The 55,550-nt window shown below is 71.2% G+C and carries 58 protein-coding genes and 1 pseudogene (1 of these 59 running past the window's edge); 31 read left to right on the plus strand and 28 right to left on the minus strand.

Annotation, left to right across the window (positions count from 1 at the left end; all coding sequences use genetic code 11):
* Window positions 1-240: 240 nt before the first annotated feature.
* Entirely contained in the window at window positions 241-1,392 is a 1,152-nt protein-coding gene (locus ABZ707_RS22515; protein WP_360177746.1) for an adenylate/guanylate cyclase domain-containing protein, read from the minus strand.
* A gap of 213 nt (window positions 1,393-1,605) precedes the next feature.
* Complete coding sequence (locus tag ABZ707_RS22520) at window positions 1,606-2,472, minus strand: biotin--[acetyl-CoA-carboxylase] ligase (RefSeq protein ID WP_360177749.1); 867 nt, start codon at window positions 2,470-2,472, stop codon at window positions 1,606-1,608.
* Window positions 2,473-2,830: 358 nt separating this feature from the next.
* On the opposite strand from ABZ707_RS22520, the gene ABZ707_RS22525 reads away from it, so the two are divergent.
* The 3 genes from ABZ707_RS22525 (at window position 2,831) to ABZ707_RS22535 (ending at window position 5,030) form a co-directional block, all read left to right on the plus strand.
* A complete protein-coding gene (locus ABZ707_RS22525) occupies window positions 2,831-4,435 on the plus strand; it encodes an acyl-CoA carboxylase subunit beta (protein ID WP_360177752.1) in 1,605 nt (534 codons plus the stop codon).
* 177 nt (window positions 4,436-4,612) lie between these two features.
* Window positions 4,613-4,819, plus strand: a complete 207-nt coding sequence (locus ABZ707_RS22530) for an acyl-CoA carboxylase subunit epsilon (RefSeq protein WP_360177755.1) — start codon at window positions 4,613-4,615, stop codon at window positions 4,817-4,819.
* An 82-nt stretch (window positions 4,820-4,901) separates the two neighbouring features.
* Complete coding sequence (locus tag ABZ707_RS22535; protein WP_319684586.1) at window positions 4,902-5,030, plus strand: hypothetical protein; 129 nt, start codon at window positions 4,902-4,904, stop codon at window positions 5,028-5,030.
* A gap of 84 nt (window positions 5,031-5,114) precedes the next feature.
* Here the strand turns inward: ABZ707_RS22535 and ABZ707_RS22540 are convergent, their stop codons facing one another.
* Window positions 5,115-5,564, minus strand: coding sequence for a hypothetical protein (locus ABZ707_RS22540; RefSeq protein WP_360177758.1), 450 nt, complete (start codon window positions 5,562-5,564; stop codon window positions 5,115-5,117).
* Window positions 5,565-5,701: 137 nt separating this feature from the next.
* A complete protein-coding gene (locus ABZ707_RS22545) occupies window positions 5,702-5,989 on the minus strand; it encodes an ATP-binding protein (protein ID WP_360177761.1) in 288 nt (95 codons plus the stop codon).
* 356 nt (window positions 5,990-6,345) lie between these two features.
* On the opposite strand from ABZ707_RS22545, the pseudogene ABZ707_RS22550 reads away from it, so the two are divergent.
* Both ABZ707_RS22550 and ABZ707_RS22555 read left to right on the plus strand, forming a co-directional pair.
* Window positions 6,346-6,525: pseudogene (locus ABZ707_RS22550) on the plus strand (DUF397 domain-containing protein); the annotation flags it as partial.
* A 302-nt stretch (window positions 6,526-6,827) separates the two neighbouring features.
* On the plus strand, window positions 6,828-7,037 hold the full coding sequence (locus ABZ707_RS22555; RefSeq protein WP_360177764.1) for a DUF397 domain-containing protein: 210 nt from the start codon (window positions 6,828-6,830) through the stop codon (window positions 7,035-7,037).
* Here ABZ707_RS22555 and ABZ707_RS22560 read toward each other — a convergent pair whose 3' ends face one another.
* Window positions 7,038-7,976 carry a LysR family transcriptional regulator gene (locus tag ABZ707_RS22560; RefSeq protein ID WP_360177767.1) on the minus strand — a complete coding sequence of 313 codons (939 nt, stop codon included), beginning with the start codon at window positions 7,974-7,976 and terminating at the stop codon, window positions 7,038-7,040.
* Between the two features lie 141 nt (window positions 7,977-8,117).
* Window positions 8,118-8,717: a TetR/AcrR family transcriptional regulator gene (locus ABZ707_RS22565; RefSeq protein WP_360177770.1), complete on the minus strand. Its 600-nt coding sequence runs from the start codon at window positions 8,715-8,717 to the stop codon at window positions 8,118-8,120.
* Between the two features lie 115 nt (window positions 8,718-8,832).
* Between ABZ707_RS22565 and ABZ707_RS22570 the strand changes: the two genes are divergently transcribed.
* Entirely contained in the window at window positions 8,833-9,654 is an 822-nt protein-coding gene (locus tag ABZ707_RS22570) for an SDR family NAD(P)-dependent oxidoreductase (protein ID WP_360177773.1), read from the plus strand.
* 17 nt (window positions 9,655-9,671) lie between these two features.
* On the opposite strand, the gene ABZ707_RS22575 is transcribed toward ABZ707_RS22570, so the two are convergent.
* The gene (locus ABZ707_RS22575) at window positions 9,672-9,899 is read right to left on the minus strand and encodes a hypothetical protein (RefSeq protein WP_360177776.1); all 228 of its coding nucleotides are present in this window, start codon (window positions 9,897-9,899) and stop codon (window positions 9,672-9,674) included.
* Between the two features lie 178 nt (window positions 9,900-10,077).
* On the opposite strand from ABZ707_RS22575, the gene ABZ707_RS22580 reads away from it, so the two are divergent.
* From ABZ707_RS22580 to ABZ707_RS22605, 6 genes are all read left to right on the plus strand, one after another.
* A complete protein-coding gene (locus ABZ707_RS22580) occupies window positions 10,078-11,346 on the plus strand; it encodes an MFS transporter (RefSeq protein ID WP_360177779.1) in 1,269 nt (422 codons plus the stop codon).
* A gap of 154 nt (window positions 11,347-11,500) precedes the next feature.
* On the plus strand, window positions 11,501-12,058 hold the full coding sequence (locus tag ABZ707_RS22585; RefSeq protein WP_360177782.1) for a helix-turn-helix domain-containing protein: 558 nt from the start codon (window positions 11,501-11,503) through the stop codon (window positions 12,056-12,058).
* Between the two features lie 211 nt (window positions 12,059-12,269).
* Window positions 12,270-12,659, plus strand: coding sequence for a PPOX class F420-dependent oxidoreductase (locus ABZ707_RS22590; RefSeq protein ID WP_360177785.1), 390 nt, complete (start codon window positions 12,270-12,272; stop codon window positions 12,657-12,659).
* A gap of 665 nt (window positions 12,660-13,324) precedes the next feature.
* Window positions 13,325-14,131, plus strand: coding sequence for a catechol 1,2-dioxygenase (locus tag ABZ707_RS22595; protein ID WP_360177788.1), 807 nt, complete (start codon window positions 13,325-13,327; stop codon window positions 14,129-14,131).
* 187 nt (window positions 14,132-14,318) lie between these two features.
* Window positions 14,319-14,714, plus strand: a complete 396-nt coding sequence (locus ABZ707_RS22600; RefSeq protein ID WP_360177791.1) for a cupin domain-containing protein — start codon at window positions 14,319-14,321, stop codon at window positions 14,712-14,714.
* 226 nt (window positions 14,715-14,940) lie between these two features.
* On the plus strand, window positions 14,941-15,486 hold the full coding sequence (locus tag ABZ707_RS22605) for a PH domain-containing protein (RefSeq protein ID WP_360177794.1): 546 nt from the start codon (window positions 14,941-14,943) through the stop codon (window positions 15,484-15,486).
* 364 nt (window positions 15,487-15,850) lie between these two features.
* Here the strand turns inward: ABZ707_RS22605 and ABZ707_RS22610 are convergent, their stop codons facing one another.
* On the minus strand, window positions 15,851-16,702 hold the full coding sequence (locus ABZ707_RS22610) for a helix-turn-helix transcriptional regulator (RefSeq protein ID WP_360177797.1): 852 nt from the start codon (window positions 16,700-16,702) through the stop codon (window positions 15,851-15,853).
* 86 nt (window positions 16,703-16,788) lie between these two features.
* Between ABZ707_RS22610 and ABZ707_RS22615 the strand changes: the two genes are divergently transcribed.
* Both ABZ707_RS22615 and ABZ707_RS22620 read left to right on the plus strand, forming a co-directional pair.
* On the plus strand, window positions 16,789-17,589 hold the full coding sequence (locus ABZ707_RS22615; RefSeq protein WP_360177800.1) for a glucose 1-dehydrogenase: 801 nt from the start codon (window positions 16,789-16,791) through the stop codon (window positions 17,587-17,589).
* Between the two features lie 112 nt (window positions 17,590-17,701).
* Complete coding sequence (locus tag ABZ707_RS22620; protein ID WP_360177803.1) at window positions 17,702-18,316, plus strand: nucleoside triphosphate pyrophosphatase; 615 nt, start codon at window positions 17,702-17,704, stop codon at window positions 18,314-18,316.
* A 25-nt stretch (window positions 18,317-18,341) separates the two neighbouring features.
* Here ABZ707_RS22620 and ABZ707_RS22625 read toward each other — a convergent pair whose 3' ends face one another.
* Window positions 18,342-18,818, minus strand: coding sequence for a hypothetical protein (locus tag ABZ707_RS22625; protein WP_360177806.1), 477 nt, complete (start codon window positions 18,816-18,818; stop codon window positions 18,342-18,344).
* 339 nt (window positions 18,819-19,157) lie between these two features.
* Here ABZ707_RS22625 and ABZ707_RS22630 point away from each other — a divergent pair, with 339 nt between their 5' ends.
* Together ABZ707_RS22630 and ABZ707_RS22635 are read left to right on the plus strand one after the other, a co-directional pair.
* Window positions 19,158-20,912 carry a biotin carboxylase N-terminal domain-containing protein gene (locus tag ABZ707_RS22630; protein ID WP_360177809.1) on the plus strand — a complete coding sequence of 585 codons (1,755 nt, stop codon included), beginning with the start codon at window positions 19,158-19,160 and terminating at the stop codon, window positions 20,910-20,912.
* Between the two features lie 170 nt (window positions 20,913-21,082).
* On the plus strand, window positions 21,083-21,697 hold the full coding sequence (locus ABZ707_RS22635; RefSeq protein WP_360177812.1) for a helix-turn-helix domain-containing protein: 615 nt from the start codon (window positions 21,083-21,085) through the stop codon (window positions 21,695-21,697).
* Between the two features lie 58 nt (window positions 21,698-21,755).
* Here the strand turns inward: ABZ707_RS22635 and ABZ707_RS22640 are convergent, their stop codons facing one another.
* Entirely contained in the window at window positions 21,756-22,730 is a 975-nt protein-coding gene (locus ABZ707_RS22640; RefSeq protein WP_360177815.1) for a DeoR/GlpR family DNA-binding transcription regulator, read from the minus strand.
* Window positions 22,731-22,922: 192 nt separating this feature from the next.
* Complete coding sequence (locus ABZ707_RS22645; protein ID WP_360177818.1) at window positions 22,923-24,362, minus strand: NAD(P)H-quinone dehydrogenase; 1,440 nt, start codon at window positions 24,360-24,362, stop codon at window positions 22,923-22,925.
* Window positions 24,363-24,586: 224 nt separating this feature from the next.
* Here ABZ707_RS22645 and ABZ707_RS22650 point away from each other — a divergent pair, with 224 nt between their 5' ends.
* From ABZ707_RS22650 to ABZ707_RS22660, 3 genes are all read left to right on the plus strand, one after another.
* Window positions 24,587-25,024 (plus strand): gamma-glutamylcyclotransferase, encoded by a 438-nt coding sequence (locus tag ABZ707_RS22650; protein WP_319684561.1) that lies wholly within the window; start codon window positions 24,587-24,589, stop codon window positions 25,022-25,024.
* A 192-nt stretch (window positions 25,025-25,216) separates the two neighbouring features.
* A complete protein-coding gene (locus ABZ707_RS22655; RefSeq protein WP_360177821.1) occupies window positions 25,217-26,047 on the plus strand; it encodes a purine-nucleoside phosphorylase in 831 nt (276 codons plus the stop codon).
* 127 nt (window positions 26,048-26,174) lie between these two features.
* Entirely contained in the window at window positions 26,175-27,827 is a 1,653-nt protein-coding gene (locus ABZ707_RS22660) for a phospho-sugar mutase (RefSeq protein WP_360177824.1), read from the plus strand.
* A gap of 66 nt (window positions 27,828-27,893) precedes the next feature.
* Here the strand turns inward: ABZ707_RS22660 and ABZ707_RS22665 are convergent, their stop codons facing one another.
* Window positions 27,894-28,529: a PH domain-containing protein gene (locus tag ABZ707_RS22665; RefSeq protein ID WP_360177827.1), complete on the minus strand. Its 636-nt coding sequence runs from the start codon at window positions 28,527-28,529 to the stop codon at window positions 27,894-27,896.
* Between the two features lie 147 nt (window positions 28,530-28,676).
* On the opposite strand from ABZ707_RS22665, the gene deoC reads away from it, so the two are divergent.
* From deoC to ABZ707_RS22680, 3 genes are read left to right on the plus strand one after another with little or no spacing between them, the layout of a single operon-like run.
* A complete protein-coding gene (gene deoC, locus ABZ707_RS22670) occupies window positions 28,677-29,624 on the plus strand; it encodes a deoxyribose-phosphate aldolase (RefSeq protein WP_360178161.1) in 948 nt (315 codons plus the stop codon).
* 1 nt (window position 29,625) lies between these two features.
* The gene (locus ABZ707_RS22675; protein ID WP_360177830.1) at window positions 29,626-31,056 is read left to right on the plus strand and encodes an aldehyde dehydrogenase family protein; all 1,431 of its coding nucleotides are present in this window, start codon (window positions 29,626-29,628) and stop codon (window positions 31,054-31,056) included.
* Window positions 31,049-31,957 (plus strand): aldehyde dehydrogenase family protein, encoded by a 909-nt coding sequence (locus tag ABZ707_RS22680; RefSeq protein WP_360177833.1) that lies wholly within the window; start codon window positions 31,049-31,051, stop codon window positions 31,955-31,957. The genes ABZ707_RS22675 and ABZ707_RS22680 overlap by 8 nt, the downstream gene beginning before the upstream one ends.
* 77 nt (window positions 31,958-32,034) lie before the next feature.
* Here the strand turns inward: ABZ707_RS22680 and ABZ707_RS22685 are convergent, their stop codons facing one another.
* Window positions 32,035-32,451 (minus strand): hypothetical protein, encoded by a 417-nt coding sequence (locus tag ABZ707_RS22685; protein WP_360177836.1) that lies wholly within the window; start codon window positions 32,449-32,451, stop codon window positions 32,035-32,037.
* A gap of 112 nt (window positions 32,452-32,563) precedes the next feature.
* Between ABZ707_RS22685 and ABZ707_RS22690 the strand changes: the two genes are divergently transcribed.
* Entirely contained in the window at window positions 32,564-33,298 is a 735-nt protein-coding gene (locus ABZ707_RS22690) for a uridine kinase (protein WP_360177839.1), read from the plus strand.
* 218 nt (window positions 33,299-33,516) lie between these two features.
* On the opposite strand, the gene ABZ707_RS22695 is transcribed toward ABZ707_RS22690, so the two are convergent.
* Window positions 33,517-34,263, minus strand: coding sequence for a SigE family RNA polymerase sigma factor (locus ABZ707_RS22695; protein ID WP_360177842.1), 747 nt, complete (start codon window positions 34,261-34,263; stop codon window positions 33,517-33,519).
* Between the two features lie 192 nt (window positions 34,264-34,455).
* On the opposite strand from ABZ707_RS22695, the gene afsQ1 reads away from it, so the two are divergent.
* The 5 genes from afsQ1 (at window position 34,456) to ABZ707_RS22720 (ending at window position 38,465) form a co-directional block, all read left to right on the plus strand.
* Window positions 34,456-35,133 (plus strand): two-component system response regulator AfsQ1, encoded by a 678-nt coding sequence (afsQ1, locus tag ABZ707_RS22700; RefSeq protein WP_173476453.1) that lies wholly within the window; start codon window positions 34,456-34,458, stop codon window positions 35,131-35,133.
* 152 nt (window positions 35,134-35,285) lie between these two features.
* Window positions 35,286-36,761, plus strand: coding sequence for a HAMP domain-containing sensor histidine kinase (locus ABZ707_RS22705; RefSeq protein ID WP_360178164.1), 1,476 nt, complete (start codon window positions 35,286-35,288; stop codon window positions 36,759-36,761).
* A 59-nt stretch (window positions 36,762-36,820) separates the two neighbouring features.
* Window positions 36,821-37,417 (plus strand): hypothetical protein, encoded by a 597-nt coding sequence (locus tag ABZ707_RS22710; protein ID WP_360178167.1) that lies wholly within the window; start codon window positions 36,821-36,823, stop codon window positions 37,415-37,417.
* A 245-nt stretch (window positions 37,418-37,662) separates the two neighbouring features.
* Entirely contained in the window at window positions 37,663-38,172 is a 510-nt protein-coding gene (locus ABZ707_RS22715) for a VanZ family protein (RefSeq protein ID WP_360177847.1), read from the plus strand.
* Window positions 38,173-38,264: 92 nt separating this feature from the next.
* Window positions 38,265-38,465 carry a PspC domain-containing protein gene (locus tag ABZ707_RS22720; RefSeq protein ID WP_360177850.1) on the plus strand — a complete coding sequence of 67 codons (201 nt, stop codon included), beginning with the start codon at window positions 38,265-38,267 and terminating at the stop codon, window positions 38,463-38,465.
* 51 nt (window positions 38,466-38,516) lie between these two features.
* Here the strand turns inward: ABZ707_RS22720 and ABZ707_RS22725 are convergent, their stop codons facing one another.
* Complete coding sequence (locus ABZ707_RS22725) at window positions 38,517-38,861, minus strand: ATP-binding protein (RefSeq protein WP_360177853.1); 345 nt, start codon at window positions 38,859-38,861, stop codon at window positions 38,517-38,519.
* 150 nt (window positions 38,862-39,011) lie between these two features.
* The gene (locus ABZ707_RS22730) at window positions 39,012-40,145 is read right to left on the minus strand and encodes an adenosine deaminase (RefSeq protein ID WP_360177856.1); all 1,134 of its coding nucleotides are present in this window, start codon (window positions 40,143-40,145) and stop codon (window positions 39,012-39,014) included.
* Between the two features lie 102 nt (window positions 40,146-40,247).
* Between ABZ707_RS22730 and ABZ707_RS22735 the strand changes: the two genes are divergently transcribed.
* Window positions 40,248-41,066, plus strand: coding sequence for an alpha/beta hydrolase (locus ABZ707_RS22735; RefSeq protein ID WP_360177859.1), 819 nt, complete (start codon window positions 40,248-40,250; stop codon window positions 41,064-41,066).
* Between the two features lie 21 nt (window positions 41,067-41,087).
* Here ABZ707_RS22735 and ABZ707_RS22740 read toward each other — a convergent pair whose 3' ends face one another.
* Window positions 41,088-42,074: a LysR family transcriptional regulator gene (locus tag ABZ707_RS22740; RefSeq protein WP_360177862.1), complete on the minus strand. Its 987-nt coding sequence runs from the start codon at window positions 42,072-42,074 to the stop codon at window positions 41,088-41,090.
* 63 nt (window positions 42,075-42,137) lie between these two features.
* Between ABZ707_RS22740 and ABZ707_RS22745 the strand changes: the two genes are divergently transcribed.
* Both ABZ707_RS22745 and ABZ707_RS22750 read left to right on the plus strand, forming a co-directional pair.
* Entirely contained in the window at window positions 42,138-43,421 is a 1,284-nt protein-coding gene (locus tag ABZ707_RS22745; protein ID WP_360177864.1) for an MFS transporter, read from the plus strand.
* Between the two features lie 68 nt (window positions 43,422-43,489).
* Entirely contained in the window at window positions 43,490-44,464 is a 975-nt protein-coding gene (locus ABZ707_RS22750) for a sigma-70 family RNA polymerase sigma factor (protein ID WP_360177867.1), read from the plus strand.
* 18 nt (window positions 44,465-44,482) lie between these two features.
* Here the strand turns inward: ABZ707_RS22750 and ABZ707_RS22755 are convergent, their stop codons facing one another.
* The 11 genes from ABZ707_RS22755 to ABZ707_RS22805 all read right to left on the minus strand — a co-directional run.
* Window positions 44,483-44,758: an STAS domain-containing protein gene (locus tag ABZ707_RS22755; protein WP_360177870.1), complete on the minus strand. Its 276-nt coding sequence runs from the start codon at window positions 44,756-44,758 to the stop codon at window positions 44,483-44,485.
* 40 nt (window positions 44,759-44,798) lie between these two features.
* Window positions 44,799-46,076 carry a thymidine phosphorylase gene (locus tag ABZ707_RS22760; RefSeq protein ID WP_360177873.1) on the minus strand — a complete coding sequence of 426 codons (1,278 nt, stop codon included), beginning with the start codon at window positions 46,074-46,076 and terminating at the stop codon, window positions 44,799-44,801.
* Between the two features lie 62 nt (window positions 46,077-46,138).
* On the minus strand, window positions 46,139-46,543 hold the full coding sequence (locus ABZ707_RS22765; protein WP_360177876.1) for a cytidine deaminase: 405 nt from the start codon (window positions 46,541-46,543) through the stop codon (window positions 46,139-46,141).
* Complete coding sequence (locus tag ABZ707_RS22770) at window positions 46,540-47,829, minus strand: ABC transporter permease (RefSeq protein WP_360177880.1); 1,290 nt, start codon at window positions 47,827-47,829, stop codon at window positions 46,540-46,542. The genes ABZ707_RS22765 and ABZ707_RS22770 overlap by 4 nt, the downstream gene beginning before the upstream one ends.
* Window positions 47,826-48,950 (minus strand): ABC transporter permease, encoded by a 1,125-nt coding sequence (locus ABZ707_RS22775; RefSeq protein ID WP_360177883.1) that lies wholly within the window; start codon window positions 48,948-48,950, stop codon window positions 47,826-47,828. Before ABZ707_RS22775 ends, ABZ707_RS22770 begins: the two co-directional genes overlap by 4 nt.
* Window positions 48,947-50,491 (minus strand): ABC transporter ATP-binding protein, encoded by a 1,545-nt coding sequence (locus tag ABZ707_RS22780; protein WP_360178170.1) that lies wholly within the window; start codon window positions 50,489-50,491, stop codon window positions 48,947-48,949. The genes ABZ707_RS22775 and ABZ707_RS22780 overlap by 4 nt, the downstream gene beginning before the upstream one ends.
* 214 nt (window positions 50,492-50,705) lie before the next feature.
* Window positions 50,706-51,764, minus strand: coding sequence for a BMP family ABC transporter substrate-binding protein (locus ABZ707_RS22785; RefSeq protein WP_360177886.1), 1,059 nt, complete (start codon window positions 51,762-51,764; stop codon window positions 50,706-50,708).
* A 138-nt stretch (window positions 51,765-51,902) separates the two neighbouring features.
* Entirely contained in the window at window positions 51,903-53,126 is a 1,224-nt protein-coding gene (locus ABZ707_RS22790) for an amidohydrolase (protein ID WP_360178173.1), read from the minus strand.
* A gap of 339 nt (window positions 53,127-53,465) precedes the next feature.
* A complete protein-coding gene (locus tag ABZ707_RS22795; protein WP_360177889.1) occupies window positions 53,466-54,536 on the minus strand; it encodes a hypothetical protein in 1,071 nt (356 codons plus the stop codon).
* A 5-nt stretch (window positions 54,537-54,541) separates the two neighbouring features.
* A complete protein-coding gene (locus tag ABZ707_RS22800) occupies window positions 54,542-55,468 on the minus strand; it encodes an N-acetylneuraminate synthase family protein (RefSeq protein ID WP_360177892.1) in 927 nt (308 codons plus the stop codon).
* A gap of 9 nt (window positions 55,469-55,477) precedes the next feature.
* Window positions 55,478-55,550, minus strand: the end of a protein-coding gene (locus tag ABZ707_RS22805; protein WP_360177895.1) for an acylneuraminate cytidylyltransferase. The gene runs 1,145 nt beyond the window's last position; the window shows 73 of its 1,218 coding nt (coding positions 1,146-1,218); the start codon falls outside the window, past its right edge; the stop codon is at window positions 55,478-55,480.

Consider the following 55,550-nt stretch of genomic DNA (forward strand, 5'->3'; position numbering starts at 1 on the left):
ACGTACGACACCGACAAGGCCAAGCAGGACTACTACGGATCCGACGACAACACCGCCGACACCGACAAGGCCAAGCAGGACTACTACGGATCCGACGACAACACCGCCGACACCGACAAGGCCAAGCAGGACTACTACGGATCCGACGACAGCAAGAACTAGCCGCGCGGGTCCGAAGGCGCCCCGCCCCGCAGGCGGGCGGCGTCACATCTCAGCGTTGCCCTATGTCTCAGCGATGCCCTATGTCGCGCGCCGGGAGAGCAGCCAGGGCTCGACGACACCGAGACCGCGCACCGGCCGCTGCCACATCGGCTGGAGCGCGAAGCGGTACGAGGGCGGCGCCTCGCCCTCCTTCTCGGCCTTCGCGGCCGTCTCCGCCGCCTGGGCCTCCGAGGCCGGGGCCTCGCCGGTGCGGATCAGCTCCTCCGCGAACGCGCCGTCGACGAGGACGGTGTCCTTGGGTGCTATCGAGGTGAGCCGGCTCGCCAGGTTCACCGTCGTACCGAAGACATCGCCCATCCGCGTGGTGACCGTGCCGAACGCGATGCCGACGCGCAGCGCGGGCATCGTCTCGTCATGGGCCATCGTCTCTATGAGGCGCAGCGCTATCTCCGCGGCCGTGCCCGCGTCGTCCGCCGCGTAGAGCACCTCGTCGCCGAGGGTCTTGATGAGCCGGCCGCCGTGCGCGGCGACCAGGTCGGCGGAGGTCGTCTCGAACGCCTCGACCAGTTCGCCGAGCTCCTCCTCCTCCAGCCGCCGGGTCAGCCGGGTGAATCCGACGAGGTCGGCGAAGCCGACCGCGAGGCGCCGGTCGACCATCTCCTCGTCGTCGGCGGCCTGGACGACCCGGCCGGTGGCGGCGGCGAGCTGGCGCCGCCAGACATAGACGAGGAACTCCTCCAGCTCGGGGAGGAGCAGCTCGACCAGCGGGTAGGTGACCTCGGTACGGGTCATCCCCGGCTCCGGCGGCTCCGTCAGCCCTTCCAGGAACGAGTCGATCTGCCACTCCGCCAGCCGGGCCGTGGTCTGTCCGGTCGACCGGGCGACCTGGACCGCCATCGGCTCGCTGAGCAGCCCGGCCTCCACCAGACCGGCCAGCCGCCGCAGCGCCAGGACGTCCGCCTCGGTGAGGGCCTTCGCCTGGCCGATGTCCGCGAAGCCCATGGCACGCCAGAAGCGGGAGGCGAGGTCCATCGAGACACCGGCGGTGCGGGCCGCCTGAAACGGGGTGTAGCGCCGCTCGGCGCCGAGGATGAGCTGTTCGAGCCGGATGGCGAGCGGGTCGTCGGTCGGCTCCACCGAGTAGTCGACGACATGGTGCGGGGTCGGGTACGCGGGCGCGTCCGCCGGCGGCTGCGCGTCCTCGCCGGAAGTCGAATCGTCGACGGTCACCAGCCGCCTCCTGCCCGTTCCCTGCGCACTGCCCTGCCGATCTGTAGTGGATCGCCTCAACGATACGGCAGGTGTGCCCTGGCTCACGTCCCCCTCACCAGCCTAGGGTCTCCACGGGGGCCCGCGCCGCGAATCGCCAGGCGGCGGGCGGAGCCGGGGCGGAACCCGCCGGAGGCCGCCGCGGCCGTTCCGCGCGCCGCGGCCGTCGCCGGATCAGGGCGTGCCGAGGGCCCTCACATGCACGATGTCGCCCGCTCCGACCGGCCGGCGGGCGCCGTCCGCCGTCGCCAGGACCAGCCGCCCGTCCCCGTCGATCGCCACCGCCTCGCCCGTCAGCTCGCGGTCTCCGGGCAGCTCCGCCCGTACGGTGCGGCCCAGGGTCGCGCAGCCCGCCGCGTACGCCTCCTGGATCCCGGACAGCGCCGGGTCGCCCTCCGCCGCCCGCCACTGCTCGTACCACCGTTCCAGCGACCGCAGCACGGCGCGCAGGAGGGTGTCGCGGTCCAGGGACACCGCGTTCGCCAGCGCCAGTGAGCCCGCCGTGGGGACGGGCAGCTCCGCCGCCCGCAGCGAGACGTTGAGGCCGATGCCGACCACGACCGCGTCGTCTCCGGCCCGCTCCGCGAGGATCCCGCCCGCCTTGCGTTCCTCGCCGTCCACAGTCACCAGCAGGTCGTTGGGCCATTTGAGGGCCGTGTCCACGCCGGCGGCCCTGGCGAGGCCGGTCGCGACGGCCACTCCGGTCAGCAGGGGCAGCCAGCCGAGGCGCGCGCCGGGCACCGCGGGCCCGGGCCGCAGCAGTACGGAGAAGAAGAGGCCCGAGCGGGCGGGGGCGGTCCACCGCCGGTCCAGCCGTCCCCGTCCCGCCGTCTGTTCCTCGGCGATCAGTACCGCGCCCTCCGCGAGTCCGGCGCGGGCCCGCGCCGCCAGATCGGAATTGGTGGATCCGGTCGAGGCGACCACATCGAGCGTGTTCCACAGGCCGCCCGGCCGGATCAGCCCCTGGCGCAGCGCGCGCACGTCCAGCGGGGGGCGTTCAAGGTCTGACCAGCGGCTCGCCGGGTCATGGGGCTCCGTCATGCACGCCAGCCTAGGGGGGTCCGGCTCCGGGGCACGCGAGCCCAGCAAGATCCGGACGAGAGGCCCCAGGGTCTTTCGTCCGGATCTGGCTGGACCAGGGAGCGGGCTCTGGTGCCGTGGATCGCAAGGCGGAGGAGGGAGCCGACGCGGAGCGTCGGAGACCGACAACAACGCGGCGAGGCGCGGCTCCGGGGCACGCGAGCCCAGCAAGATCCGGACGAGAGGCCCCAGGTGTGGCATACACCGCACTGCCGACCGGCAGGGGCGCCGATACGCTACGGATCAGTAGCCTACGAGCCGACAACCAGCCGTCCCGCAACCGCAACCGCATCCGTGACCCGCAGGGAGCCGCATCCCGATGTCCGAGCCGGAAACCGTCCACGGCGCCGAAGCCAGCCACACCACCGCGGGCAAGATCGCGGACCATCAGCGCCGCATCGAGGAAGCCACGCACGCCGGGTCCGCGCGCGCCGTGGAGAAGCAGCACGCCAAGGGCAAGCTGACGGCCCGGGAGCGGATCGGCCTGCTGCTGGACGAGGGGTCCTTCGTCGAGATGGACGAATTCGCCAGGCACCGCTCGACGAATTTCGGCATCGAGAAGAACCGCCCGTACGGAGACGGTGTCGTCACCGGTTACGGCACGGTCGACGGCCGCCCGGTCTGTGTGTACTCGCAGGACTTCACGATCTTCGGCGGTTCCCTCGGCGAGGTCTACGGCGAGAAGATCGTGAAGGTCATGGACTTCGCGCTGAAGACCGGCTGCCCGATCATCGGCATCAATGACGGCGGCGGCGCCCGGATCCAGGAGGGTGTGGTCGCGCTCGGTCTCTTCGCCGAGATCTTCCGCCGCAATGTGCACGCCTCGGGTGTCGTGCCGCAGATCAGCCTGATCGTCGGCCCGTGCGCGGGCGGCGCCGTCTACTCCCCCGCGATCACCGATTTCACGGTGATGGTCGACCAGACCTCGCACATGTTCATCACGGGTCCCGACGTCATCAAGACGGTGACCGGTGAGGACGTGGGCTTCGAGGAGCTGGGCGGTGCCCGTACGCACAACACGACGTCCGGTGTCGCGCACCACATGGCCGGTGACGAGAAGGACGCCATCGAGTACGTCAAGTCTCTGCTCTCGTACCTGCCGTCGAACAATCTCTCCGAGCCGCCCGCCTTCCCCGAGGAGGCCGCGCTGGAGACGACGGACGAGGACCGCGAGCTGGACGCGCTGATCCCGGACTCCGCGAACCAGCCGTACGACATGCACTCCGCCATCGAGCATGTGCTGGACGACGGCGAGTTCCTGGAGACCCAGTCGCTGTTCGCGCCGAACATCATCACGGGCTTCGGCCGTGTGGAGGGCTTCCCGGTCGGTGTGGTCGCCAACCAGCCGATGCAGTTCGCCGGCTGTCTGGACATCAACGCCTCGGAGAAGGCCGCGCGGTTCGTGCGGACCTGCGACGCGTTCAATGTCCCGGTGCTGACCTTCGTGGATGTCCCCGGCTTTCTGCCGGGCCTGGACCAGGAGTACGGCGGCATCATCCGGCGCGGCGCGAAGCTGATCTACGCGTACGCCGAGGCCACCGTCCCGCTGATCACGGTGATCACGCGCAAGGCGTTCGGCGGCGCGTACGACGTGATGGGCTCCAAGCATCTCGGCGCCGATCTCAATGTGGCGTGGCCGACCGCGCAGATCGCCGTGATGGGCGCGCAGGGCGCGGTGAACATCCTGCACCGCCGTACGATCGCCGCGGCCGGTGACGAGGCGGCGCAGGAGACGCTGCGTGCCGAGCTGATCCAGGAGTACGAGGACACGCTGCTCAATCCGTATGTGGCGGCCGAGCGCGGCTATGTCGACGCCATCATCAGGCCGGCGGAGACCCGGGCCCATATCGTGAAGGGGCTGCGCCAGCTCCGTACGAAGCGGGAGAGCCTGCCGCCGAGGAAGCACGGGAACATCCCCCTCTGACGGCCTGACGGCGGGCCCGGGCGGGACTTCCGCACCACGGTCTGTGTGTCCGGCCGCCGTGTGTCCGGCCTCCGTGTGTCCGGCCTCCGTGTGTCCGGCCCCCATAGGTCCAGCACCCATATGTCCAGCCCCCTGTGTCCAGCCCCCGTGTGTCCAGCTTCAGAAAGGGACCTGGCGATGATCAAGGTCGTACGAGGAAATCCGACCCCGGAGGAGCTGGCCGCCGCTCTGGCGGTGGTCCAGATCCGCGCCGCGGCGATGGCGCACTCCTCACCGGGGGCGCCCGAGCCGCCCGCCGAATGGTCGGCGCCCGCCCGGATCGCGCGGCACCTGACGCCCCGGCCGGGCCCCCGGGCGTGGGCGCGCACCTACTGGCCCGGCTGAGCGCGGGGCCGCCCGAGTACGCGGGGCCCCCTGAGTACTCGTACTCAGGCGCTCCGGCCGCCTCGGACGCAAGCTCGGACTCATGCTGTGGTCCGACCCCAAGAACGAACCGACCGAGGAGCTGCGCGCGACGCAGTCGATGATGCGCCGCGCCGGAGTCGTGCTCGCGCTGGCGATGGTGGTGGCGATGATCGTGCTCGGCCTCCGCTGAGCGCCCCGGCCGGCGCGCATTCTCCGCGAAGCCCCCGCTGTCCGCCGGATCCGGTGCGTACGGCGGACAGCGGGGACCCGCCCTTCAGCCGTCCTTGTGGCTCGTCGAACCGGTCCCGGGACGCACCACCGCCCGCAGGAAACCGGTCACGACCGTGCGGAAGCCGGTGTGCCCCGTACGACCCGCGTGCGGGACGCACCACGTGGTCAGCGCGGCGGGGTCGTCGCCCGCCTCATAACGCTCGTGACAGGTCGTACACATGACCTCGCGTGTGGGCGGCCCGCCGGACGCGTCCTCGCACAGCGACCAGTCACCGAACCGCACCGCCGACGCGGAGACCGGTGCGACCACCTGCACCAGCGCGGCGGCGGGCAGCCGCAGCGGGGGCCCGTGCTGGAAGGTGAGCACGGTGACGGAGCCGCCGGTGGCGCAGCGGTCCAGCCGGGTGGCCTTGATCTGGCGCCGGTGTCCGTCGATGGTCACCCGGTCTCCGGGGACGAGGAGCACGGCGAGCCGGTGCCGTTCAGCCGACATGGCGTGGCCCGCTCTCCCGCTCGGCTCGCGTGCCGGTCAGTTCCGACCAGACCCGCTTTCCGACGCCGGGCCGCGCGCTGACCCCCCACCGGTCCGAGAGCGCGTCCACCAGGAGCAGGCCGCGTCCGTCGCACGCGTCAGCGTCGGGCTCGCGCTGCCGCGGCCGGCCCGGGGGAGGCGTCGTCCACTTCGATACGGACGCCGTCCGCGATGAGGCAGAAGCGGGTCTCAATCTCGCGCCCGGGGATGTGGGCGTGCCGTACGGCATTGGTCAGCAGCTCGGAGAGGATCAGAACGGCCGTGTCCTCCAGCTCCGCGTGTCCCCACCCCGCGAGCGTCTTGCGCAGCTCCGCGCGGGCCAGTCCGACGCAGCGCGGATGGCGTGTCCAGCGCAGCACCACGAGACGGTCGTCACGGTCGAGCACCGGGCCACCTCCACGCCATGGATGACGTCCGGTCCGACATCGATCCCGTGCGACGCCAGCCATACGGCCCGGCGGCGTTGGCGCCGCAGCCGCTGCTGGGCCCGCTCCCAGCGGGCCACCTCGGCCTGCGTGGCGAACCGCCCCTGGACGACGAACACCACGGAGCGGGAGACGAGCAGCCGTCGCGGCGGCGCGCAGACGGAACCCGAACGAACGGGAGGCCGAGGCGGCTTACTTCCGGACAGAAGTAAGCGTTGCGACCAGGACTCGAAGAGACGGCAAATAAAATGCGGCACGTCGACGCTCCTTGGAAGCGTTGGCCACGCCCCCGGACCGGTCGCGCGGTCGCGGGGGCCGGGTGGCGTAAGTCCAGCTACAGCGGACCGTGCAACGGCGAATGCCTCGAAGTGGCCGACGGACACACCACCGTCCCGGTACGCGACTCCAAGAACCCGCACGGCCCAGTGCTGGTCTTCTCGGCAGACGGCTGGTCATCGTTCATCTCCGCCGTCAAGGACGGCAGGACCCTCGCCTGAGCCACCGCCACCGATCAGCCCCGCGCGGCCATTCTTCGCCTACGCCGTTGCGCCACCCTCGGTAGCCTCGGACGCCACAAAGACCCCAACGACCGACCAGTGACCATGAGCGCAAAGCCAGCCACACCCGTAATCGACACGCACGTCCTCCTGCGCGACGGCGACAAAACGCTGCTTCACAACGTGGGGCCCCACGGCTACGGCCGATGGCACGCCTACCGGGATCTACTGTGCGAGAGGGAATCCCGCAGCCTGGATGTCGTGGAGTCGCAGGATCTCATCAGGGAAATCGCGTACAAGCCGTGAAAGGCCATGAAATGCCGGAAAAAGAGTGGCAGCGATCTTCGTTCTGCGGCGGAGGCGGCAACAACTGCGTTGAGACCTTGTCGCAGGATGACGTCATCCTGATGCGTGAGAGCCAGGCTCCCGACGCCGTGATCCGAGTGACCCCTGAGCAGCTTGCCGTCTTCATCCAAGGCGTCAAGGCCGGCGAGTACGACCACCTGATCTGATTACCCACGCGGGCTCACCCAGCCCGGTGTCCAGGTCCCGGCGGCATCGTGGCCTGCCGCTGTGGCGGCGAGGTGGGCGCGGAGGGTGGCCAGCGCCGGGTGCGGGTTGTCGCGGTGCCAGAGGAGCGAGTGCGGGTAGACGGGCGTCGGGCCGGTCACCGGGATACGGCGCAGGCCGTGGCCGTCTGGCCAGACCAGGCGGGTCCGCTCGCCCATGAAGGTGGCCAGGGCCGGGGTGTCGGCGACGGTGTCGAGGAGCGCGTCGGAGCCGAAGTTGGGGCCGGTCGCCTCGATGGTCAGGCCGAACTCGGCGACGAGATCGTCGTAGTAGGCGGCCCACTCGGTGCCGGGCACGATGCCGGGCATCCAGATCCGGTGTCCGGCGAGCTGGGCGACGGTCACCGACCGGGCGCCCGCCAGCGCGTGGCCGGGGCCGGTGAGGAGCTGGAGCGGTTCGTCGACCACCCGGACGGACTCGATCTCCTCGGGGAGGGGCCGGCCGGGCGCGCCGACGGCCCGGAAGGACGCGTCGATCGCTCCGGACCGGATGGCGGCGACGGCCTTCTCGATGTCGAACAGCCACACCACGTCGAGCTCGATCTCCGGGTACGCGCGGTGGAAGCCGCGCATCAGCGCGGACGCCGCGCCGCGCGAGGCGATCACATCGACGCGCAGCGGACGGCGGCCGGTGCGTACGGACGCGACCGCGCGCTCGGCGACGCGCAGCAGCTCGCGCGCGTGGGGCAGGAACGCCTGCCCGTCGATGGTGAGTTCGGCGCCGCGCGCGGTGCGGGTGAACAGCCGTACGCCGAGGTCGCGCTCCAGCGCGGCGATGCGTTTGGAGACGGCCTGCTGGGTGACGGTCAGCTCGACGGCGGCCTCCTGGAACTGCCCCGCGTCGGCGGCGGCGACAAAGGTCCGGACGGTGTCGAGGTCCACGCCGACACCCTAAGGCCCTGTCCTGGGTCAGAGACGGCCCTCGGGGAGCAAGGGGACGGAGAGTACGTCGCGGGCCGCCGCCGGTGTGGCCCCACTCCCGTTCAGGGGCCGAGAGTTCCCGTTCAGGGCCGAAAGCGCCTGTCAGGGGCCGAAAGCTCGGAGGGTCGCGTCGACCAGGGAGTCGGCGTACGCGGCGGTCAGCGGACCGCTGCGGTGCAGCCACCGCTGGAAGAGGGGGGCGTAGAGCACTTCGAGGGCAAGGTCGAGGTCGGCGTTGGCATCGAGCTGGCCGGCCTCCTGGGCGCTGCGCAAGCGTGCCCTCTTCGCCTCTTCCAGGGGCTGGGCCAGCTTCTCCCGGTACTCGGCCGCCAGCGCGGCATCGTTGGCGATCTCCGTATTGAGGGCCCGAATCAGCCGGTCGAAGGCCGGATCGGCGAATTCCTCCGCCGTGGCACGCATGACGAGCTTGAGGTCGGCCGCGAGGTCACCCGTGTCGGGCAACGCGACCGACTGCCCGTCCGCGTCCTCGCTCAGTGCCAGCAGGGCGGCGAAAACGACCGCGCTCTTCGACGGCCAGCGCCGATAGATCGTCTGCTTGCCGACGCCGGCACGGGCAGCGATGGCTTCGACCGTGACGCTCTCGTACGCCGCTTCCGCGACCAGGGCGCGGGTGGCCGCGAGGATCGCCTGCCGGGACCGTTCCTTGCGCCGGGAGTGGTCCGGCCCCCTCTCGTTGGACATGCGTGCAGACTACTCCAAAACGAAACGAGACGAACCGTATTGGAAAACCGGGAGCGACTCCCTAGACTCACAGCGAACCGATACGAGCCGTTTCGTTTACTGAGAGTGAGACATCATGACGAACACACGAGTGTGGCTCATCACCGGCGCATCCCGCGGCCTGGGCAGGGCGTTCGCCGAGGCCGCCCTGGCGGGCGGCGATCGCGTAGTGGCCGCTGCCCGCGACGTCGCGCCCCTGGCGGAACTGGCCGAGGAGTATCCCGGCCACCTGGTCCCGCTCGCGTTGGATGTCACCGACCGCCGGGCCGTGTTCGACGGGGTGGAGCGGGCGGCAGCCGCGTTCGGCGGGCTGGACGTCGTCGTCAACAACGCCGGCGGAATGCTCTACGGCATGGTGGAGGAAGCCACGGAGGAGCAGATCCGGGCACATATGGAGGTGAACTTCTTCGGCGCCGTGTGGGTCGCTCAGGCGGTCCTTCCGTACTTGCGCGCCCAGGGCGGGGGACGGCTCCTCCAGGTCACCTCGATGGGCAGCGGCGGCGGCATGGCCACCGTCGGCTTCTACGGCGCGGGCAAGGCCGCGCTGGACTCGGTCAGCGAGGCACTGGCGATGGAGGTCGAAGGGTTCGGCGTCCAGGTCACCATCGTGCAGATGGGCGGCTACAACACCGGCCTGTTCACGGCCGGCACCACGCACACCGAACCCCTGGCGCTGTATGAGCCCCTGCGTGCCGAGATGGAGGCGATGTGGGGCGACGCCGTGGCCCCGGAGCCGGGCACCGCCGCCCCGGTCATCATGGAGCTGGCCGCACTGCCGTCCCCGCCCCGGCGGCTGATCGTCGGCAGCCGGTCCTTCGATCACGTCATGAAGATGGACCGGGCCCAAGCGGATCTGTACCGGTCCTGGGAGCACCTCAGCCGTATCGCCCCGGGCTGACCGGGTCCGGACAGCGCTCAGCCCTGCTCGCCGGCTAGTTCGGCGTTGGCGCGGGCGGTGGCGACCGACAGGACGCGCCCGGCCGTGGCCAGTCCCTCGGGGGTGAATCCGGCGTAGACCCGGGCGGCGATCGCAGCGCCGTATCCGCCGGTCTCCTCCTGTAGGGCCCAGCCACGCTCCGTCAGGCGGACGACCGACCCGCCGGGCGCCTCAAGCAGCCCGGCCGCGAGCAGTTCCGAGGCCATGGCTGCTAAAAGGCTGATCGACTCCTCTGCACAGCAAGAGTTGGGGGCGCGGAGGATGAGGGACACAACCATTGGTTGTGGCTGGGCGGCCCTGCGGTTGTTTGATCCCTGGGTGTGCCGCTCGCTTTGATACGTCCGGTCGCGAATCGGTTGTGCGGGCGGGTGGAGGGCATCGGGCATGAGGAACGGGCACCGGCTGGGACATCTGCTCGGGCACCGGCTGGGGTGGCGGTTCGGGTGGCTCTGGGGAGCGTATGGGACCAGCGCGCTCGGCACATGGCTCGCCTTCGGCGCCTTCCCGCTGATCGCCATCCAGGTGCTGCACGCCGGACCGGCCGAGGTCGCCGCGCTCTCCTCCGTGGGGGCGGCGGTGGGCGCGGCCGTGGCGGTGCCGCTCGGCCCGTGGGTGGAGTTCCGGCTCAAACGGCCGGTGCTGATCGCGACGGACCTGGTGCGGTTCGCGGCGCTGCTGACGATCCCCGCCGCGTACGCGCTCGGCGTGCTGACCTTCCTTCAGCTCCTGCTGGTCTCCGTCGTCGTCGCGGCGGCCGACATCACCTTCCGCGCCGCCTCCGGCGCGTATCTGAAGACGCTGCTGCCGGCCGAGGACCTGCTCGTCGCCAACGCCCGCTTCGAGTCCACGACCTGGACGGCCACGATCGTCGGACCGCCGCTGGGCGGCGCGGCGATCGGGCTCCTCGGTCCGGTGGCGACGGTGGTGGCCGACGCGGTCAGCTACCTGCTCTCGGCCCTGGGCATCCGCGCGACGGGCGGACCCGAGCCGCTGCCCGCACGCCGGAAGGCCACGCGCCTACGGGCCGGGGACCTGCTCGACGGCTGGCGGTACATCCTCGCCGACGCGGCACTGCGTCCGCTGTTCTTCAACACCGCCCTGTTCAACGGCCTGGTGATGGCCGCCTCGCCGCTGCTGGCCGTCCTGATGCTCGGCCCACTCGGCTTCGCACCCTGGCAGTACGGCCTCGCCTTCGCCGCGCCCTCGATCGGCGGGCTGCTCGGCTCCCGGCTGGCCCGGCCGCTCGTCACCCGCTTCGGACAGCACCGGGTCCTGGTCGTGTCCGGGACGCTGCGCGCCCTCTGGCCCGTCGGCCTGGCCTTCCTGGGGCCGGGCACCGGAGGGCTGGTGCTGGTGATGGGCGTCGAGTTCGGGCTCATCCTCTGCTGCGGGGTCTTCAACCCCGTCTACGCCACCTACCGCCTGGAGCGCACCGCGACCGATCGGGTCACCCGCACGCTGTCCGCCTGGGCGGTGACAACCAGGGCCTCGACCGCGCTTCTGACGGCCGCCTGGGGCGTACTGGGCGGGCTGCTCGGCCCGCGTACGGCCATCGGCCTGGCCGGCGTGCTCATCCTGGCGACCCCGCTGCTGCTCCCCCGTCGCGCGGCGGCCCGGCTCCCCGAGCCGGAACCGGCACCGAGCCGCGCCTAAGGGCTGCCCCGTAATCCCCGGCGGGCTCGCGACGACGGCTGCGGCACCTCGCCGCGTTGCCGGAACGCCCGACTCCATCCAGTGCCCGGTCATCGCAAGCGCGTAGTCGTTCAGCATGTCGATGCCGTACTGAACGCTTAGTACGCTGGTTTCCATGACTCCTCACCAGCGTCGCGACATGCGGGCGGACATTCTCGACGAAGCACGAAAGCTGTTCGGCACCAAGGGCTACACCGTCACCTCGATCGCCGACCTGGCCGAGGCCCTGGGCGTCACCAAGGGCGCACTGTACTACCACTTCAAGTCCAAGGAGGCGATCCTCTCCGCCCTGGTCGCGGAGCCGGCCGCCGAGATCGCGGTCATCGCCGAGGGGGCTGCCGACCGGACGCCACGGGAGCTGCTCGGCGCGCTGATCGACCTCCAGGCCCAGCACCCGGCCGCCTATATGGCGCTGCAGTCCGGGGACGTCTCCGTCCTGCAGGAGCACTCCCAGCGTCACGACTTCGCCGGGAAGACAGAACTGATCATCATGGCCGTCGCCGGCCCGCACCCCTCACCCATCCGTCTCATCCGCGCCCGCATGGCCGTCGCCGCGGTCAAGGAAGGCACCATGGCCGCGCTCGTGGCAGGCCACGGCAAGCTGACCGATCACACGCGGCTGGACCTGCTGGAGGCCGCCATGGCCGCCCTGGACGCGGGCGGCGAGTCCTAGGCATCACCCTGGCGAGCCTACTGAACGACTGGTATGTTGAATGGGTGCTCAACGACCGGTACGCATCCGCCTCGCCCGGCTTCCCGGACATCCCTCTGGCCTGTCGCGAAAGCCTCGCGACACGCCCTGGGGCCACGGCGAACAGAACAACTCCCGAACACACCCCGACAATCACCCCCGGCACGCCCCTCTCACGGCGGGACGTGGCGTCATGACCACCGGTCCAGCGACCCTCGAACGGCTCGCGGCGGGCAAGTACCTGCTGGTCACCACCTTCCGCCGGGACGGCAGGGAAGTGCCGACCCCCGTGTGGGTGGTCCGCGACGGCGACGCCCTCGGCATCTGGACGGTCGCCGACTCCGGCAAAGCCAAGCGGATCCGTGCCCGATCCGACGTTCTGGTCGGCGAGTGCGACGTACGCGGCAATCCCTCGGGCGAGCAGGTCCCGGGCCGGGCCGTGATCCTCGACGCCCAAGGGACCAAGCGCTATCGCGGTCTTGTGGGCCGCAAGTACGGCGTCACCGGCCGGCTCACCCTGCTCGGCAGCCGGCTGCGGCGCGGCAGCGAGGGGGCCGTCGGCATCCGGATCACCCTCGCCTGAAGGGCTCCGGCACGCCGGTCGGGGGCCCGGCCGGCGGCACCCTCCTGGCCGACCAGGGCGTGCCCACCGGCATTTCCGATCGCCGCGCCGGGCTTCTTCGGGCTCGGCGCCAACCCGGCGCCGATGCCTTGGGGTGTCCACTTCACCCGCGAAGCATGGCCCTGCCCCAGCCCTGACCGTCTCCGCCTTCCGCCTTCCGCCTCGGCAGGGCCGTCCGCCCCGGGCGCCCTTGGACGGTGGCTCCGCGCGCGGCCGGCGCCGGAAAAGGCGATCCCGACCGAGCCCCGGCGCGCGGGGCTTCCGCCCCACATCGAGGACATCCGCCACCATGTCGCGCTGCCCGTGAGACGTCACGGATATCGACATACCAATCGTTCAGTACGGCATTGACATACTGAACGATTGGTATGTACGTTGCTTGTGCGGTCCAGGGGATCAGCCCCCGCAATGCCTGCGGAACGGAACACCTTCATTCGCCAGGCGCACGACACGGCGACCATGCGCGCGGCGGGGTTCGCGCCACCCCTGCCGCAGTAAGCGATCCGGCCGCCCGGAAGCCGCGGGTGGCACGCGCCGTACGCAGCGGGCCGGTGGGGTCCCTGGAAGTCACCCGGATCACCACCAAAGCCGGCACACAGCATCCACAAGGAGATGAAGGCAGAGGAATGACCGAATACAACGAGCGGGTTGCCGAGGTATCGACCGAGCTTCTCAAGGCAATTCGCGACGTCCTGCTCAAGCAAAAGGTCCAGTACGACGAGTACTCGGCCGCGGTCCTGTGGATTCGTGACCTCGTTGACGCCCGCGAAGCGCCGATGTTCATCGACAACCACTTCGAGGCGACCGTCGAGCAGGCCACGTACGACGGTCTGCCCGGCTCGCAGGGGACAGTCGAGGGCCCGTACTACGTCGAAGACGCGCCCCTGCTGACGGAGAAGCCGTACGTCATGCCCATGCGCGACAACGAGCCGGGGGACGCGATGGTGCTCAGCGGCCAGGTCCTGGACCTTGACGGCAAGCCTCTTCCCGGCGCCCTCATCGACATGTGGCACGCCGGAAACGACGGCACCTACTCCAGCTTCGTCGGCGACGCTCCCCCGCTGAATCTCCGGTGCAAGATGATCGCGGACAAGGAGGGCCGCTTCCAGATCAGGACGATCAGGCCCCAGCCGTACCAGATTCCCACGAGCGGCCCCACCGGGCGCTTCCTGACCATGATCGGCCGCCACGCGTGGAGGCCCGCCCACTTCCACCTCAAGGTCTCGGCCGAGGGCTACGACCTGGTGACGACTCAGTTGTACTTCCGCGGCGGGGACTGGCTTGAGGGCGACGGCGACGTATCGGGGGCCGTCAAGGAAAACCTGAAGATCGACGTGACCCAGAACGAGGACAGGGACGTGGCAGCGCTGTACTCGCTCAACACCCCGTTCAGCTCGTCCGAATACACCTTCCACCTTCGGCCAACGGCCTGATGAGGCGTCACAAGACGTGGCAGCCGAAGGCCGGAACCGTCGCAGGCCGAAGAGCGCTCACGAACGTCCTCGGTCCGTCGCCCTTTCACCATCGTGTCGCTTCAACCCGGCCGAACAGGAGCGAGAGGTGTCGCAGACGACACTCCGCTCTCGCTTCAAGGACACACACCACCACAGGAGAACAAAGATGAACATCATAAGGAACGGACTCGAAACGATGGCCGGCCCCGCCGAAGGGTTCACCGGGGACGTCTACATCGACGTGATCAGCAAGCCGCTGCCTCCCTCCCGGATCATGGGTGGAGTCGTCCAGTTCACGCCCGGAGCGCGCACGGCATGGCACAGCCACCCTCTCGGGCAGACGATTTTTGCCACCGAGGGAGTCGGCCTCGTCCAGCGCGAGGGAGGACCGGTCGAGGAAATCCGGCCGGGCGACCGCGTCTACATCGAGCCGGGTGAGAATCACTGGCACGGCGCCACCCCCGGGTGCTTCCACGCCCAGATCGCCTACCAGGCGGCCGACGAGACCGGCCATCACACCACCTGGGGTCGCCACCTCACCGAGGGCGAGTACCCCCGGTAGATCCCGCAGCGACGGTTTTCCCGTCGTCCGGCACAAAGGCCGTCGCGGCCGGCACAGGCTCCCGCCAGGAAACCGCGGCCGACCCTGGGCCACCAGTCATCTCCGGACGTGCGAAGGGCCGGCGCCGGAGCACGGAACGACCGGGCCTGCTTGTGGGATTGCCGGCATCGGCCGGTACCGACCTGGACCTCTCGATACGATCCGGGCACGGATTGGGGAGGGGACTATGCCGACATTCAATGTGCGTCCGGACATCGACGCTGCGGCCGCGAAACTGGGCAGCACCCTGGGGGCAGGGCGCGAGATCAAGCGCCTGCCGGAGGTGTTGTGGGAGGGCGAGACGGTGGAGATGCTCGCGACCGGGGTTTACGTGAAGGGCAACGGGCTGCTGGCGATGACCAACCTGCGGTTGATCTTCCTGAAGCACGGGATTACCGGTCAGCAAGTGGAGGACTTCCCGTACGGCAAGATCAGCTCGGTGCAGTGGGCCAGCGGCCTGCTCGCCGGGACTTTGATCGTTTTCGCGTCGGGCAACAAGGCGGAGATCAAGCAGGTCCCGAAGCAGGTCGGGAAGGACTTCGCGGACAAGCTCCGGATGCACATCGCCACAGGATCCACCCCGGGATCTCCGACCGCTCCTGCTGCTGCGCCGGTACCGCAGCAGCAGGACGTAGCGCAGCGCCTGGCAACGCTGGACCAGCTCCGGGGGGCCGGCGCGATCACGGACGCGGAGTACCAAGATCGCCGTACGGCGATCATCAACAGCATCTGAACGGACGTGCCCGAGGCCCTGACCTCTAGCGGTCGGGGCCTCCGGTCGACCACCAACGCCATGACACGCGCCAATGTGCGGATAGGCCACTCGGCTCAGTGAGAGGCGCAATACACAGCCCTGCCCCTCTCACTCAGTGGCGTCTGTATGCACGGGCGGATCGGTGGGTAGCACCAGGGGTGTTCTCCTCTGGGGAATGTGCGGGCCGACGGGCGCGCTTCCCACCTTGGTAGTGGGTCTTCGGACCCCACTCGTCGGCCGAGATCGCCGCCCCCTACGGCCTCGCCGCCGTCCTCGATCGGTCAGACCAGAGCGGCGCGCACAGCCGCACCCGACCGCGTCGGCCGGCACGGTGCCGCGTCGCTCAGCCCGTCACGTCCATGCGCTGCGTGCCGATGACCGCCAGCAGCCGCAGTGCCTCCTCGGACGGTGAGCCGGGAGCGGCGGTGTAGATCACGACCCGCTGGTCCCGGTCGGTGATGTCGAGGACATCACAGTTGACGGTGACCGGACCGACCAGCGGATGCTGGAACGTCTTGCGCAGTGAGGGCGCGTCGCACACGTCGTGAGAGGCCCACAGCCGGGCGAACTCCGCGCTTCCGGCGAGGAGTTCGCTCACCAGCCGGGCCACCCCGGGATCGTCGGGGTAACGGGCGGCGGTGGCGCGCAGGTGCCGGGCCGAGGTGCGGGCGAACGCGCCCGCGTCGGACACCCCGTACAGCCGCCGCCCCTGCGGATACGGCCCGAGGAAGACGCGGCGCACCAGGTTGCGGTCGCGCGGCGGCAGCGCGGAGAAGTCCTCCATGAGGGCGGCCGCGAGATCGTTCCAGGCGATCACCTCGTACGTCGCGGATATCACCATCGCGGCGGCCTGCGGCAGCCTGCTCAGCAGGTCGAGGATGCTCTGGCGTACCTCACGGGAGGGTCCGGCCGCCGGGGCGGGCGGCGCTCCGGCGAGGTGGTGGAGATGGTCGCGCTCGGCGTCCGACAGACGCAGCGCCCGGGCCAGCCCGGCCAGCACCTCGCGCGACGGGCGCGGCGCGCGGGCCTGCTCCAGCCGCGTGTAGTACTCGGTCGAGATGAACGCGAGCTGCGCCGTCTCCTCGCGGCGCAGCCCCGGCGTGCGGCGGCGCGGCCCGGCGGGCAGGCCCGCCTCCGCGGGGCTGATCCGCTCGCGCCTGCTGCGCAGGAAGGCCGCCAGTTCTCGTCTGTCCACAGCCCCAGTGTGCGCGGGCGGCGCGGAACCATCCAGGTACCGCCGGTGCCTGGATAGCCTCCCTGGCCCGGCGCAGGCTCGCTGCCATGGACAACACACCAACCGCCGAAGGAACCACCTCCACCGCCCTGGGCCTGCTGGACGGCAAGGCCGCCTTCATCACCGGCGCCGGCCGGGGCATCGGCGCCGCCGCCGCGCGGCTGTTCGCCCGGGAGGGGGCCCGGGTGCTGCTCGCGGCCCGTACGGAGGACCAGCTCAAGGCGGTGACCGAGGAGATCCGGGCGGCCGGCGGCACCGCGGACTACGTGCTGTGCGATCTGGCCGACGCGGCCAGTGTGCGGGCCGCAGTGGACCGCGCCGTGGATCTGTACGGCCGGCTCGACATCGCCTTCAACAACGGCGCGACGATCGTGCCGCCCGGCCCGATGGACCAGGTGCGGGAGGCCGACTTCGACCACATCTACGCCGTCAACCTCAGGGGCCCGTGGCTGGCCATGGTCGCCGAGGTCGCCGCCATCCGGGCCACCGCGGGGACGGGAGCCATCGTCAACAACTCCAGCGTCGGCAGCCTGATGGGCAACCCCGAACTGCCCGCCTACGGTGCGATGAAGCGGGCGGTCAACAGCCTCACCGAGTCGGCCGCCCTCACCTACGGCCCGGAGGGCATCCGCGTCAACGCGATCGCGCCCGGCAGCACACTGACCGAGATGATCCATTCCTGGGAGGCGCATTCGCCCGGACTCCTCGATCGGCTCAACGCGCATACGCCGCTGCGCCGCGCCGCCGACCCCGACGAGATCGCGCAGGCCGCCGCGTGGCTGCTCAGCGACCGCTCCTCGTATGTGACCGGCACGGTCCTCCGGGTCGACGGCGGCGCGCGGGCCTGAGCCGGGAGACCGCCGCGTCGTCGCCGGAAGCCGGAAGGCAACCGAGTCCGGACGCCCGGCCGGTCCCGGTGCGCGGCACCTGCCCGGAGGTGCCCGCCCCTCCCGCCCTACGATGGCCCGCATGACCGATCAGCGCCGCCGGCTCGTCCTCGCCTCCGCCTCACCCGCCCGTCTCGGACTGCTCCGCCAGGCCGGACTCGCGCCCGAGGTGATCGTCAGCGGTGTCGACGAGGACGCGCTGTCCGCGCCGACGCCGTCCGAGCTGGCGCTCGTGCTCGCCGAGGCCAAGGCCACCGCCGTGGCCGCCCGTCCCGAGACGGCCGGCGCCCTGGTCATCGGCTGCGACTCCGTCCTCGAACTCGACGGCGAGGCGCTCGGCAAACCGGCCGACGTCGAAGAGGCCACCGCCCGCTGGAAGTCGATGCGCGGCCGGTCGGGCGTGCTGCGCACGGGCCACTGTGTGATCGACACCGCGACCGGCCGCCGCGGCTCCGAAACCGCGTCGACCACCGTCAATTTCGGCAGCCCCTCGGACGCCGAGATCGCCACGTACGTCGCGTCCGGCGAGCCCCTCCATGTGGCGGGCGCCTTCACCCTGGACGGCCGCTCCGCGCCGTTCGTCGACTCGATCGAGGGCGACCACGGCAATGTGATCGGGCTGTCCCTGCCGCTGCTGCGCCGGCTGCTCGCCGGGCTCGGGATCACGATCACCGATCTGTGGGTCTGAGCGACCGCAGGCGACCGGAGCGGGATCAGGCCGGGGCCGGGCCCTCGGCCGGACCGCTCGCGGGCGGGGCCGCGGGCCCTTCGTCCCGGTGCCCGGGCCCCCGCTCCTGACCGTATGCCACCAGTACCAGGACGATCAGCGCCAGTACGACCATCATGAAAGCGAAGGCCGTCCAGCCCACCAGACCCACCGTCACCGCGCCCAGCACCCCGTGCACGACCGCGCAGGCGATCAGCACGACCCGGCCGAGGCGGCTCGGCGCCAGGTCCTTGACGGCCGTACGCACCAGAAGTGCCGCGCACAGGACGAGATACAGACCGAGGACGCCGCCCATCGCCCAGGTGCCGGCCGACATGGCGGCCGGGTCGAGGCCCGCCAGGGACATCTGCTGATTGCGTACGACCGTCGCCAGCACGCCGTTGACAAACACGACGCCGAGCGCCTCCGCCAGCAATATGATCGCGGCCACCCACGCCACCGGTCTGCGCCCCACGACCCCCACCCTCTTCCCCAGTTACCGCAAGTACGGACGACATCGCGCACGCTACTAATCGGTAAACCCGCGGACAAGGGCCCGCGTGGAGGCAAAGAATCATTCCGCCATTCGTAGGGACTCCACAAAGAAACGCGATCCGCCGAGGGGCACCCAGACAGAGAGCTGGACCACGTCCGACCGCTACTGTGCGACGAAGGATCGCGGCGTACCGTGGTGCCACAAGGGATTTCGCCACTCGATCATGACTCCGGTCACGCTCCGTGCGGGCAAGGTCACCACTGGAGACGGGCCGAGCGGGCGTGTCGGCTGTCCCTAAACTCAGCTTGTCTCAAGGAGGGAGCCATCGTGCGCAAGGTGCTCATCGCCAACCGTGGCGAAATCGCTGTCCGCGTTGCCCGTGCCTGCCGGGATGCCGGGATCGCGAGCGTAGCCGTCTACGCCGACCCGGACCGGGACGCCCTGCATGTCCGCGCGGCCGACGAGGCGTTCGCCCTGGGCGGTGACACACCGGCTGCCAGCTATCTGGACATGGCCAAGGTGCTCCAGGCGGCGAAGGATTCGGACGCGGACGCCATTCATCCGGGCTACGGCTTCCTCTCCGAGAACGCCGACTTCGCCCAGGCCGTCCTCGACGCGGGTCTGACCTGGATCGGCCCGCCGCCGCAGGCCATCCGCGATCTGGGTGACAAGGTCGCGGCCCGTCACATCGCCCAGCGCGCCGGCGCGCCGCTCGTCGCCGGCACCGCCGACCCGGTCTCCGGCTCGGACGAGGTCGTGGCCTTCGCGCGCGAGCACGGTCTGCCGATCGCCATCAAGGCGGCCTTCGGCGGCGGTGGCCGCGGCCTCAAGGTCGCGCGCACGCTGGAGGAGATCCCGGAGCTGTACGACTCCGCCGTCCGCGAGGCCGTCGCGGCCTTCGGCCGCGGCGAGTGCTTCGTCGAGCGCTACCTCGACAAGCCCCGGCATGTGGAGACCCAGTGCCTGGCCGACTCGCACGGCAATGTCGTCGTCGTGTCGACCCGTGACTGCTCGCTCCAGCGCCGCCACCAGAAGCTGGTCGAGGAGGCGCCCGCGCCGTTCCTGAGCGAGGCGCAGAACGCCGAGCTGTACGCGGCGTCGAAGGCGATCCTCAAGGAGGCCGGTTACGTCGGCGCGGGCACCGTCGAGTTCCTCGTCGGTGTCGACGGCACGATCTCCTTCCTGGAGGTCAACACCCGGCTCCAGGTGGAGCACCCCGTCACCGAAGAGGTCACCGGGCTCGACCTGGTCCGGGAGATGTTCCGGATCGCCGACGGCGAGGAACTCGGCTACGACGACCCTGCCATGCGCGGACACTCGTTCGAGTTCCGTATCAACGGCGAGGACCCGGGCCGCGGCTTCCTTCCCGCGCCCGGCACCGTCACCACCTTCGCCCCGCCGACCGGCCCCGGTGTCCGGCTGGACGCGGGCGTCGAATCCGGCTCGGTCATCGGCCCGGCCTGGGACTCGCTCCTCGCCAAGCTGATCGTCACCGGCGCCAGTCGGGAGCAGGCGCTCCAGCGCGCGGCCCGCGCGCTGGCCGAGTTCAATGTCGAGGGCATGGCGACCGCCATCCCGTTCCACCGCAAGGTGGTCGCGGATCCCGCGTTCACCTCCGACCCGTTCACCATCCACACCCGGTGGATCGAGACGGAGTTCGAGAACGACATCCCGGCCTTCACCGCGTCCGCCGACACGGACGTGGACGAGGAGGCGGGCCGCGAGACCGTCGTGGTCGAGGTCGGCGGCAAGCGCCTCGAAGTCTCCCTGCCGACCAGCCTCGGCATGTCGCTGGCCCGCACCGGCCTGGCGGCCGGCGCCAAGCCCAAGCGGCGCGCGGCCAAGAAGTCGGCCTCCACGGCCTCCGGCGACACCCTGGCCTCCCCGATGCAGGGCACCATCGTCAAGGTCGCCGTGGAAGAGGGCCAGGAGGTCAAGGAGGGCGACCTCGTCGTCGTCCTGGAGGCCATGAAGATGGAACAGCCCCTGAACGCGCACCGCTCCGGCACCGTCAAGGGCCTGGCCGCCGCCGTCGGGACGTCCATCACCTCCGGCGCCACCATCTGCGAGATCAAGGACTGACCGGCCGGTCCGTACCGTTCTCGGCCACGCCGCCCCGCCGGACCCGTCCGGCGGGGCGGTGTCATGTCCACGAGCGGGCGGTCCCGCGGCGCCGGCCGTGCCCCGGGCGATGGCATCCTGGACGCCACGGGTGCCACGGCACCACGGGTGGAGACAGGAAGGACCGCGCGATGGCGAGGAGTACGGCACAGGCGCCGCCCCGGCCCATGCGCGCCGACGCGCGCCGCAACTACGACCGGCTGCTCGCCGAGGCCCGCATCAGCTTCGCGGAGCACGGCACGGACGCCTCGCTGGAGGATGTGGCACGCCGCGCGGGCGTGGGGATCGGCACGCTCTACCGCCACTTTCCCAACCGGCACGCGCTGATGAGCGCCGTCTTCCAGGAGGCGCTCGCCTCGCTGCTGGAGCGCTCGCGCGAACTCGCCGGAGCGGCCGTGCCCTGTGAGGCGCTGGTGGAGTGGCTGCGCGCCATCATCACGCACGCGGGCGAGTACCGGGGGCTCTCGCAGGCGCTCATGTCGGCCTCGCGCGACAGGAGTTCCGCGCTGTCCCAGTGCAGCGTGCCGATGCGCGAGGCGGGCGAGCGGCTGCTCGTACGGGCGCAGCGGGCCGGCAGCGTGCGGCCCGAGGTCTCCATCGACGATCTGATGCAGTTGACCAACGCCATCGCGCTGGCCGCCGAACAAACCCCGGACGAGCCGCAGTTGGCCGACCGTCTGCTGACGCTGACCCTGACCGGCCTCAGCACGCACCGGCCGCGTCCGGGCGAGGAGGCGCCGGGCTGAGCCACGGGCCGGAGACGGACCGGCCGGAGATCCGGGCCCCGGCCCGCCCCGCCGCGCCTCAGCGGCGGCGCAGGTCGGCCACCCTCGCGCGCTCGCCCTGTTCCTGAGCCGACAGCGGGGCTGCCGCGCCGCGCAGTTGCGGCCCGGGGCTCCCGCCCGGTCCCGCCGCGTGCGTACGGCGCTGGCCCGGCAGCGGCACGTCCCGGCGGGGCTGGCGCCCCGGTGGGACCGGCTCGCCGCCGGACGCGGCTCCCGCGCCCGCCACCGCGATCTGCACGCCCTGGTCGGCTAGGGCCTGGAGCTCGGTCCCGGCCCGGTCGTCGTGCGCGGGCGGCTCGTCCGTCACCAGCCGGCTGATCAGGTCGGTCGGCACCGTCTGGAACATCGTGTCGGTGCCGAGCTTGGTGTGATCGGCCAGCACCACGACCTCCGCCGCGGCCTGTACCAGCGCGCGGTCGACGCTCGCCGAGAGCATGTTGGACGTGGACAGCCCGCGCTCGGCCGTCAGGCCGCTCCCGGAGAGGAACGCGCGGGAGACCCGCAGCCCCTGGAGGGACTGCTCGGCCCCGCTGCCGACCAGCGCGTAGTTCGAACCGCGCAGCGTGCCGCCCGTCATGACGACTTCGACACGGTTGGCGTGCGCCAACGCCTGAGCGACCAGCAGGGAGTTGGTGACGACGGTCAGTCCCGGGATCCGCGCGAGCCGGCGCGCCAGCTCCTGCGTGGTCGTACCGGCACCGACGACCACGGCCTCGCCCTCTTCGACGAAGCTCGCGGCGAGATCGGCGATGGCCGTCTTCTCCGCCGTCGCGAGATGGGACTTTTGCGGAAAGCCGGATTCTCGCGTGAATCCGCCCGGCAGTACCGCACCGCCATGTCTGCGGTCGAGGAGTCCTTCTGCCTCCAGCGCCCGCACGTCGCGCCGCACGGTCACTTCGGAGGTCTGGACGACGCGGGCGAGCTCACGGAGCGACACGGCTCCGTTGGCACGCACCATTTCGAGGATCAATTGACGACGTTCTGCAGCGAACACGAAACTGACAGTAACCCCAATGTCCGTCTGGTTTCAGCAGTTTGCGCCGAATAACAGAAGTTGTACACAGACGAGCGCGCATGGTGGTATGAGCGATCGCGCGACTCGAACACGGCACCGCGGCGAGGGTGTGTCAGGGCCGGTCCCGGGCCGGTCGGCCCCGGTCCCGCCGGGCGGGGACGAGCCCCGGCGTCAGTTCTCCTCGCCCGTCTTCCGGGTGTGCAGCTGCCGCGCCACCTCGGCGATCGACCCCGAAAGGGAGGGGTAGACGGTGAAGGTGTTCGCGATCTGTTCGACGGTCAGGTTGTTGTCGACCGCGAGCGCGATGGGATGGATCAGCTCGCTCGCCCGGGGCGCGACGACCACACCGCCGACCACGATGCCCGTGCCGGGACGGGCGAAGATCTTGACGAAGCCGTCCCTGATGCCCTGCATCTTGGCGCGCGCGTTGCGCAGCAGCGGCAGCTTGACGACACGGGCGTCTATTTTGCCGCTGTCGATGTCCGCCTGGGTGTAGCCGACGGTGGCGATCTCGGGATCGGTGAAGACGTTGGACGAGACGGTCTTCAGGTTGAGCGGCGTCACCGCGTCGCCCAGGAAGTGGTACATCGCTATCCGGCCCTGCATGGCCGCGACCGAGGCGAGCGCGAAGATCCCGGTGACGTCCCCGGCGGCGTAGACACCGGGCGCGGAGGTGCGGGAGACCCGGTCGGTCTTGATGTGGCCCGAGTCCTTGAGCAGGACACCGGCCTCCTCAAGACCCATGCCGGCGGTGTTGGGGATCGCGCCGACCGCCATCAGGCAGTGCGAGCCGGAGATGACCCGGCCGTCGGAGAGGGTCACCTCGACCCGGTCGCCCACGCGCTTGGCGGACTCGGCGCGGCAGCGGGACATCACGTTCATACCGCGGCGCCGGAAGACGTCCTCCAGCACGGCGGCGGCGTCCGGGTCCTCGCCGGGCAGCACCCGGTCGCGCGAGGAGACCAGCGTGACCCGGGAGCCCAGCGCCTGGTAGGCACCGGCGAACTCGGCGCCGGTGACACCGGAACCGACCACGATCAGCTCCTCGGGCAGCTCGTCGAGGTCGTACACCTGCGTCCAGTTGAGGATGCGTTCGCCGTCCGGCCGCGCGTCCGGGATCTCCCGGGGGTGGGCGCCGGTGGCGATCAGCACGGCGTCGGCGGTGAGCGACTCCTGGCTGCCGTCCGCCGCGGTCACGATCACCTGGCGCGAGCCGTCCATCGCCTGCCGCCCGTCGAGCCGGCCGCGGCCGCGCATCACCCGGGCACCGGCCCGGGTGACGGAGGCGGTGATGTCGTGGGACTGCGCGAGGGCCAGCCGCTTCACCCGCCGGTTGACCTTGCCGAGGTCGACGCCGACGACCCGGGCCGCGCGTTCCAGCGGCGGGGTGTCGTCCGCGACGATGATCCCCAGCTCCTCGTACGAGGAGTCGAAGGTGGTCATCACCTCGGCCGTGGCGATGAGGGTCTTCGACGGTACGCAGTCGGTGAGCACCGACGCGCCGCCGAGGCCGTCGCAGTCCACGACGGTCACCTCCGCGCCGAGCTGCGCGCCCACCAGGGCCGCCTCGTAGCCGCCGGGTCCGCCACCGATGATCACGATCCGGGTCACGAAAAAAGTCCGCCTCGCGTTGTCAACCCGGCCCGTCTGCCACCCCGGCCGGGGTTCCGGGGTGTCCCCGGGGGATGCAGTACGTACTCCATTGTCCCGCACGCTTCAAGCAGCTTCGCCCCGGGTCCCTCCATCCGGGAACCCGGCGGCCCCGGGCCCGGCTCCGCCCCGGGCCCGGACGGTGGACCGGCGGTCACGCCCGCACCTCCCGTACCCTCGACCTCATGTCGCTCTACGCCGCGTACGCCGGCAACCTCGACGCGCGGCTGATGACCCGCCGCGCCCCGCACTCCCCGTTGCGCGGCACCGGCTGGCTCAACGGCTGGCGGCTCACCTTCGGCGGGGAGCAGATGGGCTGGGAGGGCGCGCTGGCCACGGTCGTGGAGGCCCCGCGCTCCCAGGTCTTCGTCGCGCTGTACGACATCGCCCCGATGGACGAGGACTCCATGGACCGCTGGGAAGGCGTGGGGCTCGACATCTACCGGCGGATGCGTGTCCGGGTGCACACCCTGGACGGCGAGGAACCGGCCTGGATGTATGTCCTGAACGGCTACGAGGGCGGCCTGCCGTCCGCCCGCTACCTCGGCGAACTCGCCGACGCGGCGGAGTCGGCCGGAGCCCCGCACGACTATGTGATGGAGCTGCGCAAGCGCCCCTGCTGAACCCGGCCGCGCGGGCGGCGGCGCCGGCGTCCACACGGCCCGCCCGCCTCCGCGCCCCCCGCCGGCGGGGCACTCGGGCACCCGTCCGGCCCAGGGCCGGACTCTTTTCGCGGGAAACGACCGCACAACGATGCAAGGCCCGCGCCACCACTCATCTACGCGCGTAGGACAGGACCGGCTACGCTCATCCGCGTGAACGCATCTGTTATCCCCGGCCACGCCGGCGGACCCGACGATCCCCTTGCCGTCGCCGACGCCGCGGCCGCGCGGCTGCGCGACCTCACCGGCGCCGAGACCCATGACGTCGCCCTTGTCATGGGCTCGGGATGGGGCCCCGCGGTCGACGCGCTCGGCGCGCCCGAGGCGGACTTCCCGGTGACGGAGCTCACCGGCTTCCCGCCCCCGGCGGTCGCGGGCCACGGCGGCAGGATCCGCTCCTACAAGATCGCGGAGAAGCGGGCACTGGTCTTCCTCGGCCGTACGCACTACTACGAGGGCCGGGGCGTCGCGGCCGTCGCACACGGCGTACGGACCGCGGTCGCCGCCGGCTGCAAGACCGTCGTCCTGACCAACGGCTGCGGCGGGCTGCGCGAGGGCATGCGGCCGGGACAGCCCGTGCTGATCAGTGACCACATCAATCTGACGGCCGTCTCGCCGATCGTCGGCGCGAACTTCGTGGACCTGACCGATCTCTACTCGCCGCGGCTGCGCGCGCTGTGCAAGGAGATCGACCCGGCCCTCGAAGAGGGCGTGTACGTGCAGTTCCCCGGCCCGCACTACGAGACCCCCGCCGAGATCAACATGGTCCGGGTGATGGGCGGCGACCTGGTCGGCATGTCCACCGTCCTGGAGGCCATCGCGGCCCGCGAGGCCGGCGCGGAGGTCCTCGGCATCTCGCTGGTCACCAATCTGGCGGCGGGCCTGTCGGGCGAACCCCTCAACCACGAGGAGGTCCTCAGGGCGGGCCGCGACTCGGCCACACAGATGGGTGCCCTGCTGGCCCAGGTGCTTGAGCGCATCTGAGCCGGGAATGACATCTCCCCCGGAGACTCCTTCGGATCCGGGCGGCGGAATCAGTCGAGCAACCAAGCGGAGAGCGACCACCTCCGCGAGAACGGCGCCGGCTTCGGCGCAGGGAGGTGCCCCCACCGTGCAGCAGCAGGACATCGTCGCGCGGGCCACGGCCTGGCTGGCCGAGGACCCGGACAGCGAGACCCGCGAGGAACTCGGCAAGATCATCGACGCCGGGGACCCCAGCACACTCGCCGAGCTGTTCAGCGGCACGCTGCAGTTCGGCACGGCGGGCCTGCGCGGCGAACTGGGCCCCGGGCCGATGCGGATGAACCGCGCCGTGGTCATCCGGGCCGCCGCCGGCCTCGCCGCGTATCTGAAGGGCCGGGGCGACGGCGACGGACTCGTCGTCATCGGCTACGACGCCCGCTACAAGTCCGCCGACTTCGCCCGGGACACCGCCGCCGTGATGACCGGCGCGGGCCTGCGCGCCGCCGTGCTGCCGCGCCCGCTGCCCACCCCCGTCCTGGCCTTCGCCGTGCGGCATCTCGGCGCCGTCGCCGGTGTGGAGGTCACCGCCAGCCACAACCCGCCCCGGGACAACGGCTACAAGGTCTATCTCGGCGGCGGCTCCCAGATCGTGCCGCCCGCCGACGGTGAGATCGCGGCCGAGATCGCGGCGGTCGGCGCGCTGGCGGACGTCCCGCGCCCCGACAGCGGCTGGGAGACCCTCGGGGACGAGGTGCTGACGGCGTATCTGGAGCGCACGGACGCCGCCCTGACCGCCGGGTCGCCCCGGACGGCGCGGGTCGTCCACACGGCGCTGCACGGCGTCGGTACGGAGACCTTCACCGCGGCGTTCGCCCGGGCGGGCTTTCCCGAGCCCGTGCCGGTGGCCGAGCAGGCCGAGCCCGATCCGGCCTTCCCCACGGTCGCGTTCCCGAATCCGGAGGAGCCGGGCGCGATGGACCTGGCCTTCGCCACGGCCCGCCGCGTCCAGCCCGATCTGATCATCGCCAACGACCCGGACGCGGACCGCTGCGCCGTGGCCGTCCCCGACGACTCGGCCGACGGCGGCTGGCGGATGCTGCGCGGCGACGAGGTCGGCGCGCTGCTCGCCGCGCATCTCGTCCACAAGGGGGCGACGGGCACCTTCGCCGAGTCGATCGTCTCGTCCTCGCTGCTCGGCCGGATCGCCGCGGCGGCCGGGGTCGGTTACGAGGAGACGCTGACCGGCTTCAAGTGGATCGCCCGCGTCGAGGGCCTGCGGTACGGATACGAGGAGGCCCTCGGCTACTGCGTCGACCCCGACGGCGTGCGCGACAAGGACGGCATCACCGCCGCGCTGCTCGTCGCCGAACTCGCCTCGGAGCTGAAGGCGAAGGACCGTACGCTCACCGACCTCCTCGACGATCTCGCGGTGACCCACGGTCTGCACGCCACGGACCAGCTCTCGGTCCGCGTCAAGGACCTGTCGCTGATCTCGGACGCGATGCGCCGGCTGCGTGAGCACCCGCCGGTGCGGCTGGCCGGTCTGAATGTCGTCTCCGCCGAGGACCTGACCCGGGGCGCGGCCGGGCTCCCGCCGACCGACGGCCTCCGCTACCGGCTGGAGGGCGAGTACCGGGCCCGTGTCATCGTCCGTCCCAGCGGCACCGAGCCGAAGATCAAGTGCTATCTGGAGATCGTCGTCCCGGTGGCCGACGCGACGGCCCTCACCACGGCCAGGGCGACCGCGGCCGGGACGATCGCCGCGATGAAGCGGGACCTCGCGGCGGCAGCCGGGATCTGAGCCGTACCTGCGGGGCCCGTCACCCGGGACGGGCCCTTTGGGGCCCCGGCCGGTGGCGAGCGGCGCTCAGCCGGTGGCGAGCAGGACGACCAGGAAGACCAGGCCCACCAGGGCCGGGGCCATGATCTCGTACGCCCAGCGGACCGCCGGCGCGCCCTGCGCGGTGGGCCGGGAGGCGGACCGCTCGGCCAGTTCGCGCAGCTCGATCACCGTCCGGTCGGCCTGGGCCATCCGCGAGGCGGTGTCGGTGACGTCGGCGTTGACCGACGTCCGGCCGTGCGGGTCGTCGTGCGCGAGATGCGACTGGCGGCGGGCGGCGCGCTTGCGCTGCCGCAGCGAGACGGGCACGGCCCAGAGCTGGAACGTGCCCGCGTCCTGGGTGAACACCTCGCACGAGTAGGACGCCTTGACATTCGTCACAACCGCCCAGGGAAGCAGGATCGTCCGGAACGGATTCCGGATCCGCAGCCGGTCGTCATTGGCGAAGACCGCCGGGCGCAGGGTGAAGGCGACGACGAGCGGTACGACGAGCAGCAGCCCGGCGACCGCCAGCCACGGTGTGCGGCCGGTGCCCCGGACGAGCGCGTCCCCGCCGATCCAGGCGGCGATCACGAGCAGGACCACTCCGCCCGCGATCCCGCCCACCGACCGGAAGACACGGTCGGCGTAGGTCGGCTCGGAGGGCTGTCGGGTGCTCGTCATATCGTCGATTCTGCCGTACGGCTCCAAGCTCCCTCCAGGACCCGTCCCCCGTCCGGGGGTCCGGTCACAGCTCGGGAACGGCTCGCTCCGCCCGCGCGCAGGCGCTGTACACCCCGCTACGCGCGTAGATATGCTCATCTGGTGACCATGCCCACCATCACCCCCGCATTCGCCGATGTGACGGCGTCCGACAGCGCGCTGCGCCGGTTCCTGCACGGGCTGCCCGGCGTCGACGCCGTCGGCCTGGAGGCGCGCGCCGCGTCGCTCGGTACGCGCTCGATCAAGACCACGGCCAAGGCGTACGCCATCGATCTGGCCATCTCCATGATCGACCTGACGACGCTGGAAGGCGCGGACACCCCGGGCAAGGTCCGGGCGCTCGCCGCCAAGGCCCTCCGGCCCGATCCGACCGACCGCACCACGCCCGCCACCGCCGCGGTCTGTGTCTACCCGGACATGGCGGAAACGGCCGTGGCCGCGCTCGCGGGGTCGGACGTGAAGGTCGCCTCCGTCGCCACCGCCTTCCCGGCCGGCCGCGCCTCGCTCGGTGTGAAGCTCGCGGACACCCGCGACGCCGTGGCCGCGGGCGCCGACGAGATCGACATGGTCATCGACCGCGGCGCGTTCCTCGCGGGGCGCTATCTGAAGGTGTACGAGGAGATCCGCGCCGTGAAGGAGGCGGCGGGAGCCGCCCGGCTCAAGGTCATCTTCGAGACCGGCGAGCTGTCCACGTACGACAACATCCGCCGCGCCTCCTGGCTCGGCATGATCGCCGGCGCCGACTTCATCAAGACGTCGACCGGCAAGGTCGGGGTCAACGCCACCCCCGCCAACACCCTTCTGATGCTGGAGGCCGTGCGCGACTTCCACCAGCGGTCCGGTGTGCGGATCGGCGTGAAGCCGGCCGGCGGCATCCGCACCAGCAAGGACGCGATCAAGTTCCTGGTGCTGGTCAAGGAGACCGCGGGCGAGGAGTGGCTGGACAGCCACTGGTTCCGCTTCGGCGCCTCCAGCCTGCTGAACGATTTGCTGATGCAGCGTCAGAAGCTCAGCACCGGCCGGTACTCCGGCCCCGATTACGTAACGGTGGACTGACATGGCATTCGAGTACGCGCCGGCCCCGGAGTCCCGTGCGATCGTCGACATCGCGCCCTCCTACGGACTCTTCATCGACGGCGAGTTCGCCGAAGGCTCGGGCGGAGGTCTGAACAAGACGGTCAGCCCGTCCACCGAGGAGGTATTGGCCGAGTACACCCAGGCCAGTACGGCGGACGTCGACCGGGCGGTCGGGGCCGCCAGGAAGGCGTTCGAGAAGTGGTCCGCGCTGCCCGGCTCCGAGCGCGCCAAGTACCTCTTCCGGATCGCCCGGATCATCCAGGAGCGCTCACGCGAGCTGGCCGTCCTGGAGACCCTCGACAACGGCAAGCCGATCAAGGAGACCCGCGACACCGATCTTCCGCTGGTCGCCGCGCACTTCTTCTACTACGCGGGCTGGGCCGACAAGCTCTCGCACGCCGGTTACGGCGCCGACCCGAAGCCGCTGGGCGTCGCCGGCCAGGTCATCCCGTGGAACTTCCCACTGCTGATGCTCGCCTGGAAGATCGCGCCGGCGCTCGCCACCGGCAACACCGTGGTGCTGAAGCCCGCCGAGACGACACCGCTGTCCGCGCTGTTCTTCGCGGACATCTGCCGCCAGGCCGGGCTGCCCAGGGGCGTGGTGAACATCATCACCGGTGACGGCGCCACCGGCGCCGCGCTCGTCGGGCACCCGGACATCGACAAGGTCGCCTTCACCGGCTCGACCGCCGTCGGCAAGGCCATCGCCCGCCGTCTCGCCGGGACGGACAAGAAGGTCACCCTCGAACTGGGCGGCAAGGGCGCCAATATCGTCTTCGACGACGCCCCGATCGACCAGGCCGTCGAGGGCATCGTCACGGGCATCTTCTTCAACCAGGGCCAGGTCTGCTGCGCGGGCTCCCGGCTGCTGGTCCAGGAGTCGGTCCACGACGAGCTGCTGGACTCGCTCAAGCGGCGGCTGTCGACGCTGCGGGTCGGCGATCCGCTGGACAAGAACACCGACCTGGGCGCGATCAACTCCGCCGAGCAGCTCGCCCGTATCACGGCACTGGCCGAGACGGGCGAGGCCGAGGGCGCGGAGCGCTGGTCGCCCGCCTGCGAACTCCCGTCCTCCGGCTACTGGTTCGCACCGACCGTCTTCACCAACGTCACTCAGGCACACACCATCGCCCGCGACGAGATCTTCGGCCCGGTGCTGTCGGTGCTGACGTTCCGTACGCCCGAGGAGGCCGTGGCCAAGGCCAACAACACGCAGTACGGGCTGTCGGCCGGCATCTGGACGGAGAAGGGCTCCCGCATCCTGGCGGTCGCCGACCGGCTCCGCGCGGGTGTCGTCTGGGCCAACACCTTCAACAAGTTCGACCCGACCTCGCCCTTCGGCGGCTACAAGGAATCGGGCTACGGCCGCGAAGGCGGCCGCCACGGCCTGGAGGCGTACCTCGATGTCTAAGGAATCCACCGGCACCGTCGCGGGCCGGCTGCGTGTCTTCAAGACCTACAAGCTGTACATCGGGGGCACGTTCCCCCGCAGCGAGAGCGGCCGGGTGTACGAAGTGACCGACTCCCAGGGCGCCTGGCTCGCCCACGCCCCGCTGTCCTCCCGCAAGGACGCCCGGGACGCGGTCGTCGCGGCCCGCAAGGCGTTCGGCGGCTGGTCGGGCGCGACCGCGTACAACCGCGGCCAGGTCCTCTACCGGGTCGCCGAGATGCTGGAGGGCCGCCGTGACCAGTTCGTACGCGAAGTCGCGGACGCCGAGGGCCTGCCGAAGCCGAAGGCCGCGGTGCTCGTCGACGCGGCGGTCGACCGCTGGGTCTGGTACGCGGGCTGGACCGACAAGATCGGCCAGATCGCGGGCGGAGCGAACCCGGTCGCGGGCCCCTTCTTCAACCTCTCCACTCCGGAGCCGACCGGTGTCGTCACCGTGCTGGCCCCGCAGGAGTCGTCCTTCCTCGGCCTGGTCTCCGCCGTCGCACCGGTGATCGCCACGGGCAACACGGCGATCGTGGTCGCGAGCGAGAGGTCCCCGCTGCCCGCGCTCTCCCTCGGCGAGGTGCTGGCGACCTCCGACCTCCCGGGCGGTGTGGTCAATGTGCTCTCGGGAAGGACCTCCGAGATCGCGGCCCCGCTCGCCGCGCACCAGGACGTCAACGGCATCGACCTGACCGGCGCCGACGAGGTCCTGGCCAAGGAGCTGGAGATCGCCGCCGCGGACAATATGAAGCGGGTGCTGCGCCCGCGGCCCGCCGACTGGTCGGCCGATCCGGGCACGCGACGGCTGACGGCCTTCCTGGAGACAAAGACGGTCTGGCACCCGACCGGCAGTCTCGGCGCCTCCGGTTCGTCCTACTGAGTCCCGCGCCGGCGAGGGCCCGCCGTTCCGGCATCCCGGAGCGGCGGGCCCTCGTCCGTCGCGTCGTGCCGTACGGGTCAGCCGGGCAGCAGCCCCGCGGCCGCGCCGGCCAGCGGCAGATCCTTGAGCGCCCCGCCCTGGGTCAGCGGACCGGTCACCAGCGCCGTGGACACCGGCTTGAAGTCGGCGACCTGCGTCCCGACCGCGTTGTCCAGCGGATCGACGCCGGTACCCGCCAGCGGATTGAGCCTGAGGTGCTTGACGGGCGCCACCGCGCCCGCCGTCCCGTGGTCGAGCGAGGTGCCGAGGGACTGCCCCGCCGCCGTACCGGCCGTGGTGAGCTGGGACTCGGAGCCCGCCACGGGGACGGGCGCGGCGGGCTGCGCCGCCTGGGCCGCGCCGCCCAGACCGAGGGCCGCGCCCGCCGCCGTGACGGTCAGACCGGCACGCGCCAGAACGCGGCGCGGCGGGGTGGGAGCTGCATGACGTGCCATGGGATTTCCTGCCTGGCCTGGTATTCGAGTAATCGGGAACGCACTCAGCGTAGTCGAGAGGGCGTGTGCGACACCAACAAGACCGGCCAAGCGGACATATGACGTCCCGGAAATGTGGCCGACCCGTCCCCGGGGGTTCACCTCGCGGACGGATGCCCCACACTGGTGTCCCGTGAGTTCCCCATCCCACCCAACCCGGGTCGTCCTGCTCGCGGGCCCGTCCGGCTCCGGGAAATCGTCCCTCGCCGCGCGCACCGGCCTGCCCGTGCTGCGCCTCGACGACTTCTACAAGGAGGGCGACGACCCGACGCTGCCGCTCGTCCCGGAGAGTGCGGACATCGACTGGGACTCCCCGCTGTCCTGGGACGCGGACGCCGCCGTCGCGGCGGTCGCCGAGCTGTGCCGCACGGGCCGTACGACCGTCCCCGTCTACTCCATCGCCACCAGCGCCCGGGTGGACACGGAGACGCTCGACATCGAACGCACGCCGCTGTTCGTGGCGGAGGGCATCTTCGCCGCCGACATCGTGGCGCGCTGCCGGGAACTCGGCGTACTGGCGGACGCGCTCTGTCTGCGCGGCCGTCCCTCGACGACATTCCGGCGGCGGCTGCTGCGCGATCTGCGCGAGGGACGGAAGTCGCTCCCGTTCCTGCTGCGGCGCGGCTGGCGGCTGATGCGCGCGGAACGCGCGATCGTCGGCCGGCAGACGGCGCTGGGCACGCATCCGTGCGGCGGGGACGAGGCACTGGGCCGGATCGCGGCCGCGGCGGCCGGCCGGCGCCTGCGGCCGCGCCGCGCCCCGTCGGACGGAACAGCGGCGGCCGGCGCACCGGTGGGCGGTCGCTGACGGCCCCTGCGGCGCGGCGGGCGGTGGCGTCCGGCACGACGAAAGCGGGACCGGACAGGTCCCCCCGGCCTGTCCGGTCCCGCTTCCCTCTCCGGTGATCCCCCGTGATCCCCGTGCTTCCCCCGGTGGTCTCCCCCGTGCTTCCCCCGGAGCCCCGTGCCCCCGTGTTCCCGCCGTCTCCCCCCGGAGCCGGCGGGTCCCCGTTCCCCCTGCTGCCCTCAGGCGACCAGTTCGCCGAAGGACTCCTCCTCGTCACGGCCGAAGCTGAGGACCTCGTCCTCGCGCAGCCGGCGGAGCGACCGCCAGATGCTCGACTTCACCGTGCCGACACTGATGTCGAGGATGTCCGCGATCTCCGGGTCCGTGCGGCCCTCGTAGTAGCGCAGCACCAGCATCGTGCGCTGCGTCTCGGGAAGGCGCGAGAGCGCCTGCCAGAGCACCGCGCGCAGTTCGGTGCCGCGCATCGCGTCGATGTCGCTCGCCGTCTCCGGCAGCTCCTCGGTCGGATACTCGTTGAGCTTGCGCCTGCGCCAGGCGCTGATGTGCAGATTGGTCATGGTGCGGCGGAGGTAACCGCCGACCGCGGCCTTGTCGCTGATCCTGTCCCAGGCCCGGTACGTCGAGAAGAGGGCGCTCTGGAGCAGATCCTCCGCCTCGAACCGGTCGCCGGTCAGGTGGTAGGCGGTCGCGTACAGAGAGGCACGGCGCTCCTGGACATAGGCGGTGAACGCCGCTTCGGCGTCCGCCGTCTCCGTCCGGGCGGGCCGCTCCCCCGGGGCCTCCCCGTACGCCGCTCCCCCGCCGGTCCCCTGCGGCACGTCCACCGCCGTCATGTGCGACGGCTTGTGGCGCCCGGCGCCGCGAACGCACCCCCGCCCGTTCACGGCGCCGGACTTCTCGCTCCATGTGACGTCGTGGAGACGCGTGACCACCGCGCCAGAGGTCGTACCGTGCAGTGCGTTCATCCCGCGCCCCCCGTCGTATGGAGTCTGCTGCTTTCCCTGTGCCCATGAGCTTGCCGGGGCAGTTTCATCACCCTGTCCGCCGTCTGTCACAGGCCTGTCACAGGGGACTTCGGTGCTTGCGGACCGGGCCGCCGAAGGTTGGGAGCGCTCCGACTGTCGAACTCGGTCCCCCCATGGGACAGAATGACCTCCGTGCCTTTCCTGTTGCTGATCGAGGACGACGACGCCATCCGCACGGCCCTCGAACTCTCGTTGTCACGCCAGGGCCACCGTGTGGCCACCGCGGCGACGGGAGAGGACGGCCTGAAACTGCTCCGGGAACAGCGGCCGGATCTGATCGTGCTGGATGTGATGCTGCCCGGGATCGACGGTTTCGAGGTGTGCCGCCGCATCAGACGCACCGACCAGTTGCCGATCATCCTGCTCACCGCGCGCAGCGACGACATCGATGTGGTGGTCGGTCTGGAGTCCGGGGCCGACGACTATGTGGTGAAGCCGGTGCAGGGGCGGGTGCTGGACGCCCGGATCCGGGCCGTACTGCGGCGCGGCGAGCGGGAGTCGACGGACTCCGCGACATTCGGCAGTCTGGTGATCGACCGTTCCGCGATGACCGTCACCAAGAACGGCGAGGACCTCCAGCTCACGCCGACCGAGCTGCGGCTGCTGCTGGAGCTGAGCCGCCGCCCCGGACAGGCGCTCTCGCGCCAGCAGTTGCTGCGGCTGGTGTGGGAGCACGACTATCTGGGCGACTCCCGGCTGGTCGACGCGTGTGTGCAGCGGCTGCGGGCGAAGGTGGAGGACGTACCGTCCTCGCCGACGCTGATCCGCACGGTGCGGGGCGTGGGCTACCGGTTGGACGCGCCTTCGTGAGCGACGCACCCGGGTCCGGCGGACCGGACGGCGGCCCGCCTCGGGACACCCCGGCGAAGAGCGGCGCCCAGGACGACCGGCCCGCCGGGCGCGGCGACGCGCGGGGCGGCACGGCGAGGAAGACCGCCCCCGGCGGGCTCCGCTGGACCAGCCTGCGGCTGCGGCTGGTGGTCGTCTTCGGCGCGGTCGCGCTGACCGCCGCGGTCTCCGCGTCCGGGATCGCGTACTGGCTCAACCGCGAGGCCGTGCTGACCCGCACCCAGGACTCCACGCTGAACGACTTCCGGCAGGAGATGCAGAACCGCGCCGCGGAGCTGCCGCCGCGCCCGCGCCAGAGCGATCTCCAGAGCACCGCCGAGCAGATGGCCGCCGCCGGCCCCAACTACGACGTGCTGCTGATCGACGAGCGCGACAAGGGGAAGCCCATCGTCGGCGTCTCCGACCCGGACGTCTTCACGCTCGACGACGTACCGGCGTCGCTCCAGCACGCCGTGAACGACAGGCTTGAGGTGTCCGCCGGGAATCCGTACCCCTACCACCTCTTCTGGCAGCGCACCGAGCGCGACGGCACGCCGTATCTGGTCGGCGGTACGCGGATCATCGGCGGCGGGCCGACCGGCTATCTGTTCAAGTCCCTCGACCAGGAGCGCGCGGATCTCAACTCGCTCGCCTGGTCGCTGGGGATCGCCACGGCGCTCGCGCTCGTCGGGTCCGCGCTGCTCGCGCAGGCCGCGGCGACGACGGTGCTCAAACCGGTACGGCGGCTGGGCGAGGCGGCCAGGCAGCTCGGCGAGGGAAAGCTGGGCACCCGGCTGCGGGTGTCGGGTACGGACGAACTGGCCGATCTGTCACGGACGTTCAACAGGGCCGCCGAGTCGCTCCAGAAGAAGGTCGCGGACATGAGCGCGCGGGAGGAGTCCAGCCGCCGCTTCGTCGCCGACATGTCGCACGAGCTGCGCACCCCGCTGACCGCGCTCACCGCCGTCACGGAGGTCCTGGAGGAGGAGGCCGAGAGCCTCGACCCGATGATCGCGCCCGCCGTGACCCTGGTGGTGAGCGAGACCCGGCGGCTCAATGTCCTGGTGGAGAATCTGATGGAGGTCACCCGCTTCGACGCGGGTACGGCCCGGCTCGTCCTCGACGATGTCGATGTCGCCGACCAGGTCACGGCCTGTATCGACGCGCGCGCCTGGCTGGACGCGGTGGAGCTGGACGCGGAGCGCGGCATCATGGCGCGGCTGGACCCGCGCCGGCTCGATGTGATCCTGGCGAATCTGATCGGCAACGCGCTGAAGCACGGCGGTTCCCAGGTGCGGGTCGCGGTGCGGACGGAGGACGACGCGCTGGTCATCGAGGTACGGGACCACGGTCCTGGTATCCCCGAGGACGTTCTGCCGCATGTCTTCGACCGCTTCTACAAGGCCAGCGCGTCCCGGCCGCGCTCTGAGGGCAGCGGGCTCGGTCTGTCGATCGCGATGGAGAACGCCCATATCCACGGCGGCGGCATCACCGCGGCCAATGTGCCCGGCGGCGGCGCGATGTTCGTCCTGCGACTGCCCCGGGACGGCTCGGAGGCCGCGGGGCGGGACCGGGAAGAGGAATCCGGAGAGGAAGGCGACGCACCGTGACGCCCGGGAGCCGGACGCCCAGGAGCGGCACGGGCAGCGGCCGGAGGCGCCGGGCGGCCGTGGGGCTGGCGAGGACGGCGGGGGTGGCCGCGCTCGCCGTGTGCGCCGCCGCGTGCGGGATCAGGACCACGTCCGTGCCGGTGGACGCCGGGGCCGCGCCCTCGCGGGTGCCGTGCGAGGTCTCCAGGAAAGATGTCATCACCCAGGCGCTGCCCGGGGTTCCCGTGCAGGTCTATCTGGTGTGCGCCTCCGGGCTGGTACCGGTGGAGCGCGCGGCCCGGATCCCGGAGGAGAAGGCGCTCGACGGGCGGATACAGATCGCGCAGGCGCTGCTCGACGAGCTCCAGGCGGAGCCGTCGGCCGCCGAGCGGCGGGCGGGGTTCAGCACCTCGGTGCGGGGACCGCTGATCCTGTCCAGCCCGCGCGGCAGCGATCCGCCCGGCACGCTGCGGCTCAGCCGCCCGCCGGAGGACCTGCCGGCGGCGGCGCTCGCGCAGATCGTCTGTACGTTCGCGGAGAGCGAGGCCACGAGCGGGAAGGTGACGCTCGGCGGGCCCGGCGACTACGCGCCCCATGTCTACGGGTGTACGCAGGAGGCGAAGAGCCGTCCGGATTCGGCCGTGCCGACGCTGAGCCCCGTCCACCCGTCGCCCTGACGGCGGCCGGACCGATCGTGGGCCGGATCGTCTGCCGCAGGGCGGAGGACGCGCGTCGCACGGGCCTCGTCGCACGTGTCGCGCCCCTCCTGTCACGGCCGGGCGTGATGCCCGTCTCATGCGGCCGTTCTTCCGCGACGGGCGGAACCGATCCCGCCGGGGCCCGCGTCTTCGGCTTCGTGCGTCAAGGTCCGGGCGGCAGTGCCGTCATCCGCTTCCGTACAGCGGGGTTCGTTCTCCTCCTCATGCATCTTCTGCTGGTGGGGTGGCTGACGCTCCGCCCGCTGGACGTGATGTGGGTGACCGCGGCCAATCTGACACCGCTCGCGGGCATCCGGGCGGATCTGGCGCTGAGCCCGCTGGAGGCCCTGCGCCGGATGGGCGAGGGACTGCTCCTGCTGGCCCCGCTCGGTGTGCTGCTGCCGATGGCCGGCGGCCGGCTCACCGTCTCGCCCTGGGCGTCCCTGGCCCGTACGGTCGCGGCCGGAGCGCTGATCTCCCTGGGGATCGAACTGGCGCAGACCGGAGTGCCCGGCCAGGTGGTCGACGTGGACTCGCTGCTCCTCAACACGGCAGGGGTGGCGCTCGCGCATCTCGCGGTCGTGCCCGCGGGCCGGTCCAGGATGCGCCGCAGACAGCGGTCCCACGGCTCGCGCCGGGCACCGCGCCCCGGGGACGACCCCGGCGCCGTCCTGCGGGAGGACGCCTCTCAGGGACGGACCCCGACGACAACCAGGGTCGGTGTCGCCCCGTAGAGCGACGCTTCGTCCCCTGACCCGGCGGCACCATGGAGACATCGGGAGCCCATCAGGAGAGGCTCCCTCCCGGACTCGTGAAGGAGCCCACCATGGCCGCATTGGCCCGCCCCCGTGACGGACGCATGATCGGCGGAGTGTGCGCGGCGCTGGCACGGCGCTTCGGCACCTCCGCCACCACCGTACGAGTGATCTTCCTGGTCTCATGCCTGCTGCCGGGCCCTCAGTTCCTGCTGTATCTGGCGCTGTGGGCGCTGCTGCCGGGCGAGAAGACCCGCACGGCCGCCTGGTAGCACGGTGAGGCGCGCACCCGGCGCGGGTGCGCGCCTCACCGCTGCGGTCGCTCAGCCGCCGAGCGGGAGCCCGCTGACCGGGGCTCCGCCCTGCGCCAGGCTGTTGACCGGCAGTCCGCCGAGCAGGGAGTGCAGGGGGCCGGCGGTCCTGACGGACGAGAGCACCTGGGGCGCGGCCTTCTGGAGGGTGGCGAGCGCGGTCCGGCCGGCCGTCGCCGCGTCCGACGCGGGCACCGGGAGCTGGGGGGCGGTGCCGCCCACCGGCAGGGTCTTGCTGACGAGGTCGGCGCCGTTGAGGGGCACGGCGGGCGCGGCGGAGGCGGTGCCCGCGGCGGTGGCGGCGAAGGCGGCGCCGAGGGCGGCGACACCAAGGGTCTTGACGGCGGACTTCTTCATCTGGGATTTCGTCCTCGGGGAATGGGGGGAGGTGAGCAGCTCTGCAAGTTAGCGAGCCACACACCTGTCCCGCAAACACCCGGAAGGGGTCGGGAATGAGTGTTCCCGACCCCTCCCCGATCAGGGTGATCGACGTATCCGGCAGAGAAACTAGCTGGTCACAGCCGTCTGCTTGAACAGCCATTCGGATTTCAGCTCGGCGTATCCGGGCTTGATCACATCATTGATCATGGCAAGTCGTTCGTCGAAAGGGATGAATGCTGATTTCATCGCATTGACGGTGAACCACTGGATGTCGTCGAGCGTGTAGTCGAACGCGTCGACCAGCAGCTCGAATTCACGGCTCAGGCTTGTGCCGCTCATCAGGCGGTTGTCGGTGTTCACCGTCGCCCGGAAGTGCAGACCCCGCAGCAGGCCGATGGGGTGTTCGCCGTACGAGGTGGCCGCGCCGGTCTGGAGGTTGGAGCTGGGGCACAGCTCCAGCGGGACGCGCTTGTCCCGTACGTACGCGGCGAGCCGGCCCAGCTTCACGGAGCCGTCCTCGGCAACCTCTATGTCATCGATGATGCGCACGCCGTGGCCCAGCCGGTCGGCGCCGCACCACTGGAGCGCCTGCCAGATCGAGGGCAGCCCGAACGCCTCACCGGCGTGGATGGTGAAGTGGTTGTTCTCCCGCTTCAGATACTCGAAGGCGTCCAGGTGGCGGGTGGGCGGGAACCCGGCCTCGGCGCCCGCGATGTCGAAGCCGACGACGCCGGAGTCCCGGTAGCGGTTGGCGAGTTCGGCGATCTCCAGGGAGCGGGCCGCGTGCCGCATGGCCGTCAGCAGCGCGCCGACCCGGATGCGGTGACCGTTCTCACGGGCCCGGCGTTCGCCTTCCCGGAAGCCCTCGTTGACGGCCTCGACGACCTCTTCGAGGCTGAGGCCCTGCTCCAGGTGCTGCTCGGGCGCGTAGCGCACCTCGGCGTAGACGACGCCGTCCTCGGCGAGATCCTCGGCGCACTCCGCGGCGACCCGGAAGAGCGCCTCGCGGGTCTGCATGACGGCGCAGGTGTGCGCGAAGGTCTCCAGATAGCGCTCCAGCGAACCGGAGTCGGCGGCCTCGCGGAACCAGAGGCCGAGCTTGTCGGGCTCCTGCTCGGGCAGCGCCTCGTAGCCGGTCTCCCGGGCGATCTCGATGATCGTGCCGGGACGCAGCCCGCCGTCCAGATGGTCGTGGAGAAGGACCTTGGGAGCGCGGCGGATCTGATCGGCGGTGGGCGGACGGAAGGTCTGGCTCGTCATCTCCGCACTCTAACTCCTACGCGCGTAGAGTGCGCTGGTCGATATGTAACAGTGACCGCGCGGACGGGTGGCGTACACCTCCCCTTCTGAGACTGTTCTGCTATGGGACAGCACGCAGTTCCCGGGGCGGGGGACCCGACCGCGGAGCGGTACGGCCCGGCGCGCGGGCGTCACACGGAGCCACGGGCACGGCTGGGGAGGGTGGTCACCGCGCTGACCACGGGTTCCGCGGTGGGAGGGGTGATCCTGGTGCTGCCGCCGGGCGAGCCGGTCTCGGTCCGCCGCCCCTCGCCCGTCGCCTACGCGGGGGTGTTACCGCTGGCGAGGTCGCTGGCGAGGTCCGGGGCGGCCGAAGGGCTCGTCGTGCACCTGGTGCGCTACCGCCGGCGGGGCTGGAACGGCGCGGACGCGCACCTCGCGGCGGACGCGGAATGGGCGGCGGAGGAGGCGGTGCGGCGCTACGGCGACGTCCCCGTGTGCCTCGCGGGACACGGCATGGGCGGCCGGGCCGCGCTGCACGCCGCGGGACACCCGGCCGTCACCTCGGTGCTGGCGATGTCCCCCTGGCTGCCGGAGGACGACCGGGCCGTGGAACCGGAACCGGTACGGCAGTTGGCGGGCCGGCAGGTACTGATAGTGCACGGCACCAATGACGCGCGCAGCGATCCCGAGCTCTCCTACCGGCTGGCCGAACGCGCGAAGAAGGTCAACCGGGACACCTGCCGCTTCGAGGTCCACTCGGACGGTCACGCGCTCCGTCAGCACCATGGCGAAGTCCTGGCGCTGGCCGCGGACTTCGTGCTGGGCGCGCTGCTCTCGCGCACCTACTCCCGCCCGGTCGCGGACGCGCTCGCGGCGCCGCCGCCGCTGGGGCTGCGGATGCCGCTGGCGGCCGGGTTCGGCAGGTCGCTGCGCTGGTGACCGGCTCCGGGCCGGGTCCCTTCATTCGGGCAGCAGTTGACCGCGACGGGACAGCAGGAAGCGCTTGAAGGCGGCCACCGGCGGGGTGTCCCGGTGGCCGTCCAGCCAGGCGACACCGATCTCCCGCACGGCGCGCGGCGCCGTGACCGTCAGCTCGACAACTCCCGGGCGGGCGACGGCCGGTGGCGGCAGCAGCGCGACACCCAGGCCCGCCGCGACCAGGCCCCGAAGCGTCTCGGCCTCCTCGCCCTCGAAGGCGACACGCGGCCGGAAGCCGGCCTCGGCGCACAGGTCGTCGGTGATCCGGCGCAGCCCGTACCCCGGTTCGAGGGTGACGAACGTTTCGTCCGCGGCCTCGGCGAGCCGGACCCGCCGGCGCCCGGCCAGCCGGTGGTCGTCGGGGACGACCAGCCGCAGCCGCTGTTCGTCCAGCCTGCGGGCGACCAGATCCGGGGCGTCCGGCATCGGCGAGGTGAGACAGAGATCCAGATCGCCCGCGCGCAGACGCTCGATCATCGCCTCGCCGTAGTTCTGCACGAGTTGGAACCGCACCCGGGGATGGTCGGCGCGGAAGGCCCGGATCAGTCCGGGCACGGTCTCGGAGCCCATGGTGTGCAGAAAGCCGAAAGCGACCTTGCCGGACGCGGGATCGGCGTCGGCCCGGACGGACTCGGCGGCGCGCTCCACCTCCGCGAGGGCCCGCTCGACCGAGGCGAGGAACGTACGGCCCGCGAGCGTGAGGGAGACCGTACGGCCCCTACGGGCGAACAGGTCCACGCCCAGGTCCTGTTCGAGCCGGACCAGCGCCCGGGAGAGCGTGGACTGCGGGACCCCCATGTCCTGCGCGGCGCGGGTGACATGTTCGTGGCGGGCCACCCCGGCGAAGTGCGCGAGGCGCGGCGCCAGGATCGCGGACCAGGACTCCGGGTCCAGCCCGGCGGTCGGCGCCATGTCGTCTTCGTTACTGTTCCATGACACACGCGGCCGTGAGCTGGGTTCATGCACCATGGGAACGATTATCGCCATTCCCTGCATTGGACGCATGAAGACCGCGGTGCCTACGTTCTCCGTATGCCTTCTGTCAGTACCGAGGCACCCGTCACCGCGGGTGCCTCCGCCGCGCCCTCCTCCGCACCGACTCTCCTCGCTCCCGGCCGCCCCGGATTCCGCCGGATGAGCTTCGCGCTCTTCGCCGCCGGGGTCGCGACCTTCGCCCTCCTCTACTCCACCCAGGCACTGCTCCCCGCCATCTCCGCCGGCTTCGATGTGACGGCGGGCCGCGCGAGCTGGACCGTGTCGGCGGCGACGGGCGCGCTGGCCCTGTTCGTCCTGCCGCTGAGCGCGCTGTCCGAACGATTCGGCCGGCGCACTCTGATGTCCGTGTCGCTGGTGGTCGCGGTGGCGGTGGGGCTGCTGGTGCCGTTCGCGCCCAGCCTGGAGTGGCTGGTGGCGCTGCGCGCGGTACAGGGCGCGGCGCTCGCCGGGCTTCCGGCGTCGGCGATGGCGTTCCTCGCCGAGGAGGTACGGCCGAAGGCGCTGGTCGCCGCGATCGGGCTGTTTGTCGCGGGCAACAGCGTCGGCGGGATGAGCGGCCGGATCCTCACCGGCTGGGTGGCCCAGCTCTGGGGCTGGCGGGCGGCGCTGGGCGCGGTCGGCCTGCTCGCGGTGGTGTGCGCGGTGGCCTTCCGTGTCCTGCTCCCGAAGGCACGGAACTTCACACCGCGTTCGCTGAGCCCGCGCGGGCTGGCGAGGACGGTCGGCGGGCACCTCGCCGATCCCCTGCTGCGGCGGCTGTACGCGATCGGCGCGCTCTTCATGACCGTGTTCGGCGCGGTCTACACCGTGATCGGCTACCGCCTGGTGGAGGCGCCGTTCAACCTGCCGCAGGGCATCGTCGGCTCGGTCTTCCTGGTCTACCTCGTCGGTACGGCCTCCTCCGCGGCGGCCGGACGGCTGGTCGGGCGGCTCGGCCGGCGCGGCGCGCTGTATCTCGCGGTCGGCACGACGGCGGCCGGTCTGCTGCTGTCACTCCTCGACACCCTGCCGGCCGTACTGCTGGGGCTGGTGCTGATCACGGCGGGCTTCTTCGCCGGTCACGCGGTCGCCTCCTCGTCGGTGAGCCGTACGGCGAAGACGGGCCGCGCACAGGCATCGGCCCTCTACCAGTCGGCGTACTACCTGGGCAGCAGCGCGGGCGGCACCCTGGGCGCGGTCGCCTTCCACGCCGGCGGCTGGGCCGCGACGGTGCTGCTGGGGCTGCTGGCGGTCCTCGGAGTCGTCTCGATCACCCTGTACGGGACCCATGTGGCGCGCGCCGCCGCCGCGAGCCGGCCGGACACCGCGGGGACGCCGTAACCCGGCGATTGTCAGTGGGCTGCGATAGCTTCCGGGCACTGGTTCCAAGGGTGCGACTGGGGTGGCCGATGACTGATCTCGCGACACAAGAAGACCTGGATTCCCGGCTGGAGAGATACCGGACGGAGCTGACGGGCTACTGCTATCGGATGCTGGGCTCCGCCTTCGAGGCGGAGGACGCCGTGCAGGACACGATGGTCCGCGCGTGGCGCGCCCATGAGAAGTTCGAGGGCCGGTCCTCGCTCCGGTCCTGGCTGTACCGCATCGCGACGAATGTGTGCCTGGACATGCTCAGCGCGGGCAACCGCCGCGCCCGGCCGATGGACCTGTCCGCGGCCACACCGGTGGCGGAGGCCCGGCTCACCACCCGACCGGAGCTCACCTGGCTGGAGCCCGTCCCGGACGGACGGGTGCTGGCGTCGGTGGCCGATCCGGCCGAGACGGCGGTGGAGCGGGAGACGATCCGGCTGGCGTTCGTCGCCGCGCTCCAGCACCTGCCGCCGAAGCAGCGGGCCGTGCTGATCCTGCGCGAGGTGCTGGCCTGGAAGGCCGCCGAGGTCGCCGAGCTGCTGGGCACGACGGTCGCGTCGGTCAACAGCGCGCTCCAGCGGGCGCGCGCGACGCTCGCCGAGTCCGCCCCGGCCACGACCGACGCGACCGACCCGCTCGACGCGGAGCAGCAGGCGCTGCTGGAGCGTTATGTCGCGGCCTTCGAGAGCTACGACATGGAGGCACTGACGGCGCTGCTGCACGACGACGCGAAGTTCTCCATGCCGCCCTACGACCTGTGGCTCCAGGGGCACGACGACATCGTGGGCTGGATGCTGGGCGTCGGCGCGGTCTGCCGCGGCTCGAAGCTGGTCCGCACCACCGCCAACGGCCAGCCGGCCTTCGCGCACTACCACCCCAGCGACGACGGCACCGGCTACACGGCGTGGTCGCTCCAGGTCATAGAGGTCCGCGACGGCCGGATCGCGGGCATCGACAACTTCCTGGACACGGAGCGCTGGTTTCCCCTGTTCGACCTGCCGAGGCGCCTCTAGAAGGCCGGATCGGCTCCCCTAACCCAGCACCTCCCCCAGCCCCACCACCTCCAGCAGCAGCCCCAGCTCCGCGCCCGCCCCCCGCAACCGCATCCGTCCCCCCGCGGTGAGCTGGAGCCTGGCCAGGGCGTCGACGGCGGTCAGGTCCGGCCGGACCAGGCCGCCGACGTCGCAGATCACCTCGGCCCCGGCCGAGTCCCGCAGCCGCGAGGTCAACTCCTCGCACAGCCGGGGTACATCGGCCGGGGTCAGCCGGCCGGCGATGTTGAGCACGATGGGTTCTGTGGCGTCCACAACAAGGAGACCGGCCCCGCGCCCGGAACTCATCGCGGGGTCAGCCGACGCGCTCCAGCACCACCGGCGCCGCCGTGAACTCGGTGCCGGCCGCGGCGATGTCGTACGCGCCGTCCAGCGCGCCCAGCGCGTAGTCGAACTTCTCCGGGGTGTCGGTGTGCAGGGTCAGCAGCGGCTGCCCGGCGGTGACGGTGTCGCCCGGCTTGGCGTGGAGTTCGACGCCCGCGCCGGCCTGGACCGGGTCCTCCTTGCGGGCGCGGCCCGCGCCCAGGCGCCAGGCGGCGACGCCCACGCCGTACGCGTCGAGCCGGGTGAGAACGCCGGAGGACGGCGCGGTGATCACCTGGCGTTCGCGCGCGACCGGCAGCGCCGCGTCCGGGTCGCCGCCCTGCGCCGCGATCATGCGGCGCCAGACGTCCATCGCCGAGCCGTCAGCCAGGGCCTTCGCCGGGTCGGCGTCCTTCAGGCCCGCCGCGTCGAGCATCTCGCGCGCGAGGGCGAGGGTCAGCTCGACCACATCGGCCGGGCCGCCGCCCGCCAGGACCTCGACGGACTCACGGACCTCCAGGGCGTTGCCCGCGGTGCGGCCGAGCGGGGTGGCCATGTCGGTGAGCAGGGCGACGGTCCTTACCCCGTGGTCGGTGCCCAGGCCCACCATGGTGGCGGCGAGTTCGCGGGCGTCCTCGATGGTCTTCATAAAGGCGCCGGTGCCGACCTTGACGTCCAGGACCAGCGATCCGGTGCCCTCGGCGATCTTCTTGGACATGATCGAGGAGGCGATCAGCGGAATGGCCTCGACGGTGCCGGTGACATCGCGGAGCGCGTACAGCTTCTTGTCCGCGGGCGCCAGTCCGTCGCCCGCCGCGCAGATCACCGCGCCGGTGGTCTCCAGGACGTCCAGCATCTCGGCGTTGGAGAGCAGCGCGCGCCAGCCCGGGATGGACTCCAGCTTGTCGAGCGTGCCGCCGGTGTGGCCGAGGCCCCGGCCGCTGAGCTGCGGCACGGCCGCGCCGCAGGCCGCCACCAGCGGGGCGAGCGGCAGAGTGATCTTGTCACCCACGCCGCCCGTGGAGTGCTTGTCGGCCGTGGGGCGCGACAGCGCCGAGAAGTCCATGCGCTCGCCGGAGGCGATCATGGCTGCGGTCCAGCGGGCGATCTCCGTACGGTTCATGCCGTTGAGCAGGATCGCCATCGCCAGCGCCGACATCTGCTCGTCGGCGACCTCGCCGCGCGTATAGGCGTCGATCACCCAGTCGATCTGTTCCGGGGTCAGCTCGCCCCGGTCCCGCTTGGCGCGGATGACGGAGATGACGTCCATGACGTTCCTTTCGATGAGTACGGCCCCTCCGCCGCCGGATCGCGGCGACGGAGAGGCCGGGTTCAGTTGAGGTGCCCGGGCCCGAAGGCCTGCGGAAGCATCTCGTCCAGCGTGCGGATCCCGTCCGGGGTCTCCAGCACCAGTGCGGGGCCGCCGAACTCGTACAGGAGCTGCCGGCAGCGGCCGCACGGCACCAGGACCTCGCCGGCGCCGTCGACGCAGGTGAAGTGGGTGAGCCGGCCGCCGCCGCCGAGTTGCAGCGCGGAGATCAGACCGCACTCGGCGCACAGCCCGATGCCGTACGAGGCGTTCTCCACATTGCAGCCGGTGACGGTACGGCCGTCGTCGGCCAGCGCCGCGGCGCCGACCGGATAGCCCGAGTAGGGCGCGTAGGCACGGGACATGGCGTCCCGCGCCGCGGCCCGCAGGGCCTCCCAGTCGACGGCCGGGTCCGCGCCGGCCGTCATTTTCCTTGTCCTCTGCGATAGCGCATACCGTCAGCCTTGGGCATCCGGAGGCGCTGCGCCGACAACGACAGCACCAGAAGTGTCACGACATACGGGGTGGCGCCGACGAAGTCCTCGGGAACGGTGTCGGTCACCAGGTACCAGACCAGGATGAGCGCCGCCACGACGGCGCTCGCCACGGCCTGGAACAGCGCCTTCCGGTACGCCTTCCAGAGGGCGAGCAGCACCAGCAGGACGACGAGCAGGAGCAGCAACGCGTGGACGGTCTCGCCGCCGTTGCGGAGCTGGAGCGCGTCGGAGAAGCCGAACAGGCCCGCGCCCATGGCGAGTCCGCCGGGACGCCAGTTGCCGAAGATCATCGCGGCGAGACCGATATAGCCGCGTCCGCCGGTCTGGCCCTCCAGGTATATGTGCGAGGGCACCGTCGCGAGGAAGGCGCCGCCGAGGCCGGCCAGGCCGCCGGAGATCGCCACGGCCGCGTACTTGTACGAGTAGACGTTGACGCCGAGCGACTCGGCGGCGATCGGGTTCTCGCCGCAGGAGCGCAGCCGCAGGCCGAACGGGGTCCGCCAGAGCAGCCACCAGGTGGCGAAGAAGAGCACCACCGCGAAGACCGTCAGCACCGAGACCTGGGTGATCAGACCGCCGACGATGCCCGCCAGGTCCGATATCAGGAACCAGTGGTGTCCTGCGACGGTCGCGAGTCCGTCCGAGAGGCCCGGGACGGTGAAGTCCGGGATGGAGTCGACCGGTGGTGACTGCTTCGGGTTGCCGCCCTTGAGCTGCGCCTCGCCCGAGTTGAAGAAGATCTTGGCGAGATACTGCGTGACGCCGAGGGCGAGCAGATTGATGGCGACACCGGAGACGATGTGGTCGACGCCGAAGGTGACGGTCACGACCGCGTGCAGCAGGCCGCCCAGGACACCGAAGGCGACCCCGGCGATCAGGCCCAGCCAGGGGTTGGTCTGCCAGCCGATCCAGCCGGCGCCGAAGGTGCCGAGGATCATCATGCCTTCGAGACCGATGTTGACCACCCCGGCCCGCTCGGACCAGAGTCCGGCCAGTCCGGCGAGGCCGATCGGTACGGCGAGGCCGAGGGAGGCGCTGATCTGGCCCGCGGAGGTGAGCTGGTCGGCGCCGGTGAGGACGCGTACCGCCGACAGCAGGACCAGCGCGCCCGCGACGATCAGCAGGATCCGCGCGACGGACATCCGGGCGCGGGCGGGCTTCGCGCCCGGGGCCTTCGGGGCCACGGGAGGCGGAGTGGCGGTCGTCGTGGCGGTCATCGCGCCACCTCCAGCTTCTCGGTCTTGGCCAGGGCGGCGAGTTCGGCGCCGACGCGCTGCTGCTGGCGCTTGAGGCCGTAGCGGCGTACGAGTTCGTAGGCGATGACGACGCACAGGACGATGACGCCCTGGAGCACGCCGAGGATCTCCTTGTCGTAGCCGATCACTTCGAGGTGGTTGGTGGTGCGCTCCAGGTAGCCCCAGAGGAGCGCCGCGAGCGCGATGCCGATCGGGTGGTTGCGGCCGAGCAGGGCGATCGCGATCCCGGTGAAGCCGATGCCCAGCGGGAAGTCGTTGCTGTACATGTGGCTCTCGTTGAGCAGCGTCGGCATACCGATCAGTCCGGCCATGGCGCCGGAGAGGATCATGCTGGTGACGACCATCTTCTTGACGCTGACACCGCTGGCGGCGGCCGCGGACTCGGACTGGCCGACGGCGCGCAGGTCGAAGCCGAAGCGGGTGCGGCCGAGGACGAACCAGTAGGCGAGGCCCGCGAGGACGGCGACGAAGAGGAAGCCCCAGAGCTGGCCGGCCGGGCCGAGGTCCATGGTGAAGAACCAGGACGACTCGGGCAGCGGCTTGGTGGAGACCAGGGTGCCGGCCTCGTCGAGCTGGCCGAGGCGTTCCGGCTGGATCAGATAGCCGATGATCGCGGTGGCGATCGAGTTCAGCATGATCGTGGAGATGACCTCGCTGACCCCCCGGGAGGTCTTGAGGACACCGGCGATACCGGCCCACATGGCGCCGACGAGCATGGCGACGATGATGACGACCGGGATCTGGACGATGCCCGGCAGGTCCAGCGTGCCGCCGACGACGGCGGCGAAGAAGGCGGCTATGCGGTACTGGCCGTCGACGCCGATGTTGAACAGGTTCATCCGGAAGCCGATGGCCACCGCGACGCCCGCGAGGTAGTACGTGGTCGCCTTGTTGAGGATGTAGACCTGGCTGTCGCTGGCGGAGCCGTACGACAGCATGTCGTTGAACGCCTCGAAGGGGTTCTTGCCGGTGGCGGCGATGACCAGCGCGGTGACGACCAGCGCGGTGATCACGGCCAGTACGGGTGCCGCGACGGCGAGGAGCAGCCGCTCCTTGTCCATGCGGGAGGTGAGCTTGTTCATCGGTCCTCTCCCCCGGCCCGGTCCGCCGTGCCGTCGTGTTCGAGGTGGCCGGTGGCCGCACCCGTCATGGCGGAGCCCAGCTCCTCGGGGGTGATCGTGGCGGGGTCCGCGTCGGCGACCAGCCGGCCGCGGTACATCACCCGCAGGGTGTCGGACAGGCCGATCAGCTCGTCCAGGTCGGCGGAGATCAGCAGGACGGCGAGGCCCTCACGGCGGGCCTCCCTGATCTGGTCCCAGATCTGCGCCTGCGCGCCGACGTCCACACCGCGGGTGGGATGCGCGGCGATCAGCAGCTTCGGGTGGTGGCTCATCTCGCGGCCCACGATCAGCTTCTGCTGGTTGCCGCCGGACAGCGAGGCCGCGGTGACCTCGATACCGGGGGTGCGGACGTCGTACTCGCGCACGATCCGCTCGGTGTCGAGGCGGGCGGCCGCCGCGTCGAGCAGTACGCCCCTGGAGTTGGGGCGTTCGGTGACATGGCCGAGGATGCGGTTCTCCCAGAGGGGCGCCTCCAGGAGCAGCCCGTGCCGGTGGCGGTCCTCGGGGATGTAGCCGATGCCGCTCTCGCGCCGCTTGCGGGTCGGCGCGTGGGAGATGTCGGTGGAGTCGAGGGTGATCACGCCGCCGTCGGGGTCGCGCATGCCCATGATCGCCTCGACCAGTTCCGCCTGGCCGTTGCCCTCGACCCCGGCGATGCCGAGGACCTCGCCGCGGTGGATCGTGAAGTCGATCCCGGCGAGGACGTCCCGCATGACACCGTCGGTGTCGGTGGCGGTCAGTCTCAGGTCCTGGACCCGCAGGGCCGGGGTGCCGGTGACGGTCGACTCGCGGGTCTCCGGGGACGGCAGCTCACTGCCGACCATGAGTTCGGCGAGCTGCCTGGAGGTGGTGGAGCGCGGGTCGGCGGTGCCCACCGTCGTACCGCGGCGGATGACGGTGATCTCGTCGGCGACCGACAGCACCTCGCCCAGTTTGTGCGAGATGAAGATGACGGTGAGGCCCTCGGACTTCAGCTCGCGCAGGTTGTCGAAGAGCGCTTCGACCTCCTGCGGGACAAGGACGGCGGTGGGCTCGTCGAGGATCAGGGTGCGGGCGCCCCGGTAGAGGACCTTGAGGATCTCCACGCGCTGGCGGTCGGCGACGCCGAGTTCCTCGACCAGGGCGTCGGGGCGGACATGGAGGCCGTACGCGTCCGAGATCTGCTGGATCTTGTCGCGGGCCCGGGAGCCGATGCCGTAGAGCTTCTCGCCGCCGAGAGCGACGTTCTCCAGGACGGTGAGGTTGTCGGCGAGCATGAAGTGCTGGTGCACCATGCCGATGCCGCGTGCGATGGCGTCCGCGGGGCTGCCGAAGCTGACCTGCTCGCCGTCGACGGTGATGGTTCCCTCGTCGGGCTTCTGCATGCCGTAGAGGATCTTCATCAGGGTCGACTTGCCGGCCCCGTTCTCACCGCAGAGGGCGTGCACGGTGCCTCTGCGGACGGTGATGTCGATATCGCTGTTGGCGACGACGCCGGGGAAGCGTTTGGTGATGCCGCGCAGTTCGACGGCGGGAGGGCTGGACGCGTTGATGGCGCACTCTCCTCGGAGGAAGGAGCGTTGGGGCGGGGGGCGTTGGGTGACGCTAGCGCGTCAACTCCCGCCTACGCGCGTAGAGTTGACACATCGTTATGGGCCCGGCGAAAGGGGGACGAGACCCCTTCGCCGGGCCCGTACGCTCAGCCGGCCGCAGGTCGGGCCCGCGCGCCGGAGCGGGTCACGGGGTGGTCTTGACCTTGACCGAGCCGTCGATGATCTTCTGCTTGGCAGCGTCGATCTTCGGCTGGATGTCCGTGATGAAGCCACCGCTCGTGGAGAGCGAGACGCCGTCCTTGGCGAGCGAGTAGGTGTTGGTGCCCACCAGCGGCTTCTTGTCGTGGATCGACTTGATCAGGTCGTAGACGCCGACGTCGACGTTCTTGACGACCGAGGTCAGGATCGAGTCCTTGTACTTGGCCAGGGAAGCCTGGTTGTACTGGTCGGAGTCGACGCCGATGGCCCAGGCGCCCTTGACGCCATTGACGGCCTCGATGGAGCCGGAGCCGGAGGAGCCCGCCGCGCTGTAGATCACGTCGGCGCCCTTGTCGAGCATGCCCTGAGCGGCGGCCTTGCCCTTGTCGGGGCTGGCGAAACCGGAGGTGTCGGACCCGTGGGACAGGTACTGGACGTCGACCTTCATGCTCTTGTCGGTGTCCTTGACGCCCTGCACGAAGCCCGCCTCGAACTTCTTGATCAGCGGGACGTCCACACCGCCGATGAAGCCCACGTGCTTCTTCTCGGTCTTCAGCGCCGCGGCCACACCCGCGAGGTAGGAGCCCTGCTCCTCGGTGAAGACGATGTTGTCGACATTCTTCGCGTCGACGACCGAGTCGACGATGCCGAAGGTGGTGTCGGGGAACTTGACCGCCGCCTGCTTCATCGAGTTGGCGTACGCGTACCCGATGCCGACCACCGGGTTGTATCCGGCCTGGGCGAGCTGGCTGAGACGCTCCAGCCGGTCGGCCTCGGTGTCGGTGGTCTTGGCGGTCAGTTCCTTGACCTCGCCACCGAACTCGCCCTTGGCCTTGTCTATACCGCGCGCGGCGGAGTCGTTGAAGGAGTGGTCGCCGCGGCCGCCCACGTCATAGGCGACGCCGACCTTGACACCACCCGCGGCGGCGCTTGTCGTCTCGCTGGCCTTGGCCTTGTCGGCCGACGTGCTGCCACACGCGGTGGCAGTCAGAGAGAGCGCGGCGGAGGCGATCCCCGCCGCAGCGATCTTGGTTACCCGGCGCAAGAGGGTGGTCCCTTCAACCTGACCTAAGCGCCTCTTCCGGCGCTGGTTTCGCGGCGATCGTAACGCGCGTAGATGTCAGATAAAGACCTGTACGGAAGCTGTTATCGGATCGTCGCGAACGGGAGGTGTCCTGGCCGGTTACAAACGGTTGCCGTCCAACAACGCGGCGGCCGTGAAAAGCTCCACGCCGACCTGGATCGCCTGCTCGTCGACGTCGAAATCGCCCCGATGCAGGTCGTACTGGGCCTGGCTGCCGGGCGTCCTGACACCGAGCCGCGCCATCGCTCCCGGCACCTGCTCCAGATACCAGGAGAAGTCCTCGCCGCCCAGGCTCTGTTCGGTGTCCTCGATCGCATACGAACCGCGGCGGGCGGTCTGGGCGGCGCGCAGCAGCTCCGTGACGGCCAGGTCGTTGACCACGGGCGGCACCCCGCGGATGTAGTTGATCTGCGACTTCGCGTGATGCAGCGTGGCGACCTCGTCGATCGCCGCGTGCACCAGATCGGGCGCGTCACGCCAGGCGTGCAGATCCAGGCAGCGGACGGTGCCGGCCAGTTCCGCGTGCTGCGGGATGACGTTGCAGGCGTGGCCCGCCTCGATACGGCCCCAAGTGACGGCGAGACCGGCGCGGGCGTCGACCCGGCGGGCCAGCAGCGCCGGGACATCGGCGGCCACCCGGGCGACGGCGGTGATCAGGTCGGTGGTGAGGTGCGGGCGGGCGGTGTGGCCGCCGGGGCCGTCGAGAGCGATTTCCAGCCGGTCGCAGGCGGAGGTGATCGGACCGTGCCGCAGCCCGATCAGCCCGGCGTCGACCCGGGGGTCGCAGTGCACCGCGATGATCCTGCCGACGCCGTCCAGCACGCCGGACTCGATGGAGTCGGCGGCGCCGCCGGGCAGCACCTCCTCGGCGGGCTGGAAGATCAGCCGCACCGCGTTCGGCAGCAGGCCCTGCCGGTCCAGGGAGGCCAGCACCAGTCCGGCGCCGAGGACGGCGGCGGTGTGCACGTCGTGGCCGCAGGCGTGCGCGCGGTCCGGGACGGTGGAGCGGTAGGCCACGCCCGTCTTGGTGTCCGGAATGGGCAGCGCGTCGATGTCGGCGCGGAGGGCCAGCATGGGACGGCTGCCGTCCCAGGTGCCGACGTCACACATGAGTCCGGTGCCGTTGTTGAGCACCCGGGGCGCGAGCCCGGCCTGCTCCAGCCGGTGCTTGAGGGCGGAGGTCGTACGGAACTCCTGGTTGCCCAGCTCGGGGTGCATGTGCATGTCGCGGCGGAAGGCGATCAGCTCGGCACGCAGCTCGTCGGAGAGCGCGCCGGGAAGCGCCGCGCTCTCGGGCAGCTCTGTTTCGGACTCACGGGACATCAACTGGCTCACCTGTTGAAGGGTAGGCCCCTTCTATGATCAACCAACCATCGATCCACAAAATTTCAGCCACTCAGCCGAAGAAAAGTGCTTGCCGATGGTTGATGCCGGGACAGACCGGGTATACCCGGCCGTCTTCGACCGCCGTGACCAGGGGTCGCGGTGCGGTGGTCCGGCCGGGGGCCGTCTCGTACAGGTGTACCCGCTCGGGGCGGGAGGATCCGCGTGGGCCGCCCGTCCGGCGGCCGGGGCGGTGTGCTTCGGGGCGGCTCCGGTGGAGCCGCCCCCTGAGATGCCCCCGGGATGCCAGCCGGGGGGGTGCCCGGCCGTCCGTCCGGCTCAGGCCGGGGACGCCGTGCGGGGCAGCCGCTGGACGTCGCGGGCCGTGCCCGTGACACCCGAGAGGAAGCCCTGGGCGCGCGGCGAGGCGCTCTCCTTGAGCCATTCCGGGGCGATGTCGCACACCGCGACCCGTACGCCGGTCCCGGCGAGGGCCAGCGGCAGGGTGTGCACCACGGTCGACGGGAAGCTCAGGATCGTGCTCCCGATCGGTCCGCGCCGCGCGATCAGCTCCAGCGGCAGGTCCGGGCGGACGATCTCCAGACCGGTCGCCAGGTGCAGCCGGTGCAGCTTGTCGGCGCCCTCGCGGCGGTGCGCGAAGTACCGGGTGGCGTTGTGCGCGCGGGCGAGCCCGATGACCGCCTCCGTGTACTGGTCCGCGTCGACCACACCCGTCTCGACCAGCGAGGTGCCGACCATGTCGGCCCCGGCGGTGATCCGCGGCGGGCCGAAGGCCGACCGGGTCCACTCGAAGCGGTTGGCCGTCACGGTGATGCCGTCGGGCACCTCCTCGACGGGCATCGAGGTGAAGACCTCGACCGTACGGGCCGCCGACGGGGTGAGCCGGCGCCGCGCGGCCGCGGTGACGGGCGCGAGGACCAGCTCCCGCGGCCCGCGGCTGCCGCGCCGGTGCCAGCGCACCAGCCGCTCGCCGCGGGCGACCTGCCCGACGAACTCCATCGTGGCGGTGCCGTCGTCCACAACGGTCAGTTCCTTGTTGCCGACGATGGTCAGCAGGAGCTGCACATAACGGGAGAACGGGTCGCCGATGACGATCCGCTCGGCCCTGCGCAGCATCGGCGCGAGTTCACGCACCGTCCGCAGGGGCGCCCCCGCCCCACCGCGCGCCTCTTGCCAGCGCACGGTGAAGCCCTCGTCGCGGGCCAGCTCGGCCATCCGGCGGAGCTGGCCCCGTGACATGGGATCGGTGGGCGAGAGCACGACGACGGTGAGGGCCTCACCGGTCGTGCTCGCCCTGGCCCACTCCAGCACGTTCAGAAGCTGGACCGGGCTCTCCACGAAAGCGATCGCACGAGGGTGCGGGGGGCGGCCCCCGCTGGGACCGGTCATGGCCGTCAGACCGCCACCTTGTCGGCGGCCTCGGCGACGACGCCCGCGACGCGGCGGAGCTTCTTCATCGGGCCGAGCTCCGACTCGTAGACCTTCTTGACGCCGTCACCGAGGGACGCCTCGATGGTGCGGATGTCGCGGACCAGGCGCTGGAGGCCCTGCGGCTCCACCGAGGCGGCCTGGTCGGAGCCCCACATGGCGCGGTCGAGGGTGATGTGGCGCTCGACGAACGTGGCGCCGAGGGCGACGGCGGCGAGGGTGGTCTGGAGACCGGTCTCGTGACCGCTGTAGCCGATCGGGACGTTCGGGTACTCGGCCTGCAGGGTGTTGATCACGCGCAGGTTGAGCTCCTCGGCCTTGGCCGGGTACGTCGACGTGGCGTGGCAGAGCAGTATGTTGTCGCTGCCCAGGACCTCGACCGCGTGGCGGATCTGCTTCGGCGTCGACATGCCGGTGGAGAGGATGACCGTACGGCCGGTGGCGCGCAGGGCACGCAGCAGCTCGTCGTCGGTGAGGGAGGCGGAGGCCACCTTGTGGGCGGGGACGTCGAACTTCTCCAGGAACGCGACGGCCTCGGTGTCCCACGGGGAGGCGAACCAGTCGATACCGCGCTTGCGGCAGTGCTCGTCGATGGTGCGGTACTCGTCCTCGCCGAACTCGACGCGGTGGCGGTAGTCGATGTACGTCATCCGGCCCCAGGGGGTGTCGCGCTCGATGTCCCACTGGTCGCGCGGGGTGCAGATCTCCGGGGTGCGCTTCTGGAACTTGACCGCGTCGCAGCCGGCCTCGGCGGCCACGTCGATCAGGGCGAGGGCGTTGTCCAGCTCGCCGTTGTGGTTGATACCGATCTCACCCGTGACATAGACAGGACGGCCGGGGCCGGCGGTCCGCGTGCCGAACGTGCGCAGGCGGGAGGAGGCGTTGGTGCTCATGAAGGGTCCTTACTTGTCGAGGGTGTTGTGGGGGGTTGTGTGGGAGGTGCTCAGCCCCGGACCGAGGAGCCAGGCGGCGATC

This window comes from Streptomyces sp. NPDC006923 (genome assembly GCF_040635655.1).
Taxonomy (GTDB): Bacteria; Actinomycetota; Actinomycetes; order Streptomycetales; family Streptomycetaceae; genus Streptomyces.

Coding starts and splice junctions, on each gene's coding strand:
- ABZ707_RS22520 (WP_360177749.1), bottom strand. CDS start 2,472: ATGACGGAGCCCCATGACCCGGCGAGCCGCTGGTCAGACCTTGAACGC.
- ABZ707_RS22525 (WP_360177752.1), top strand. CDS start 2,831: ATGTCCGAGCCGGAAACCGTCCACGGCGCCGAAGCCAGCCACACCACC.
- ABZ707_RS22530 (WP_360177755.1), top strand. CDS start 4,613: ATGATCAAGGTCGTACGAGGAAATCCGACCCCGGAGGAGCTGGCCGCC.
- ABZ707_RS22535 (WP_319684586.1), top strand. CDS start 4,902: ATGCTGTGGTCCGACCCCAAGAACGAACCGACCGAGGAGCTGCGCGCG.
- ABZ707_RS22540 (WP_360177758.1), bottom strand. CDS start 5,564: ATGTCGGCTGAACGGCACCGGCTCGCCGTGCTCCTCGTCCCCGGAGAC.
- ABZ707_RS22565 (WP_360177770.1), bottom strand. CDS start 8,717: ATGTCCAACGAGAGGGGGCCGGACCACTCCCGGCGCAAGGAACGGTCC.
- ABZ707_RS22570 (WP_360177773.1), top strand. CDS start 8,833: ATGACGAACACACGAGTGTGGCTCATCACCGGCGCATCCCGCGGCCTG.
- ABZ707_RS22575 (WP_360177776.1), bottom strand. CDS start 9,899: ATGGCCTCGGAACTGCTCGCGGCCGGGCTGCTTGAGGCGCCCGGCGGG.
- ABZ707_RS22580 (WP_360177779.1), top strand. CDS start 10,078: ATGAGGAACGGGCACCGGCTGGGACATCTGCTCGGGCACCGGCTGGGG.
- ABZ707_RS22585 (WP_360177782.1), top strand. CDS start 11,501: ATGACTCCTCACCAGCGTCGCGACATGCGGGCGGACATTCTCGACGAA.
- ABZ707_RS22590 (WP_360177785.1), top strand. CDS start 12,270: ATGACCACCGGTCCAGCGACCCTCGAACGGCTCGCGGCGGGCAAGTAC.
- ABZ707_RS22595 (WP_360177788.1), top strand. CDS start 13,325: ATGACCGAATACAACGAGCGGGTTGCCGAGGTATCGACCGAGCTTCTC.
- ABZ707_RS22600 (WP_360177791.1), top strand. CDS start 14,319: ATGAACATCATAAGGAACGGACTCGAAACGATGGCCGGCCCCGCCGAA.
- ABZ707_RS22605 (WP_360177794.1), top strand. CDS start 14,941: ATGCCGACATTCAATGTGCGTCCGGACATCGACGCTGCGGCCGCGAAA.
- ABZ707_RS22615 (WP_360177800.1), top strand. CDS start 16,789: ATGGACAACACACCAACCGCCGAAGGAACCACCTCCACCGCCCTGGGC.
- ABZ707_RS22620 (WP_360177803.1), top strand. CDS start 17,702: ATGGCCCGCATGACCGATCAGCGCCGCCGGCTCGTCCTCGCCTCCGCC.
- ABZ707_RS22635 (WP_360177812.1), top strand. CDS start 21,083: ATGGCGAGGAGTACGGCACAGGCGCCGCCCCGGCCCATGCGCGCCGAC.
- ABZ707_RS22650 (WP_319684561.1), top strand. CDS start 24,587: ATGTCGCTCTACGCCGCGTACGCCGGCAACCTCGACGCGCGGCTGATG.
- ABZ707_RS22665 (WP_360177827.1), bottom strand. CDS start 28,529: ATGACGAGCACCCGACAGCCCTCCGAGCCGACCTACGCCGACCGTGTC.
- deoC (WP_360178161.1), top strand. CDS start 28,677: ATGCCCACCATCACCCCCGCATTCGCCGATGTGACGGCGTCCGACAGC.
- ABZ707_RS22675 (WP_360177830.1), top strand. CDS start 29,626: ATGGCATTCGAGTACGCGCCGGCCCCGGAGTCCCGTGCGATCGTCGAC.
- ABZ707_RS22680 (WP_360177833.1), top strand. CDS start 31,049: ATGTCTAAGGAATCCACCGGCACCGTCGCGGGCCGGCTGCGTGTCTTC.
- ABZ707_RS22685 (WP_360177836.1), bottom strand. CDS start 32,451: ATGGCACGTCATGCAGCTCCCACCCCGCCGCGCCGCGTTCTGGCGCGT.
- ABZ707_RS22690 (WP_360177839.1), top strand. CDS start 32,564: ATGTGGCCGACCCGTCCCCGGGGGTTCACCTCGCGGACGGATGCCCCA.
- ABZ707_RS22695 (WP_360177842.1), bottom strand. CDS start 34,263: ATGAACGCACTGCACGGTACGACCTCTGGCGCGGTGGTCACGCGTCTC.
- ABZ707_RS22715 (WP_360177847.1), top strand. CDS start 37,663: ATGCATCTTCTGCTGGTGGGGTGGCTGACGCTCCGCCCGCTGGACGTG.
- ABZ707_RS22720 (WP_360177850.1), top strand. CDS start 38,265: ATGGCCGCATTGGCCCGCCCCCGTGACGGACGCATGATCGGCGGAGTG.
- ABZ707_RS22725 (WP_360177853.1), bottom strand. CDS start 38,861: ATGAAGAAGTCCGCCGTCAAGACCCTTGGTGTCGCCGCCCTCGGCGCC.
- ABZ707_RS22730 (WP_360177856.1), bottom strand. CDS start 40,145: ATGACGAGCCAGACCTTCCGTCCGCCCACCGCCGATCAGATCCGCCGC.
- ABZ707_RS22735 (WP_360177859.1), top strand. CDS start 40,248: ATGGGACAGCACGCAGTTCCCGGGGCGGGGGACCCGACCGCGGAGCGG.
- ABZ707_RS22740 (WP_360177862.1), bottom strand. CDS start 42,074: ATGGTGCATGAACCCAGCTCACGGCCGCGTGTGTCATGGAACAGTAAC.
- ABZ707_RS22745 (WP_360177864.1), top strand. CDS start 42,138: ATGCCTTCTGTCAGTACCGAGGCACCCGTCACCGCGGGTGCCTCCGCC.
- ABZ707_RS22750 (WP_360177867.1), top strand. CDS start 43,490: ATGACTGATCTCGCGACACAAGAAGACCTGGATTCCCGGCTGGAGAGA.
- ABZ707_RS22760 (WP_360177873.1), bottom strand. CDS start 46,076: ATGGACGTCATCTCCGTCATCCGCGCCAAGCGGGACCGGGGCGAGCTG.
- ABZ707_RS22765 (WP_360177876.1), bottom strand. CDS start 46,543: ATGACGGCCGGCGCGGACCCGGCCGTCGACTGGGAGGCCCTGCGGGCC.
- ABZ707_RS22770 (WP_360177880.1), bottom strand. CDS start 47,829: ATGACCGCCACGACGACCGCCACTCCGCCTCCCGTGGCCCCGAAGGCC.
- ABZ707_RS22775 (WP_360177883.1), bottom strand. CDS start 48,950: ATGAACAAGCTCACCTCCCGCATGGACAAGGAGCGGCTGCTCCTCGCC.
- ABZ707_RS22790 (WP_360178173.1), bottom strand. CDS start 53,126: ATGTCCCGTGAGTCCGAAACAGAGCTGCCCGAGAGCGCGGCGCTTCCC.
- ABZ707_RS22795 (WP_360177889.1), bottom strand. CDS start 54,536: ATGACCGGTCCCAGCGGGGGCCGCCCCCCGCACCCTCGTGCGATCGCT.
- ABZ707_RS22800 (WP_360177892.1), bottom strand. CDS start 55,468: ATGAGCACCAACGCCTCCTCCCGCCTGCGCACGTTCGGCACGCGGACC.